Here is a 50,976-nt window from a genome sequence, read left to right on the forward strand (position 1 = left end):
CGGCTGGCGCTCAACACCGTGCCGCCGTTCCTGTTTTCCGGTGTGCGCTGGGGTATTTCCGGCCTGCTGGTTTGCGGATGGCTGCTGGCGCGCGGCATCTCATTTCCGAACGCACGCCAGATAAGGAATGCATTTCTTGTTTCCCTGTTTCTGGTCGTGGGTGGCAACGGCCTGCGCACGTTTGGGCAGACGCTGACCGGCGCGGGCGTCTCGTCGGTCATCATGGCGATGGGACCGCTGTTTCTCATGTTTTTCGGAGTGCTCTCCGGCATGGAGCGCAAGCCCTCGTTGCGCGTGTGGGGATATTTGTTTGGCGGGGTGGTGGGCATCGCCCTCGTCATTCTGCCCCGTTCCGGTGCTGTTGCGGCGGGCGCGAACATGATCGGTGCGCTCGCGGTGTTGATGGCCTGCCTCTGCTGGGCGTTTGGCTCGTTGCTGTCTCGCCGGGCATCGTCGCATCCCAGTCGCTTGATGGCGGCGGGGCTGCAAATGCTTCTTGCCGGACCGATGCTGCTCGTCGTTTCCGGCGCATCAGGCGAGTGGCGCGGTTTCGAACCGACTGCGCTGCCTTGGACGAGTTACGCGCTGCTCGCCTACATGGTGGTTTCTGTGACCAGTTATCTTGGTTTTGTCTGGCTCCTCGGCAACGCGCCTGCCGCGATGGCCGCCTCGTGCGCCTACATCAATCCCGTGATCGCCATGACGTTGTCATGCCTGATTCTCGGCGAACGTTTCGGCCCGACGACTCTGCTCGGTTGCGCTCTGGTTCTGACGATGCTCGTCCTGCTCCTGCGTCACAAAAATCCATCGGAAACGTCAGCGAAAACGCAGGGGGACCATCAAGTTACGCCAATTCCGGCGAGGTAGGGGGATCAAGAGCTGATGCTGACCGTGTCGGCAGGCCAGTTGACGAGGGTCCCGGCATCATTGGTTGCCAGTTTGCAACCTTCCTGACGGGCGATTTGGACGAGCCAGATGTCCATCACTTGCTTGTGCCCTTGCGCCTTGGCGAGCATGGTGCGGTTGGGGTTTTCCGACGCATAAACGATGCGGCCAGGATGCTTGCCCGACAATTCGGCGTCCACGGCATCAAGGGCTTGATCCACTTTTCGCACGTGCTGTTGCATGACTGCGGGATTCATCATGAGCCGGACCGCAGCAAGGTAGGTTTCAGCAGTAATACCCCACCCCGACGGTTTGGCCTGATCCAACCATGCGCGCACGGTTTTGTTATTCGGATGCCCCAAGCAAATGGCGGCAAGGAACGCATCGTTATCGAGCAGGTATTTCATTAGTCGTAGAGCGCCGAATCGATGATTTCCTTGGTCAGTGGCGGCGTGGCAATAACCACGCGACCGGGGCGAATATCATCCTTGGGCAAACGCTTTTTGGCGGACGGCGGGAAAGTCGCGCGACGCAAATAATCGGAGACGGTCATTCTTTGCAGTTTGGCGGAGCGGCGGACTTCCCGTGCTTGTTCCGGTGTGACTTTGAAAGACAGGACTGGCATGATGGTATACCGTAATACGGGAATAGCGTCCGTCAAGCGGGCCGACGACCCTGCCGGGTTGTGCTTCTGTTAAAAAGCGCTGCAGCTTGATAGGGAAAGTAACGCGGGGATTGCGATGACCACCAACCCACGCATTTCTCTTGGGCGACTTCCCAATCTCCCATGCAGAAAGAACTGGCCCCCGATTTCACCGTTGTCGTTTCCTCGCCCTCTCCCGTGGACACTTGGTGCTACAGCCCCGGCATCTGTCGATGCCCGGACGGCGGGTTGATTGCCACGATGGACTTTGGCGGACCGGGCGTGATTCGTCTGGATGGCCCCAAATCGGCCAGAGGAGATGACAAGGTGGGCAACCAAGGGCGCGTCTATCGCTCGGAGAACGGCGGCGCGACCTGGCAACTGCAAACGGTGTTCCCGTTTTATCATGCGAGGCCGTTTTACGCCGGGAAAACGCTCTATGTGCTCGGACATTCACATGACCTCATGGCGATGCGCTCGGATGACGACGGGCGCACCTGGTCGGCGCCCGCAACCCTTACCCATGACGAGGTCTGGAGCCAGGCGCCGTGCAATGTTCATTACGCCAACGGGTGCGTGTATCTCGTCATGGAAAAACAACTACGATTCGACACCGGTTCGTGGCGGAGCAACGGCTTCGGGGCGGTCCTCATGCGCGCAAAAACGAACACCGATCTGACGCGCCCGGAGGCGTGGACGTATGCGAGTTCGTTTTCGTTGCGCGACATTTGCCCCACGCAACAGGTGCCGTTGATGGGCATCCCGTTTTTTCCTGTGAAGGACGGACCGGAGGGCGAACTTGCTCCGGGCCGGCGTCCGTGGCCGCTGGGCTGGTTGGAGAGCAACGTCGTGCAGATCACCGATCCCGATCATTACTGGTTCGACCCGGCCGGACGCACCTTTCACCTGCTCGCCCGCGCCCCCACATCAACGACCAACCTTGCCGCGTTGCTCAAAGTCGTGGAGCACGAAGACGGCTCGATGACGACCCATCTCGAAAAATCACCCTCCGGCGTCGAGATGCTCTACCTCCCGCTGCCCGGCGGACAGATGAAGTTCCACATTCTCCAAGACGAAGTGACGCGCCTCTACTGGTTGTTGAGCACGCAGGCGACCGACAGCATGACGCGCGCCGATCGCCTGCCTGCCGACCGCTTCAACACGCCCAACGACGAACGCCAGCGCCTGCAGCTCCACTACTCCAAAAACTGTGTGGACTGGTGTTTTGCCGGCCTTGTCGCCAGCGGTGCCACACAACGACAGGCGCGTCATTACGCGAGCATGACAATCGACGGCGACGACCTGCTCATCCTCAGCCGTTCCGGCGACCACCACGCCGCCTCCGCGCATAATGGAAATCTCATTACATTCCACCGCGTAAAAAATTTCCGCCCTCTCGCTCACCTTCCGTGACTACCGAAACAGAATCTTAACGCGAACGGACAACCGCTCTCTCTCCCCCCCCCCCCACTCTCTCCCGGCATCAACCCAAACGAAACGTCATGAAAAAACAAATACACACATCCATCAAAGGAACTCTCCTCGCACTTACGGCATTCGTCTGGCTGCCGTGTGCCTTTGCCGACGCTTATTCCGACGCTGTTCTTGGCGACAATCCTCTCGTGTATTTTCGTTTTGACGGCAGTGGTTCCACCGTGACGAACAGCGGCTCTGCCACGACGATTTCCGGAACGCTCGCCGGCTGGACAAACGCCACCAACGTCACACAAAACAGCGACAATGGTTTGAACGGAGCGTCCTTCCCCGGCCTTGATGCAACGAACACCGGGCTTGCCCTCACGCGCAGCACGACCAACCCGGCGGGCGTGTCCATCAACAACGCCACAATCGCCAGTGCGATCAACGGCCAGTCCGCCGTTAGCGTCGAGTTCTTCTTCAAAAACACGGCCTCGATGGGCGGCACACAAACGATCTTCAACATTCCGGGTTACACGAGCGGGAGCTACGCCGCCGGTCTTGTTGTGGAAGTGGTCAACTCCGATCTTCGCATCACCGGTCGCAGCGTGGGAACCGACACATTTGCCAACGTCAACAAGACGTTTGCCGAAGTGCTTCCCTCGGCGGGAACCTGGGTTCATATCGTCGCTATTTTCGACATCGGGAACGACTCGCTCAAAATCTACAAGAACGGCGCATTATTCGGCACCCAGTCCATTGTGTGCAGCTCGGACACGATAAACTACACCAGCAGCACCGGCAGTACCGGCAGTTCGGAATTGGCGTGGATCGGTCGCAACGGCAACTCCACCGCGGCAGCAGCCAATCCCATCGGTGCCAGCATTGACGAATTTGCGATTTACAAAGGCGCGTTGAGTGCCGACGCGATTGCCGCGCATTATGCTGCCGCCATCACTGCCGTTCCCGAACCCGCGACCACCGGACTGCTCGTTGGAGGAGCCATGGCGTTACTGATCTTCGTCCTCCGGCGAAAACACCGCTGAACCAATGATAAAAGTGCTAAAAAATCTCGTCGCTGTGCTGCTCTTTGCCACGGCGACGTTTGTTTGCAGTGCGGATGTTGTTTTCACGCCGGGAGGGGCGTTGCGAGTCGAGGCCGCCGCTGGCATGATTCACCAAGGCGGCGAAACATGGGATTTCAAAGCAACAAACTTCGACCCCTACACAAAACCCATCCGCCTCCCATCACCGCTCCGGGCGAATGAGATAAAAACCATCTCCATCGAACTCGAAAAGAACCAACCCACCGCCAAAGACCGCCTTGAATTGTATCTGATTCTCGGCAACCGGAAAATCACAGCCGCCCAACGGCTCACCGCGCCAATCACCAAAGGCCGTCATCGCTACTTGTTCGAAGTGGGCGGCATCCTCTGGCTCACAGGTGATCTGACCGCAATCCGCATTGATCCAGGAACCTCGCCCGGCGAAGTATCCATAAAATCCATCGGTATCTTCAACACCACGCCAACACCTGAGAAAAACGACATCCTTGTCCCGTTCGATTCGCCTCCGCCTCCCGACGCCACCGTTTCCGCATCTCTGGACACCTTCAGGGATGCCATGCTGGTTCGGTCTAAGATTGTCGCCAGTCATCTGGACACCGCCATCTTGGCAGATTACAAGGGCGAGCCGAAAGTCCTCAAACTGCATCCCCTTCCTCCCGAAGAGGGAAACAAGACCGCGCTTGCCGGAACCCTTGACCTCGCCGCGTCAAAACGCGTTCGCCCCCTCGCGCCGGTCATCCCGCCCTACATCGGCCTTAACGCGGAAACATTCAACGTCAGGATATGGGTGGCTTCCCCCGCCGAACTCGCCGGGAAATCCTTTATCATGGAAACGTCGGGGCGCACCACCCGCATCATGTCATTCAACCTGGCCGACGCCACGCCCAAACATGAACATGACGGCTGGCTCGCGTTTTCGTGGACGCTGCCCGATGCCGGGCAACTCTCCCGCCAGATCACCAACATCCGGTTTACAATCGCCCCCCCTCCCCTCCCCCCCCCCCCCGGCGAAGCGAATACCGCCATCTTCATGGCCAAACCGCTCCTGTTCGGAAAAGGTTTTGAAGACGACGGTTACGATTTGTTGAACACCGACGCGCCCATGCTCACAACCGGCATGACCGCTCCCCTCGCCGTCGCGCCCCGGCTTTCAACAAAACTTCCCACCCGCGACACCCTGTCCCTTGGCGGCTATGAAATTCACAAGCCCGACATGCGCGAATCCATTCCCGCCCTCGCCGCGTTCATGCGAAAGGAGTTTCCAAACTGGGATTTCATCCTGGCACCCGTGTGGACGCCGCCGCTGTCTGTCGCGAAAGAGCTCCCGGCGCTCCCCGAAAACGTCTTCTTCCAATTCCAGAAAACGCGGATTGACGCAGGCTGGCTTCAGGCGGCTGGCCGGATGCCAAAAAACGCGCAAGGCGTTTCATTGGATTCGTTTGGGAACTCCGTCCTTGCCACCGACCCGATAGTACAGGCCGGACTCAAAAGCGAAATAGACTATGCCGCGTCGCTGGGAATCAATAACTTCAAGCAAATAGACTATGTCTGGCCGTGGTGGAAAGGACGCTGGGGTTACGACGAGGCGTCCGTTGCCGCTTATCGCGAGGATTTGTCGGGGAGCGACGAGGGCTTGGCGATTCTGCCCGGCCTTATGGGGAAACTTGCCGCTGGCGGCGTGATTCACTTCTGGGATTATTACGAATACTATCACGGTCTTCGTCTGAAACCCGCCGACCTCGGCCTGCAAAACTGGGTCTTATACAAACCCATTTCGGAAAAAAACGCCGCGCAGGGTGGCGACATTGAAAAACGCAATCTCGGCGTATTCATTTTGTTATACCATTACGAGTGGCTGCGGCAGGCGCAGCGCTTTGGGCGCTGGGCGAAGGCGCATGGCGGCACACATAGTTACACCCTGAATCCCGAGGATTTGGGCAACGGCGGCGACTTCGTTTTCCTCTCCTTTCTGGCCGATGCCGGGACGCCTTATATTGAATACTTCGGCGGGCCATCCGTCCTGCGTGGCGCTTATCACAACCTGCCCTTTTATGTTGATAAAGCCGATCATGCCGGAAAAAAAATGGCCTTGATTCTTGAAAAAGGACAGGCTGGCCACGGACAGCATTATTTCGATCCCGAAATCAATTACCTCTACGCTTTTGAAAGCGCCGCCGTCGGTCTGCGCAATTATCATAACGAATGGATTGAATCAAACTGGCGACGCATGTCCGATCCTAAAAACGAATATCTTTATGATCGTTGGAGCAATTGGATGACCGGCGCCCTCGGTTTCGCGTTTGCCCGCGAAAAACAAATTCGCCGTCCCGAAACCCGCATTTATAACATTACGGTTCGCTCGCCGGGCTATTATGTGGGCAGTTGGATAAGCGGCTTGAAACAAGGCCAGTCCTTCGGCCCGCTCTTGGAGGAATGGCATGTCCCCTACAAACAGTGGGAACGCGCCTCCATGGCGGATATTCTGGAAAAAGCGGATGTCATTTTTTACACCCCGCCTTCCAGCCGGGCTGATGATTGGAAACTTTTGCGCGAATGGCTGGGAATACCGGGGAAAAAACTCGTCACTCATTCCAACGTCCCATTCAGTTTTGATGATGGTCAGGCGCGGCTGGCGCGGAATGTCGAAAATATAACGTATACGGACATCGAAAAATGCTACTCGGATTTCACGTCCGAGAAAAATGATTTCAAGGCGGTTGTCTTTCCCGAATTCAGGTCACTTAAAAAATCGGGGAGTGGCACATGGTCGCCCATTCCAAACGCCCGGATTCTTGTCGGAAATATAAGCGAACCGTTGTTGTCGTCGATTACATTGGAAAACGGAAACGGAATATATTATTTGCACAAACCTCCCGTCCGTTTGAATCCGGACGAACGCTTGGAGGTCATGAAAGTCTTGTCAGGGAATCTGGAACTGCCGCGCACGATAATGGATTCCACCGCGCCAGTCATGGCGCATGCTTTTGCAGGCGCCAACGTGGAATTCCTCAATGTGTGGACCGGACTGGACAAACCCGGTTTCAAAGGCGGTTACGGACCCCATTTGCTGCCAAAACGCGGTGCGGACGAGTTTGACCGCAAAAAACGTCCCTACCCTTGGCGCGATGAAAATCCGGGCAGAAAAGTTTCGGTTGAGGTTCCGGTCGCCGAGCCGGGGGCGTATCGCGTGTATGCTTTCCTTTCCGGCAAGGAAACCCTCGTCAATGCCTCCCATACATTACAACTGGATGTGACCGATGTTCTTGCAGAGCAATTTTGTTATGCGAAGGATGGCCCTGTCATACAATCCGAGATAGTCGCCTTAAAAAAGCATCGGGAACGTCTTTTCCCTTATTGTCCGGATATCCCAAAAAAACAATAATCCCCCCCCCACACACACGCACACGCAGAACAATGAATACAACACCGCGAATCTCCTTCAAACTGGCGCGAACCTCTCTTCCCTGCTTTTTACGGAAGCGCGCATTCACTCTTGTTGAACTGCTCACGGTCATCGCCATTATTGGTGTGCTTGCAGGCATCATAATTCCGACAGTCGGCAAGGTTCGCAGAACCGCCGACAAGACACGGGCTTTATCCAATTTACGCCAGGTGGCAATGGGGCTTATACAATACGCCTCCGACAACAAGGGCGAGATCATGGCGGCGAATCCCGGTTCCGACTTCTATCTCAAGGGGAAACAGCCTGTCGCCATTTGGCCATTTGTCCTGATAGAATCTGGTTATCTTGTGGATGGAATGTCACACGCCAGTGGAAGTGGGCTTCGAAAAAGGGAATTCAAACAACTCAACAATCCCCTGACCCGAAAATTATTCACTTATGATGAGAGCCTTCCCGAAACATCAAAACCTTGGAACTGCGGTGGCTGGGGGCTCAATGCCTTTGATAATCAAAACAAACGGCACAATATATATACGGAGGTCACCACCCCGTCGCGTGTTGTGCTCGCCGCCGATGCGCCGTGTAATGCCAACATGAATGGGATGAACTTTGTCATCAGCTATGTGAATCCGCTGTGGCCAAATACATTCACAGACGGCGGGGCGAACTATGCGTTTTGTGACGGTCATGTGAAATGGATAAAAGCCGACGACCCGTCGCAACAAAACAGCAAGCCCGAGGGTGCGGACACAAGCATCATTTTCAAGAAGGGGAGATGAAGTTCCTCAAGCCATACGAAAATAAAAAGAGAGTTTAATGATGTTATACCCGATTTCCAATATTATGAATATGCTCCGTGCTGTAGCAATTTTGTTCGCCTCATCGCTGTCTGTGATGGCTGCGACTGACGGGACGGTAGCCTGGTCAATTCACACGAGTTACCGCGACAACTTGGATGCACGTGATTTTGGCGAACTCGCCACGCGCCGGGACAGTGTTTCCGGGCGCATGGAAACGGTCGCACCCGGACTGCCGAAGGCGGCGATCTGGTCCGAAGGGAATCGAGAGAAAAACGCTTGGAATTTCCGCGTCCGGGCCGAATCGGACAAGTTGGCAAAAGCCGGCAAAGGCGACCTGATTCTGCGATGGCAGCCCCCCGCCGCAGGCTCATGGAAACTGACGCTAAACGTCCGCAATGACGGCCTTGACGTGAAGGGCGGCGATGGCGGGCGGGTGATTGTCACAAAATTATCACAAAACGAATACAACGACACCGCCAGTGTATTTGTTCTCCAGATACCGTCTAGCAAGTTGCAGCCGCCAAAGGACGTGAGCGCGGAGGAAGTTGTCAAACTACAGGCAGGCGACCGCATCCATTTGCGCTTTTCGGCAAAAATTGATGGCTACGGCGACCAGTTCCTCGGCGTGTTTTCCGCAACACCGGCCACCGGTTCCGGACGCGAAATTTCGCCCGCTGATCCTGCCTCGTCCCTGCCGCAAGTGCCGTCCGTCAAAAAAACCGGAGCCGCGCCGTTTCGTTCAGGTCTGTTCCTGCTCGGAGTGAACGGACGCTGGGCGTGCTCGCCATTCGCGGAGGAAACCGTCCGCCTCATTCATCAGCACATTCCAAACTTGGGAGTGGTGATGATGATGGGCAGACCGGAACAGTTCCCTCGACCAGAGTTTTACAACGCACTGGGAATCCCGACGATCGTGCAAAGCATCGGCAGAGGTTGGGAACCGTTCTTCAAAGCGGAGGGAGCCTACGAAATTGATTGGGCGGGACGCGACCTGTCCAAGAAACTGCCAGGCGTCACGCTCTCGGGTGATGCCCACGCAATCTCGCTACCGCATCCCGCCACATGGCGTGCATTTGAACAACTTTCCAAAACCGCCATCCGCAGCGGCCACAGCGGACATGGATTTCCTGACATGGTGTGGATGTGGGGCGCGGGACGCGGGCGTACGGGACACAATCCGGCCACAATCGCAGCCTTTCGCCGCGATTTACTCGGCACGGATGAGGGCTTCCGTGCGTCACTAAACGGTGGACCGCTCAAGACCATGAAACTGCGGGACTACGCGGAGTATTATCTGGGGAACTTGCCACCGCCATCGGCCTTCGGACTCAAAAGCTGGACGGACTACGAACCGATGCGCAGACCTGCTGGCAAGCCTCCCGCATATCACCCCGAATACTTGTTATTCGATCTGCTGGCTCATTACGAATGGCTGAAACTGGCGGACTTTTTGGGCCAAACCGCCGTGGACGAAGGCGGTTCTTTTCAGTGCATGCCAAACCCGGAGGACGTGGCCAATGGATGTGATTTTTATTTTCTCAACGCGCTGCCATCCGTGCGTGCAAGCAGCGAGGAATACTTCCAGTCGGTGACCTATCTCGACGGCGCGTATTATCGTTTCAACTACTTGACCAACGAACGGCGCGCCCCACAGGAAAACGGCTTGGTGTTGGAATCGGGCGGCGGCGGCAACCAATGGCCTTACTACGATCACGAAGTCGCCTACCTCGCCGCTTACGAACTGACGCTCGCAACCAGTGCCAGCCATCTGGAGGGTGATTTCTGGCCGGGCAGTTTGCTGTCATTGGACGGCGTTCTGGAAAACGAGGCGCGACGCGAGCGCGCAAAACAACTCATGGCCTTCGGACTCGGCTTTTCCCACGCCAAAGAAGACGCGGCAAACCGTGTTGAGCCGGATTTTATTTCCATTTCTTCACGCCGGATATTTCGCCCGTGGGGCACCTACTGGCGTCCGTGGCAATACCGGCTCGATAATTTCCCCGCGCCGGACAAGCCTCTGGCGCAAGGCGGATACGTGTTCGAGGGCATGGGTGAGGAAGTTTTGTTGAACGCGAAAAAAGTATCCGGGAAACCTATGCTCTACAGTCCCTCAACGGCCACGGCGGCAGGCTGGACGGCTTTGATCTCGAAACTGGAAACGGGAGAAATCCCCGCCGCCATCGTTGCCGCGCCGGGTATCGAAAACGTAATCGATACGGATTTCCAGATGCGTCCGTTTGCGGAAATCGCGCCGCGTTATGCGCACAAACAACGTCCCGATGGCGTGTGGAGCGGACGTGTGCTGGCGGTTACGGGAAGCAACGAATTGTTGGCCGATGGAAAACTCGCCGGTCCACTTTTCGACGCAGGCGATGCCAGCGTCGTGATAACGCTCGGCGGACAACCGTTGGTCGTGCGAAGGATGGTCAAGGATCGTCCTCTTTACAGCGTGCTCTTCGATCCGTCGTTGCCTGAAAACGCTCCGGTGACGACCGCGGTTTACGGCCACTTGCTAAAACAATCGGGTGTCATACCACACTGGACCACGCCAGCCGATTCATATGCCCGCGTCTATCAATCCGGAGCCGACAACTTGGTGATTGGCGTGCAAAGCGCGGACGTGCGCGATTGGGCAAAGCAGACCCAAGGACGCCCGTCGTTAACAGCCCGTCTTGCCTACGCCACCAAGCCGGAGACGGGCGTTACCGTCCGTGTGAAGACACAACCGGATACGCTGTATTCCTGGATCGCGCTACCTTCGGGCAAACGCGACGAAACGGCTTCCGACAAAGCTGGCTGGCTCAAGCTCGAAGCAAAGGGCGTCTCGTGGCAGACGTTTCATGTTTTCCCGTCAGGCGAAGCCAGTCGCGCCAAGCTCGACCAACTGGCAAAGCGGACGCAGTCCTTCCAAGCTGCGATTGCCCTGACGGCGAGCCAATAATACTATGAAGCGCGACGGGCTCTATATCAAATTCCGGATCAGCGACTTGTATTTCATCGGGAAGTGACAGTCGCCGTTTCCCCTTGATGAGGGACATTCCATAGTGAGCATATTGGCAGCGCCCACAGATTATTGGCGTATTGCAGAATGTCGTTCCCTGTATAAAGCAGAAATCCGCGGTGAAAACGGTCGCCCGCCGCTTTGGAAAGGGCGCGCAATCCGCTAAAATCAGACGGATTAACATCCATCGAGGCCTTGACTTCCACGCCGGTCACACGTTTGTCCGCCGCTTCCAGCACGATATCAACCTCGTCACCTCCATGCGTCCGGAAATGCAACAAACCGCACTTCAACTCCGCCCAGCCGCATTGCTTGGCCAACTCCATTACCACGAAATTCTCAAGCACACTACCAAGCAAGCTGCGCTCCCGCTCAAGGGCCTGCTGGTTCAGCCCTCGCAAATAACATAAAAGTCCGGTGTCGTTAACAAACACCTTCGGACTTTTTACGAAACGTTTTTCGGCGTTTCTCGCCCATGCGGGTATCTCGACAATGAGGAATACCATTTCAAGAAGCGTCATATAACGCTTGAGCGTGACAGCATTCAGCCTTGTTATGCGGGAGATATCGGCAACATTGATAAGGTTCCCTGCGCGTGAAGCAATGATCTCAAGAAGGTTCGGCAGGTCTGCCAGTCCTTCGATGCGGGAAATTTCCTGAATATCCCGCTGGAGGATCGTCGCGAGGTAGGAATTGAACCACTCGGGGCCACGCCCCGCCCTCATTTGAGCCAAAGCTTCCGGATATCCGCCATAAATAATCGCCTCAAGGTAATCTGTTTGCGAAAACGGCTGAGGGGATTGAGGCGGGGCATCAGAAAAGGCAAAATCAATAAACTTCTCTTTTATCCCTCGAATTTCCCCTTGGGACAGAGGCCAAAGGGTGTGGATTTCCATGCGGCCCGCCAAAGATTCGGATAATTTGGGCAGGGTCAGAATATTGGCGGAACCGGTGAGCAGGAAACGGCGGGTTTCACGCGCCTCGTCTATCATTTTTTTGATAGGCAGGAGAAGTTCCGGCGTCCGCTGAATCTCGTCAATCGCCGCATGTTCATTAAGTTGCGCAACAAATGTAATAGGATCGCTTTTGGCGAGACGTAGCAGATTCAAATCGTCCAGATTGACGTAACTAAATTCGTTTTTCTCGACAAACGCTGTCTTGATGAATGTGCTTTTACCCCGCTTGCCGCGCACCATTTAGAAGGGTTGCGGGACTGAACCGGATGCTTTCAGTAACTCTGTCGACGAGATTCCTTCGAAACATGTTGGAAATTCCAACATATCGTGAAGGATTTTTCAATTAAAACGTAACAAATTATTCTAAAGCGATAAGCGCGATTCCCTCCATGTGCTCAGAAAGTGGGTGAGGTGTTCGCCAAGATACAATGCCAACTCACCTGCCAGACACCCGACTCGCTTTGGACGCCAGTTCGCCCAGACACTCCGGACTTCCCCGCCCCAAATCACGGCATACCTGCGGACGGCATTCGTAAGCCGTGCAGAAATACTCAACGGCTTCGCCTCCCACACCACCCGCTCCTGCTGAACGTCTCACAACGAGTGCCGCGCAATGTCCGTCGCGCATGCGCATGTAGGCGCGATTCCCGATGAAATGCGCGAGGCGTTCCGCATCGCCGCCGAGCCGCGCCCAGTCGTCGCCGGTGACGCGCACGTAGGCATCAAGACGCGAAAAACAACACACTCCGCACTTGAGACAATCGGCGGGCACGACCGGCATAACGGGCACAGCGATTGCAGCAAAGTCCGTCAGCGAAGCAAACGGCGCAACCGGAGCGGGTGGAGCAGGCGGATCTGACAGCGGCAATGTTTCCGTCAATGAATTCAAGCCGAGTCCGGCACACGGCAAACGGGCCCGCCCGAACTCACGCGCCACATTGCTCGACTCCCTGAATGGAAGCGAGCACGGCTTTCAATCGTAGCGGGACCAATAAGACGCTCAACGAGATCCACCGACAAAAAGTTCGCGAAGATAACGTGTCGTCGCGGTGGCATCACCGGCGGCGATGAGCTGTCGGAGAGCGACGCGGCGGGCGTCAGTGAGCAAGGCTTCGAGGTCACGGAGGAAGGCCACACTTTCGCGAACGGCGGCGGGACCGTCCTCGCGATAGGGGTATTGGTCCATCGAATACCAGCCGGTGTAGTTGATCTCGCGGAGCCAGTGGAGAAGTTCGAGGTATTCGACACAATGCACGGAGCCGACAATCATATCGTCGTCCCACGAACGGTAGTTGTCGTTGAAATGCATGTGGAACAATTTCCCGCCGTAATGCTGGAGCAGGACGGCAGACTCGGCGACATTCTCGCCCGCCATGAAAGCATGGCCGACATCGATGCACACACCGACGTTTTCCAGTCCGGTTTCATTGGCCATGAGGAGCGTGTCGGCGGCGCGGGCGTGAAAGGAAAAATTGCGCGGTTCCTTGGGTTTGTATTCGAGGGCGTATCTGATCTCCGGATACTCGCTGGCGATGGCGTGGATGTTTTCCGCGAGATGGGCGCGCTGGGTGCGGTAGTCAGCGGTCAGCGGGTAATCGTATCCATCCTGGCCGAGCCAGAGATTGATGAGGGGGCAGCCGATTTGTTGCGCGATGCGGGAGACGGCGCGGCATTCTTCGAGTGCCTGGCGACGGGTGTCAGCGGACTTGGCGGAGAGGCTGCCGAGTCCCCAGCGTTTTTGCGAAAAAAGGTCCGGGATGATGGAAACGCAGACGAGGCCGGTGTCAGCGAGGTGGGAGTGGATTTCACGGGCGTTTTGTTCGGTGATATCCCAAGTGCCGACGAGTTCGATGCCTTCGATGCCGGGAATGGCGGCGGCTTGGCGGATCATTTCAGGCTTGGGCGGCACGTCCTTGTAGCCGGTTGGCAGGAAGCGGTCGCAGGTGTTACCGAGGTTGCCGAGGATGACTGAATAGCGATTTTTCATTGCGGGAAAAGAGGTTGTGGTTGGCAAACAAACCGATCAGGCGGAGGAAGCGTTTGAATTTATAGTAATTACTCAAGCAATTACTATTGACCATCCTCATTTTTCACATCTGAAATACGTTCCGCCTCAACGCTTCCTCTTTTTTCCCGCTGCATAATCCAACGCCTCATGGCCATACATCTACCTGATCTTGTTGTGCTTGCGCTTTACTTTACCGGCACCGTGGTGCTCGGTCTTCGTTTCAGTCGGCGAAGCAAAAAAAGCACGGAGGCTTATTTTCTGGGAGGACGCTCTTTTCCGGGGTGGGCGATTGGCATCAGTTTGATCGGCTCGATGATCAGCTCGGTTACGTTTATCGCGTATCCTGCCGATTCGTTCAAGACGGCGTGGGTCCGCTTTCTGCCCAATCTGGCATTCCCGTTGGTGGTCCTGCTTTCGGCCTGGTTGTTCATCCCGTTTTTCCGGCGGGGCACGATCTCGTCCGCCTACCAATATCTCTCGATTCGCTTCGGTCCGTCGGTATCCACATATGCAGCGGCTGTATTCTTGCTGTCCAACATCTTCCGGATTGCGACGATCACTTATCTGGTGGCGATGCTGCTTTCGGCAGTGGTTAATATCCCCGTCGGATGGAGCATCCTTCTGGCGGGTGGCATCACGGCGATCTATGTGGCCAAAGGAGGAATGGAAGCCGTTGTTTGGACCGAGGTAATGCAAACGATGGTCCTGATATGCGGAGCACTTTTCTGCATCGGTTTTGTTATATGGATCATCCCGGGCGGGCTGGGACAGATCGTCACGGAGGCTTGGGAGTCGGGGAAACTTTCATTTCGTGACTTGAATCAGGCGACAGGCGAATTGGAGCCAATTAAATCGGGCATCACGCTCACGGACAAAACCGGTCCCATGCTCGTGTTGGTTGGGTTTGTCCAGTATCTGGCGGGTAAACTGGACCAGATTACGGTGCAACGCTGGTGCGCCGCCAAATCGGCCAGAGAAGCCAGCAAGTCCATGGTGGTGTTGGGCATTGCGAGTGTGCCGGTGTGGGCGCTTTTTATGTTTCTTGGCACATGCCTTTGGGTTTATTTTCAGCACCATCCGACAGGTGTTTCGCAGGCGGTGCTGGCCGGGCAAGCCAAGGCGGAGGAGATCCTTCCGCACTTTATTGTCACGGTGTTGCCAGCGGGCGCGGCAGGACTGGTCATCGCGGCGGCGCTGGCGGCGGCGATGTCCACGCTCGGCGGGTGCATCAGTGCGGTCAGTATGGTGTGGGTGCGCGACTTGTATCAGCCGCATTTGGTCAAGGGTCGTGATGACAGGCATTATTTGCGCGTCGGTTTCATCGCATCCATCGTCGCATCAGGCCTGATGATGGGTGGAGCCTGGCTTTTTTATAAATCTAATTCCAAGACATTTGCAGACTTGGCACTTATCTTGAGCGCATTGATGGGAGGGGGGATTCCAGGAGCGTTTTTGTTGGGAATGCTGACGCGCATCGCTGACTTGCGTGCGGTTATCACGGGAATCATTGCCAACGTTCTTTTCACCACATGGGCGCTTTCGATGCAGTTTGGGCTGACTTCGATGGTTTTTGATCTCTATTACACGGCGATCTTGGGGAACGTAATTACATTCGGGGTCGGCTATCTCTCGGCCAGATTGCGGCGGGTGAAACCTGACAGAGACCTGACGAACCTCACCGTTTGGGACCAGTCATCGGAAAAATTAGTGTAATTCCCTCCATTTCAACATGGTAGTGTGTGCGCGGGGGGGGGGGGGGGGGGGGAGGGATAAAAATATCAGCTCTGCGCCACGAAGGGCTCGATATGCACGCTGACGCGCCTCTTTTCCTCCGGGTGGCGGATGTGCCAGAGCAGGATTTCCACCATCTGTTCACCGAAGGCTTCGGGCGCGATGTCGATGCTGGCAGGGCGAGGGTCCAGACCTGCCAAATATGCCGGCTCATTGCCGAAACTGATGATTTCAATATCCTTACCCAAGACGAGTTGGCGTTTTTTCAAGAGCGGATAAACATGGGCGGTGATTGAGTCGTCCGGGATAAACAGGCCGACAGGGAAATTCCGGAGGGTTAGAATTTCGTCAATCAAAGGCTCCAGCAAGGCATTGAACCGTCCAAAAGCGTCGGCTGTTGGCTCCGGCATCGGCATTTCGCCGCTTCCAATCCGCGTCACCTTGCAGCCTTGGAGCTTCGCCTTGAATTCAAAAGCCTGAAGGCGTTTTTCCATGACTTGGTGATGAAAGGGATACAGTCCGGCCAGCACTTTGTGGCCGCGTTCAATCAGATACTGGGCAGCGAGTTGGCCGGATTCATCGTTCCCCTGCATCACCTGACTGGCGGGCAGATTGGCATGGGATGCGGCCCACACTGTGGGAACATCCTCAAGGTGACGGGTAATTTCATCCGAAGCGGCAGGACCATAAATCAAAACTCCCGCGACCTTCTTTTCCCTTACACAGGGCGGAACTTGGTCGAGGGAATTCCCGAAGCCCATCACGACATCCAGTCCGTGAAATCCGGCGTTGCGGACAATGCCCCTGACCTGCCGAACAAATAAATCAGTTGCAAATAGATAAGCATCATTTGTTTGTAAGATACAAATGGTGCCATGCTCGCGTTCCGGGCGGTTTGCAGCGGTCGCAATCCGCTTGCGTCCACGTTTTCGCACAGGTTTGCCGAGCCGGGTGACGATTTCGTTGATTTCCCTTCGCTTGGCCGTGGAAACACCAGGCAATCCGTGCAGAGCGCGAGAAACGGTTGCGGTTGAAACGTTTGCAGCCTGCGCAATTTCACTAAGCAAAGTGGAGCTCATTTCTTGCGAATTTAATAAGGTCCAATTTTCCAAGAATGTCTATCGGTGCAAGATAGAATCTTTGCCTCTCCCTGATACACCTTCTGATCTGCTAATTTCCCCCATAAAAAGCAGCCGATTCGAAGATAAATCAACGCAACAAAAGAGTAATTACTTAAGAAATTGCTATTGACGACCTGCGTCAGAATCATCACACAAATCAGCATCGCATCTGGAATCCCGATTCCCAACACGGCCTCACATGACCACGTCCGCTCCCCATGCTCCCCAAATGCCCACGCGCCCTTCGCCCTCACCCTCGTCGTCGTCGTCGTCCGCAGCTACGGGCAATCGCGGCACACTAAAAATCGCGGAGACTCTCTGCGAACGGGCAATCAATCCACTGGGATTGGATCGGCTCCGTCCACGTCTGAGCTGGCGCATGATCCCCGCGTTTTCGGGTTCCCAATCAACCGAAAATGCACCGCGCGGTCTGCGACAAAGCGCCTGGCAAATCCTCGTCGCCTCGGACGAACAACGCCTGCGAATCGGCGCGGCAGACTTGTGGGATTCGGGCAAGGTTTCCGGCGAGGCCGACGTCCACTCAATCGCCATTCCCTATGATGGCATTCCCTTGCGCTCCCGCCAACGATGCCATTGGTGCGTACGAGTCTGGGACCAGAACGATGTCCCATCAGATTTCAGCGCACCGCAACACTGGGAAATGGCCCTCTTGGAGCCCGGCGACTGGCAGGCGGAGTGGGTTGGATACCCGGCCGGGTGGACTGGACGCACCAAGTATTTCCGTCGCGTGTTTGAGCTCGGTCAACCAGTCCTGAAAGCTCGCGCCTACATCGCCGGACTCGGTTATCACGAATTACGCATCAACGGGGAAAAAGTCGGCGACCACGTCCTTGATCCCGGCTGGACCGACTATTCCAAGCGCGTCCTTTACGTCACCCACGACATCACCGGCCACCTGCAAACGGGACGCAACGCAGTCGGTGTCATTGTTGGACACGGCTGGCACGGCTCCCCGATCCTGAAGCTGCAACTGGAGGTCGCTTACACCGATGGCAGCGAGGAGCGGATATTCACCCAAGGCGGGCAGTCCGGCGCCCCTCACCTTTGGTATGTGAACGGCGGTCCCCTGATCAGCGACAGCATTTACGACGGGGAAAATTACGACGCCCGTCTGGAACAAGACGGCTGGGATCGTCCGGTTTCCCTCGCCACAGAATCGCGTGAAGACATGTGGGACACCGTGGTCCCGGTCTGCCCGCCCGCCGGGATGCTCGTGGCCCAGACCAGCGAGCCCATCAAGATTGTGGAAACCCTGCGCCCCGTTCTCATGCAGGAGCCGCGGCCCGGCGTGTTCGTTTTCGATGCCGGGCGCAATCTCGCCGGCTGGGCCCGGCTGCATGTTCGGGGTCCACGCGGCACTCGCATCACGCTTCGTTTCGCCGAAAACCTCCACGCCGATGGCACCGCGGATCAACGCGCGCTGCGCAAAGCCGCCGCGACCGACACCTATATACTGCGCGGCAACGACCATGGTGGCGACCGGGAGGCATGCGCCCCGGAAACATGGGAGCCGCGTTTCACGTATCACGGATTTCGCTACGTGCAGGTCGAAGGCCTGCCGCCCGGCCAAGCCAGCCTCGACACGCTCGACATCCGCGTCGTGCGCTCAGCGGTGTCGCGCAACGGGAGTTTCACTTGCGGCAACGATCTGCTCAATCGCATCCAGGCAACCGTGGTTCACACCGAGGCGAGCAACCTTCACAGCGTGCCCACCGACTGCCCGCAGCGCAACGAACGCATGGGCTGGCTTAACGACATGACCGTGCGGGCCGAGCAATCGCTCTACAATTTTCGTCTGGACCGGTTTTACGAAAAGTGGCTCTCGGATATCGCCGACACCCAGGCCGACGATGGCAGCATCACCGACACCGCACCCTTCAAATGGGGAAAGCGTCCGGCCGATCCCGTGTCGGTCAGCTACCTCTTGCTCGGCTGGCTTTGCAACGCGCACTATCTGGACACGGAGTATCTAAACACCCACTACACCGGCTTCGCGCGCTGGACCGATTATCTGCTCTCGTGCTCGGAAAATTTCATCATTCGCCACAGCAGTTGGGGCGACTGGGCACCGCCAAAAAACTTTGCCGTGGCCGGAAGCGATGGCGGTGGTGCGATTGCCTCCGGCACCCCCGGCAGCCTCGTGTCCACCGGTTTTCTCCATTACCATGCCCGGCTCCTCTCCCGCATCGCCGCCCTGCTTGGCCGTGCGCAGGATGCCGCCCGCTGGGAAGACACCGCCCGGCAAGTGGCCGATGCCTTCAACCGGGAATTTTGGGACGAAGCCGCCGGTGGCTACGGCACGAACAACCAAGCCTGCAACGCGCTCGCCCTTTTCCTCAAACTCCCATCGCCGGAGCGCACGCCCAGAGTCGTTCAAAACCTGGTCTCCGACATTGAGCGGCACGGCGGCCATCTCAGCACCGGCAATCTCTGCACCAAGTATCTGCTGGAAGTTCTCACCGAGCATGGCCACGTGGATGTCGCCTACAGGATTGCCACGCAAACTACGTATCCCAGCTGGGGATACATGCTCAACATGGGAGCAACGACACTCTGGGAACGTTGGGAGCACCTCACCGGAGCCTCGATGAATTCGCACAACCACCCCATGCACGGATCGGTCAGTAGCTGGTTTTACAAATACCTTGCCGGTATCCGTTGCGAGATCGACGAAACCGGAGCCAGCCGGATTGTGATCCATCCCTATTTCCCGCGCGGACTCGACCGCGTTGAAGCCTCCTACGATGGCCCGCACGGACGAATCGCAAGCGCGTGGGAAAATCGCGACGGACACCTCACGCTATGCGTCACCATTCCAGTCAACGCACAAGCCATCGTTTACATTCCATCCCCCCCCCCCCCCCGCGCGAACACCACCACAGGGACGCGCCAGATTCTGGAAAGTGGAATCCCCGTCAGTGAAATCCCCGCCATTCGCCAGCTCACTCCTCCATGCCCGCACGCTGATCGAATCACCCTCGAAATCGGATCGGGAAACTACCGTTTCGAAACCACCTGCACCTGACAGTCCCGTTCTTCTTTTGTCCATGAAACACACACCAACGCGCTCACATCTCCTTTCGCTTGTTGCCGCCCTCCCTGCCGTCCTCGCTATTGGCGCCGCGTCTGCTTTTGGCTCTGCCGACGAACCAAATCCACCCATTGTCTGGCTTCGCCCCGCCAGCTTTGACCCTGCCAAAAACAAGCTCGGCCTGCCCGAACTCGAAGGCGCAAAACACACCCTTTTTTACGAGCCTTTGCCTTCCCATGCCGATCCCGCCGATGGCGGCAACGGCGAGTATGAAAGCCTGCGGCACGGCACCTACAACCACCACCAGCAATTCCTCGTCAACGGCGACAAAGTGATCGTTTACTGGACCAACCACGTGCAGGACGAAAACGGACCCGGCCAGCGCATCATCGCCAAGGTCGGCACCATCGCGAGCGACGGCACCCTCGTTTGGGGCGGCAACGAAACCCTCATGGAAATCGCCCCTCCCGTCATGCCCCCCAAACGCCGCCAGTTCGACAACAAGGGCGACGTGCTCGACAGCGCGGCCCTCGACGCGACCCTTTCGCTCTTCCCCCACACCAACAATGGCAAAATGCTCCTAAGCGGGCGCATCTTCGCCTGCGACGGCTGGACCGACGACATGCGCTACCACAACAGCCAGTTGCGCCACCCCGTCCCCGCCGAACATTACCGCAGCGGCTTGGACAAAGCATCCGGCTTCCGTTGGGACATCTACCGGGCGCTTGGCGCCTTCGTCCGCGAATTCGATTTTGTTGACGGAAAACTTACACCCACCTCGCCCGTTTACCTCTTGCACGAGCCCGTTCCCGCCTCCCTCGAAGTGACACCCGGCGTGGTGAAAAAACTCGCGCCCCTCAACGCTCCCTACCGCGACGCGAAACCTTTCGATCAGGCACCGCGAGAAATCCGCGACGCCCTCGCGCAAACCAACCGCGACCGCGCCCCCTGGCAGGGTTTCCCTCAATACGCCAAAGGAATTTTCAAACTCGCCGCCAACGGCAAAAATGGTCTCGCCCACTGGACTGAATTTCAACGCCCCGACGGCAAACGCGTCATCATCCGCGACAATCTTCTCGACCCGACGAACTACTATGCCGCCGTGCGCGATGCATCGGGAACCTATTCGCCGGGCATCCGCACCAACCTCTTCGGCACAGCCATGCCCGTCTCAGGCAACCTGCCCGACGGCTCCGTCTGGATTGTCGGCAGCAACATGGACCGCACGGACATGTTCATCACGCACTCTCGCGACGGCATCACTTTCGACCGCACCTGGTCGCTCATCCACCGTCGCGACCGCGTTCTCGAAGGCGTCAGCAAACCTCCCTTCGGCGGCCCGCAATACTTCAAAGCCATCACCATCGGACAGAGCATCTGGATCGTTTACAGCATCGGCAAAGAGTCGCTCGGCCTCACCGAGATCCCCTTCTCCGCACTCCAGACCCGATAACCCCGCCATATCTTGTCACCATGAAATCTCGTGCTTTCACCCTGATCGAACTCCTCACCGTGATCGCCATCATCGGCATCCTCGCCAGCATCATGATTCCAGTCGTCTCCAGCGTTCGCAACAAGGCCCGCGGAGCGCACTGCACCTCGAATTTCCGCCAGATGGGCAACGCCTTGTTGATGTATATCGGTGAGCACAAGAATACGCTGCCCGGTCCCGTCAGTGCCGGTCAGGCTGTTTTTTACACGCTCAATAGTGATGGTGAAATCACCAAGACTGGCGGCGTGCTCGAATATCTTTTCCCTTATCTTAACGAGCCGGCCCGGCCCGCCGGTGCCACCTATAATTCGGTGGTTTTCCTCTGTCCCTCCTGGGTGCTTCAACGCTCCCGCGATGGTGTTAACATCAGCGGCCTCTTCATCAGTGGACAGGCTTATCAGGCGGATACGGAATATATGGGGCCATGGGGGGGAACCCGGCCCCCGAGGCAGATTTCCATGGTGCCTTCTCTCTCGCGGATATGGGCGATTCGCGAGACCGACAAGGATGCTACTTATGCCGGCAAAGGTAGCGACAATGGCGGACGTCTCATCAGCAAACCCGCGCACGATTCCTATCGCAACAACCTCTACTACGACGGCCACGTCTCCCCCCGTCGCCTCGACGACGAACCCATTAACCCCGCGCCCTGAGCCGACCTGAATCTCGTATTCATATTCCCATGACCATAAAAAAACCAACATCTCTCATTCTGACATTTGCCTGCTGTGTGCTCTCTCATGTTACCGCGCAGGAAATCTCGTCTCTGGCACAAGCTCCCGCCACCGGCGTCAACATCAACCAAAGCACGGTCACTAATGACGAACCGGGCGGTGTTTCCGTCCGCTACCTCAACGAATCCCAACGCCGCGGGGCCTCCCAAACTTTTGAGTGGAACACCAATGGGAAAATGACCGGATTCGGAATCAAAATTTCCGCGCAAGCCGCCGCGCGCTATCCATTGCGCGACCCGCAAAAATTCGAAATCGCCATCCACGAGATTAGTAACCCCCTTCACGGACGCCTTGTTGTCAACCGCCTCGCCCTCCTGCCCGTCACGCTCGACGCCTCTCTTGTGAAGGCAGGCCATTACCTCTATTTCACACTGGCCACGCCGCTTCCTCTCAAAAAATACGTCGCCTACGGATTTCACATCCGCCCCGTCGAACTCGTTGATGGCAACCACCTCCATCTCGCCTGGGGCAAAGGTGCCGAAACCTACCAAGCCGGTGTCGCCAGCATGACACTTGGCATCCCCTACAACGATGGCGACGGCTACGGACGCGAACCGGCGGCACGGGATTTCGACCTCGTATTTTTCACCACCAGCGAACGCTCGGACAACTGACCAGACATTCTGCAAAAAAACATGAAACGACTCCCCGTCACATGTGTATTTTGCCTTTTGGCCGCGTTGCCCGCCGCCCGCGCAACCGACATTCGCACCTTCCCCTCCCCCCCCCCCGCCGAGGCCCGGAAGGAACGTATCTGGGATACCGATACATTGTTCGCAGCTCCGCCCACACACGATACCTCGGCAACCGGTTTCATCGCACACGACGGCATCGCGCCCGTATTCTATGACAGTGTTCCGTATCAAGGTCGCCCGACGCGCGTGTTCGCATGGGTCGGCATTCCGAACACACCACCCGGCGTCAAGGTCCCTGGCATCGTCCTTGTGCATGGCGGCGGCGGCACTGCCTTCCGTGACTGGGTAAAACTCTGGATGGATCGTGGCTACGCGGCCATCGCCATGGACACCTACGGCTGCATTCCAACCGCTGAGGACGGCATGAACGTGAAAAGCAAACACCATCCGGATGGCGGTGCGCCTTTTGCCGGTGGCGGCTTCAAGCAGGCCGACCTCCCCGTGCAGGATCAGTGGATGTATCATGCCGTTGCCGCGGTTGTTCGCGGACACAGCCTGTTGCGCTCCATGCCCGGAGTTGATCCCGACCGCATCGGACTGACCGGCATCTCCTGGGGCGGCATCCTCACCGGGATCGTCGCCAGCGTGGACACCCGGTTCAAGTTTGCCGCTCCGGTTTACGGATGCGGTTTCCTCGGCGAGAACTCATTCTGGCTAACCAGCGTGTTTCAGGAAACCTCCCCATCGATAATAGAAAAATGGATACGACTATGGGACCCAAGCCAGCACGTCTTCCGCATCGCCATGCCCATGCTGTTTTGCAACGGAACCAACGATAAACATTTCCGCCCCGACTCATGGCAAAAGACCTGGCGGCTGGTTCCCGTCCCTCCCGCCTCCGTGACGCTCTCCCTGAAAATCCGCATGGGCCACGGCCATCCGCCGTCCGGCGATCCGCGCGAGATAACCGTATTCGCCGACTCGATACTCCGCGGGCTCGAACCATTGACCGCCATCATTGATCAGGGTGAGACCGACGGCTCCGCATGGGTTCGCTATTCCAGTCCACGCCCCGTTCGCAGCGTGTATTTCGTTTACACGCAGGACGAGGGAGACTGGCCCCTGCGAGAGTGGAAACAGACGCTGGCTGCCATCGTCGGCGACAGGGCCACGTTCACCATCCCCGCCCAAACAACGGCCTGGTATTTCAACATTCTCGATGACCGCGGCTGCACCGTCAGCAGCGGGCTCGTCACACCAAACACACCAAAATAGAATCCCATGAAAGCATACAAAACAGTCCACTCGCTTACCGACTGGAGGCGCACCATTGCGTTGCCATTGCTGTCTCTCGCCATCGCGCCTCTGGCCGCTCAAACAACCACCTGGACCGGCGGCGGCGCAAACACGAACTGGAGCACGTCGGCCAACTGGAGCGCCGCGCCCGCCGGTCAGGACGTGCTCTTCACCAACGCGGGGACTGGAGCCGACGCTGCCACCGTCACCAGTATCGTCGATGACAACTACACCATCGGATCGTTGCGGTTCGACTATATGAACCCGGCGGAGGCCAACACCAACACTTGGCAGAACATCCAGATCAACTCCGGGAAAACGCTGACGGTGAATGGCAGTCTCTCCATCGGCTCCTCGACGGAACCTGCGACTTACGGCAACACCAACTATGCCCACCCAAATTATCTGACCATTGGGGGAGCAGGCTCTCTCGTCGTCAACGGTGGCGGCACCGGAAGCGTGACGATTCTTCCGCCAAACACGACGACCGCTCAATTCCGCTACATGCGCACCGCGACCCTCAACCTGCAGAATCTGGCAAGCTTTTCGGCGACCAATCTGGACCGGTTCGTGCTCGGTGCTGACCGCAGCGGCGGCGTGTCCTGGATCAGCAGCCAAGTGATACTCGCCCAAAACAACACCATCCAGGCGTCCACCTTGGTCATGGACGGCTTCGCAGGCTCGTCCCGGGTGTCATTGGGCACGACGAACACGGTGCATGTGGACGACATCCTCATCGGCCATCAATCGCTTCCTGCGCAAACGTGGGCCCAAGGCGCCGCCACGCTGGCCTTCCGTTCCGGTGTCACTGGTGCCACCGTCGAAATCCGGGGAAAAGATGGCCTAAGCGGAGCCGACATCCTCGTAGGCCGCAGCGGACTGCCTTATTTGGCCACGATTACCGGCACGGCCGGTGAAGGCACCCTCAACCTCGAAGGCGGCACGACCGACGCCAGGGTCAACAACCTCGTCATCGGCCTCGCCGACCAAGGAACCACCAACCTGACCTCCGGCTCCGCCGTCACTGGCACCGCCATCCTTGGGGCCGGTCTGATGGAAGCCGCCAATGTCGTCGTCGGTCGCACCACGACCGGCAACACAAACACCAACGACGGCATCACCGCCGCCGCCACGCTCACCATCAAAAACGGTGGCACTCTCGATGTATCCGGAAACCTGATACTTGGCGATGCGCAGCAGTCCAGGATTGCCCTCACCTCCACCCTCAATCTCCAACTCGGCACCCTCAAGGCCTCCTCCATCAGCACCGGAGCCAGCGCCGCGGGGACGGGGATCGGCAAAAAAACCGTGGCCTTCAACTGGAGCCAGAACACGACCATCCAAAACCACGCCAACGCCAGCCTCCACATCAGCGAGGGCGTTAATCTGACGCTACTCGGAACCGGTGTGCATACCTTCAACATCGACGATGGCCAGACTGGCACCGTTGACTCTTCCATCCTCGGCGAAGGCGGCGTTGCCAAGACCGGCGAAGGCACCCTGGTGCTCAACTCCACCGGCAACACCTACACTGGAACCACCACCGTTTCGGCGGGCCGTCTGATTGTGAACGGCAGCCTCGCCAGCAGTGCCGTCACCCTGAACAACGGAGCCGCGTTGCGGGCGACCGATACCATCTTTGCTGCTCTCACCTGGAACGGTGGTGCAAAAATCGAGGCCGACCTCGTCAGCCTCTCCGCTGGCCTGTCACTGAACGGCGCCTTCACCCAAGGAACCGGCGGCGGTTTTGTTTTCGATTTCCTTAACACCGGTGAAGTCGGCCAGACCTACACGCTCATCAGCGGCTGGACTTCGACCAGTTTTGTCGGAACCGCTTTCGGCTATGAAAATCTGGCCGCCGGATTGCTCGGCACCTTTGACCTCACTGGCAACACCCTGACCTTCACCACCACCGCCATACCTGAACCTGCGGTAACCACGTCCATCATGCTGACCGTCGTGGCGACGGCTGCGGGCATTGCGCGCCGACGCATCGGCAACCGCTCCCGCAACCGCAACTGAACCTCCGCGCATAAAGAAACAAAATAATCCGGCGGGCATCGGTGCGAACCGCTGCCCACCACTCATTCGTTTTTCCCAATCCATGAAAATCCTGGAGATCGAGACACCGTCCACCCGCGCCCCATCTTCGCGTCATGTTACGCCTGCCCTGCCCGGAGGCGCATGGCCGGTGTTGCTCACCCCCTTCGATGCAAACCGCAAAATCGACTGGTCCGCCTACCGCCGCCTGATCGACTGGTACATCGACAACGGAGCCTCCGGCCTGCTCGCGTCATGTCTTTCCAGCGAGCTCTTCCATCTCTCCTTCACCGAGCGCAAGGAACTGGTTGCCCGTGCGGTGCAACACACACGTGGCCGTGTGCCCGTGGTTGCCTCCGGCGCGCTGGGCAACACACCGCAGGAAGTCGCAGCGCAAGTGCGCGATCTGGCGGAAGCCGGACCCGCCGCCGTGGTCCTCCTCACCAACCAAGGCGTGCTCCCTGAGCAGGACGAATCCGCCCTCCGCAGTTGTGTGGAAACAATCATGGAAGACGTCCCCGCCGACATCGACCTCGGCCTCTACGAATGCCCCGTGCCGCAAAAACGCCTCTTGAGCCCCGGACTGGTTCATCATTTCGCCGCCACCAACCGCTTTGTGTTTTTCAAGGAAACAAGCTGTCAGGTCGATGTATTTACTTCAAAGATACAGGCCGCCGCAGGCACCCGGCTGGGCATTTACGCCGCTGACAACCCGACGCTGCTGGCCTCGCTCCAGGCCGGAGCTCGCGGCTACAGCGGCATCGCGGCCAACGGCATCTGCGCTGAAATATCCTCCCTCTGCAAAAACTGGAAACGCGATCCCCGGCTCGCCACCACCCTGCAAACCCTCATCGGCCCCGCCTCCGTGGTCATCGGCACGCGTTACCCCGCCAGCGCGAAATATCTCCTGCGCGCGGTCCTCGGCACCTCCGTTGAATGCCGTTGGATGGATGCCTCCACCCTCTCGGAAAGTGACCGCGGGGCACTCGATCAACTCTCTGCCCTCGTCCTCGGCATTGCCCACCACACCATTTCGTAGCGATAATTGGCCCCAAAAACACGACGCCTGCATACTGCCCCCCGCATCCTCCTCCCTGCATCTTCCGCCCGCCACAAGCACGCATCACGCCTTGCCTTGGTAATGCATTGGGGGACTGGGCTCCGCCCAAAAAATTTGTCGGGACGACGAGGGCGGGCAACGTTCAGCCGGAAGGCATGAAAAGACGCCGCTTGGCGGGCCGCTTTCAGGTTGAATGAGAGATTGCGTTGAAGGATAAAGGCTGCGCTCGGGTGCCGCGCTGGCGCGAAGGACGCGATCGAACGCCCGCCTGTTTTTCAAACATCTCCCTCCCCCTTATGCGACGCTTCCCATTCTCCCATTTCCTTTTCATCCTTGCCCTGACCGCGAAGTCGCTCGAAGCCGCGCCGACTGCCGGCGCGGAGCCTTTTTTCGAAATCCTGCCTCAGCCGGTGATCAAAGGCCTCGTGCATTTGCCCGGCGTGCTGGTCACGGATGCTGATACGGTGCTGCTGATCGCCCAGAGCCGCATCAAGAAGGGAGATCGGGATCCTGCGGATGTGGTCGTCACGCGCAGCTTGGACCAGGGAAAGACCTGGAGCGCCCCCGTGAAGCTGTATACCTCGGACGGCGCGAGCCACATGGGCTACAGTTGCATGCTGGTCGAGGATCGCACGACCACGCCCCACACGATTCTCGCCTATTACACGGTCGGCCCGGCCGGCTGGAAGGAAGCCGCCAGCTCGTCTGGTATGGGCGGCGCAGCACCGACGAAGGCGCGAAATGGAGCGAGCCGTTCCTCGTAAAAAATGACGGCAACGCGGAGTCCAAGCCAACCAATGGCGGCCACGGTTTTCAATTCAGCGACGGCCGCATGGTCATCCCGGGCCGCAAGAGTTTTCTCACCAGCGACGACGGGGGAGTCTCTTGGACAACCCGGGGCACCGCCGAAACTGTCGAGACCAAGGTGGCTCCGCTGCCCGGCGCCGACGGGACGGACAGACTCTATCTCATCGCACGCAAATCCCGAAACTACCGCATTTATGGTGCTTTCGGCGAAAAGCTCGCCGAAGAAGGCGATCATCGAAATGTTTTCCCGAGTTCGGGCCGCAACCCCGGACTCGCACTCTACGCAGCCCGACGCGCAGGCGATCCGAATATTCTGCTCATGTCCGGCATTCGCTCCCCGAAAGATCGCATCTTCAGCATCACCTACAGCACGGACGAGGGCCGGTCGTGGTCGTCGGAGAAACGAATCGATGAGACGGGATGGTATTCCGACATCGGAGTGACCAAGGACGGCACGATCATCGTGGCCTACACGGTTAATTTTTCGGCCAATCTGAAAATCGCGCGGTTTAATCTGCCGTGGATGATGGAGAAGTAAGCTGAGCTGGCGGATTCGTGATCCGCCCAAGCTCTCCCTAAAACTTTCTTGCCCTTATCGGCGGCCTTTTTGTCTTCGCCGTGTGCGCGGCGCACGCCGCCATCGACATCCATTCAGCCGACCTCAAGGGCGATGGCGCGACAGACGATACGACCGCTCTTCAAAATGCCTTGGGGCGGGGAAAAGTGGAGCTGGTTTTTTCCCGAGGCGTTTACCTGATCGGCACAGGGCAATCCTGAGAAGGGGCGAACCTTGCCTTTTGACATGCTGCAAAAAGCCCGGCCCGGGCCGGGAGGGGGGGGGGGGGGGGGAGAGGCAGAGAACCGGGACGGCAATCACGTAGTTTCTCCACGATGACGCGAAGAAACGGCTTTTGTGAGGCACACACGTTCCGCTGGAACACTCCGGCGGTTTCCACGCTCGCGTGTATCAGTCCGGCAATGACACCCTGATAGTTGGTGTGCAAGCCGTGCAAAAATACTCAACACCTCCGCCTCCCTCGCCATCCGCGCCTGTTCTTGTCGCTAATGTTCTGTCGCTAATTCGCACTTGAGGCACAGTTGCGCCTGCGACGATGATTCGTTGCTTTAAGCAAATGCCTAATCGCGCCAACAAAATCGTCCGGGCCTGGCTGGAGTCGCCCACTCACGGCATCATTGAACTCGATCACGACTGGCGCGCCCGCCACCTCCCCCCGCTCCTCCTCGGCAACGGCACGGAATTTGCCACCCTCCAACGCATCCCCGACTACACCTTTGGCCTCGACCACGCCTACATGCTCGACCGCAAAGGCGACATCGTCTTCTTTATCCCCCAAGACGCCTGCCCCCTCCCCACAGGCAAAACCCGCCCCCCCTTCCCCATCCCGGACGACGACCCTGCCATCCCCGATGACGCCACCCTCATCGACATTGACGCCCCCCCCCCCCCCCACACACACGCCGACACCGTTTACCTCGCTGGCGACTTCAACCAATGGCACCCCTACGACCACCCCGAGTGGGCCCTCCACCCCGCAATCATTGACGGCAACCCCCTCCTCATCTGGCGCGGCCCCGCCGAACGCTTCCTCTCCCCCCCCCCCGACGCCCGTATCCAATTCAAATTCGTCACTGCCGCCGGCCGCTGGTTCGATGTCCCCCCCACCGCCCCCAACGCCGTCCGCGATCCACTCGGCAACTACAACCGCACCATCGACCCCGACCGTACCGGCTGGCACCTCTTCCGCTTCACCGTCCCCGCCCCCCTCGACCTCGCCCAATCCTGGACCGTGCAATGGGTTGGCGACGGCAGCGCGCCCCTCATGCCGGGCCCCTTCTTTTACAACCTCCACACCACCCTCCCCCTCGGTGCCATCGTGCGCGGCCAGCACCGCGGCAACGACACCACCTTCCGCATCTTTGCCCCCCGCGCCCACTCCGTGGAACTCCACCTCTGCGACGATCTCGAACGCCAGGACGCCGCCCACGCCTACGCCCTCCAACGCCGCACCGACGCGCACGGCGACGCCGGCGTCTGGGAAATCGTCCTCACCGGCAACCTCCACAACTGGTATTACTGGTACACCATTGACGGTCCCCGCGACGCCTTTGGCCTCTTTCGCCCCACCCACCGCATCCTCGACCCCTGGGCCCTTGCCACCACCGGTCCCCTCGGCCCCGCCATCGTCATCGACCCCGAATGGCTCGGCTCCGCCGACCAACAACAACACAACACCTCCGGCTCAGGGTTCGGGTCAGGGTCCGGGCTCGGCTCCGTCTACAAAACCCCCGCCTGGCACGACCTCGTCATAGCCGAAGCCCACGTTCGCGACCTCGCCGCCCGCGCCCCCCTTGCCCTCTCCACCGACGAACGCCGCGGCTTCACCGGCCTGCGCCGCTGGGTGGACTCGCCCGACTTCTACCTCCACCGCCTCGGCGTCAACTGCGTCGAACTCCAACCCATCCAGGAAGCCGACAACAAAACCCCCGGCGAATACCACTGGGGCTACATGACCAACAATTACTTTGCCCCCACCAGCAGCTACGCCCTCGACCCCGCGCGCGCCTCCGGACTCAAAGAATTTCAAGAACTCGTCGCCGCCTTTCACCGCCGCGGCATCGCCGTCCTCCTCGACGTCGTTTACAACCACGTTGGCGAACCCGCGCACCTCATGTTCATCGACCGCCTCTACTACTTTGAACAAGACGCCTCCGGCAAACTCAGCAACTGGAGCGGTTGCGGCAACGACCTGCGCACCAGCGCTGCCATGGCCACGCGCCTCATCATCGAAAGCTGCACCCACCTCATCGAAGCCTATGGCGTGGACGGCTTCCGCTTCGACCTCGCCGACCTCGTAGGCGTCCCCGTGCTCCGCCAAGTCGAAATCGCCCTCAAACGCGTCAAACCCGACGTCATCCTCATTGCCGAACCCTGGAGCTTCCGCGGCCACGCCGCCGGCGCCCTCCGCGACACCGGCTGGGCGTCATGGAACGACGGATACCGCAACTTCCTCCGCGAATTCGTGCGCGGCGGCGGCACCTCCGAAACCTTTGAATACTTCCTCAAAGGCTCCCCCTGGCACTACGCCAAATGGCCTGCGCAGACCGTCAACTACGTCGAATCCCACGACGACCGCACCTGGATCGACGCCATCACCGAGAACTTCAACGGCAACGGCGACCGCCCCACCGCTGGTGACCGCCAGCGCACGCACCTCATGGCTGCCACCCTCTTCATGTCCATCGGCATCCCCATGCTCTCCGCCGGACAAGATTTCATTCGCTCCAAACAAGGCATCAACAACACCTATCAAATGGGCGACATCAACGCCCTCGATTACCGCCGCATCTACCGCTACCCCACCACGCACACCTATTTCGCGGATTGGATCGCCTTCCGCCAAAGCGAAACCGGCCGCCTCCTGCGTCACTACACACGCGCCAGCGAAGGCTTTTTCCGCTTCATTCGCGACCCGCACAGCAACGCCACTGCCGTCATTTACAACGCCGACCACTCTCAAGGCGACCGCCAGCTCCTCTTCATCATCAACCCCCTCGACCAAGACATCACCCTCCCCCTTGGTGACGAACTCGCCTCGACCGACTGGAAACACCTTGCTGACCAGGAACACTTTTTCCGTCCCACGATGCGCCGCACTGCCCGCCGCGTAACACCCGAGCACTACATGCCCCCCCTCAGTTGCGGCCTCTGGGTACGCGAATGACGAACCTCGTTGTCTTAACGGTAGGGAGGCCTCTCCGAGGCCTCCGCCTCCCGCCACCACGCTCCAAACACCTATCAATTTCGTATTCACCCTCACACTACGCGCCGCGGAGGCCTCGGACGGAGCGCAGCAGCGCGCAGATGGCATCGCCGAAGGCGATGGCCCGAAGGGCTGCCCTCGGCAGAGGGCACAAAGGCCTCCCTACCAAGTAGCAAATGGCTACAGCTTAAATGAAACTGCTCTAATCGAGAGCCCCCCTTCGCTCGGTACGCGGTTGAGTGGAGCCGGGGGGGGGGGGGGGGGGGGGAGGCCGCCGTTCCGTGGCAGGTGCCACGCGGCCACCGTCATTCTTTCAGCGAGGCCATGTCGATCACGAAGCGGTAGCGGACGTCGCTCTTCAAGAGGCGTTCGTAGGCTTCGTTGATCTGCTGGATGCGGATCAGTTCAATGTCGCTCACGATGTTGTGCGCGGAGCAGAAATCGAGCATCTCCTGGGTCTCCGCAATGCCGCCGATGCCGGAGCCGGCGAAGTTGCGGCGGGGAAGGATCAGGTTGAACACCGCGACGGAAAGCGGCGTGGCGGGCACGCCGACCTGCGTAAGCGTGCCGTCGAGCTTGAGGAGGTTGAACAAGGCGTTGATGTCGTGGTTGGCGGACACGGTATCGAGAATGAAGTCGAAGCTGCGGGCGTGCTTTTGCATCTGATCCTTGTCGGTCGAGATGATGACCTCGCTGGCCCCGAGGCGGATGGCGTCGGCGACTTTGCCCGGAGAAGTGGTCAGCACCACGGTGTGCGCGCCCATGGCGTGGGCGAATTTCACGCCCATGTGGCCGAGTCCACCGATGCCGACGATGCCCACTTTCTGGCCGGGGCCGACTTTCCAGTGGCGCAGCGGCGAATACGTGGTGATGCCTGCGCAGAGCAACGGGGCGGTGGCGGCGAGGTCGAGGTTGGCCGGCACGCGCAGGGTAAACGCCTGGTCCACCACCACGCTTTCGGAATAGCCGCCGTAGGTCATGCCGCCGAGGTGCTTGTCCTCCCCGTTGTAGGTGAAGGTGCAGCCATTCTCGCAATATTGCTCCAGACCGCGCTGGCAGCTCGGACAGGTGCGGCACGAGTCCACCATGCAGCCGACGGCGGCGAGGTCGCCTTCCTTGAACTTGGTGACCTTGGGGCCGACGCGGGTGACGCGTCCGACGATCTCGTGGCCGGGCACGCAGGGGTAGATCGTGTTTTGCCATTCGCCGCGGGCCTGGTGCAGGTCGGAGTGGCAGACGCCGCAGTAGAGGATTTCGATGACGACGTCGTGCGGCAGCGGATCGCGGCGCTGGATGGTAAACGGGGCGAGCGGAGAGGTGGTGGATTGGGCGGCGTAGGCCCGTTTGGGAACGGCGGTGACAGTTGGTTTGGACATGGCTCGGATGATAGCACAAGGCTGTCGAAATATCTCTCGTAACCTTGCTCGCTCTATCGGGATTTTGCGCAAAAGGCGGTGGCGGCTTGCATGTAATGGATTGGAAATTACGGGATGCTAATTACCGGCCATTTGCATGTTTGGTTTTGCAGAAGCGGGCAAAACTGTCTTAAGGCACGCGTCTTTATATGATTATCCGCACTGTTGCTTATCCTCGCGCCGGACTGATCGGCAATCCGTCCGATGGGTATTTTGGCAAGACGATCGCTTTTGCGTTCACGAATTTTTCCGCGCACATCGAGCTTTGGGAGTCCCCCGAGTTGGAGTTGTTGCCAAGTCGCCGCGACCACTCGGTGTTTTCCAGCCTTGAGGCTTTGCACAATGATGTGCGCTCGCACGGCTACTATGGCGGCTTTCGCCTGCTTAAGGCTGCGGCGAAGGCGTTTTATGAATATTGTGTCGAACGGGGCATTCAGATCGGCGCCAAAAACTACACGATGCGCTACCGGTCCGATATTCCAAATCGTGTGGGGCTTGCCGGGTCGAGTGCGTTGATCACGGCTTGCATGAGAGGATTGATGAGCTTTTACGGCGTGCAAATTTCACGGCATTCGCTGGCCAATCTCGTTCTCCGTGTGGAGAACAACGAACTCGGCATTCCGGCTGGTTTGCAGGACCGTGTCGCCCAATCTTATCAAGGGTTGGTTTACATGGATTTTAGCCGCGAGATGATGGAGAAGCGTCATTACGGTAGCTACGAATCGCTGGACCCGGCGAAACTGCCTCCCGTCTATGTGGCCTACCGCGAGGATCTGTCGGAAGGCACCGAGGTCTATCACAATGATCTGCGCGCGCGCTGGCAGCGTGGCGAAAAGGACGTGGTCGATGCGATTGAGTTCTGGGCCAACTTGACGCTGGAATTTCGCAAGGCTCTCGATGCCGGGGATCGCAAGGCCATGCACCGGATCATGAATGCCAACTTCGACAAGCGCGCCAGCCTTTATGACGTGGGCGACGGCAACCGCGACATGGTCGCCACCGCCCGCTCGACGGGGGCGAGTGCGAAATTTGCCGGCAGCGGCGGCGCCATCGTGGGCATTTATGATGATGAGGCGATGTTCCGGGATCTTGAAAAGGCTTTCGCCTCCAAGGGGATTCGTGTGATCAAGCCCGAGATCGCGCCCATGCTGCCCACCGGAGTTTAATTTGCGTGAAATTTTGCCGCTCAATTTAGCAGATTCAAATCATGAAAGCCATCATCCCAGCCGCCGGACTCGGCACTCGTTTTCTTCCCATTGCCAAGGCTGTACCCAAAGAAATGTTACCGCTCGGTGACAAGCCGGTCATCCACTACGTCGTCGCGGAAGCCGCCGCCGCCGGGTTTGATGAAATCCTCATCGTCATCAGCCAGGGCAAAGAGTGCATCCAGCACTACTTCGCGCCCAATCCCGATTTGGAACGGCACTTGGAAAAAATCGGGAAGTTGCAGGCGTTGGAAGACGTGCGCGCCGTCTCGCGGCTTGCCCGCATCAGCTACACTTACCAGAAGGAGATGCGCGGATTGGGCGACGCGGTTTTGCTAGGGCGCGAGTTCGTGGGGAACGATTCTCTCTTCGCCGTGTTGCTTGGTGACACGGTGATGCATCAATCGTCACCCCTGCCCGCCATGCGCGCGGCGTGGGAAAAATGGCGCCAGCCATCGGTGTGCCTGGAGCGGTGCCCCGCGGAACGTGTATCCAAATATGGAGTCGCCGGCGGAACGCTGCGGGAAGACGGCGTGTTTACGCTGGATCGTCTGGTGGAAAAACCAGCGCCGGATGCCGCGCCACGCTTGCGGTCTGCGGACGGCGTCCCGTTGCCTTTTCACGCGTTCGCGGCGCGTTACCTGTTTACGCCGCAGATTTTTGACCATCTGGAAAACACGCACGCCGGGTTTGGCGGGGAAATCCAATTGACCGACGCCATGGAGCAATTGCGTCTTCGAGACGGCATGTTGGGCGTCACGTGGCCGGGCAAACGCCTGGACATCGGCAACCCCGCGGGCCTCATCGATGCAGCAAGGCTTTATTAGAACCTGATGTTACGCAGGGGCCGCAGGGAGCGGCGGCATCCTGCCGCCGCTCCCTGGTCGTCCGCGTAACATCAGTTAGAACCCCAGCCGCACGCCAAGCATGGCACCGATGCCGGGCATGGGGTATCCGGGACGATAATACCACGTCCGGTCAGTGAGATTGTCCACGGCAAGGAACACCTCGCCCTGCTTCACGCGCAGCGACGGGACCGCAAAACGATAACCGAGTCGCGCATTCACAACCACCGACGACGGCACTTGCGGGTTGTTCGTTGGATCGGCGCTGACGGCGTCGCTGCGAGCCCAGGCGTTGGTCGGGTTCACATACATGCGGTCTTGGTAGAGCATATCGACGCTGAGTTGGAAATTTTGGAAAAAAGTCCAGTTGAAGCCGGCGCTTGCCGTCCACTCGGGCGCATAGGGCATGCCCGTCACCGACGTGTGCAACCAAGTGGCGCCGACAAAAAAACTCAGATCCGCCGTCGGGCTCCACGTGGCGCTGCTCTCCACGCCGTAATTGTGCCAGTCGCCGATGTTGGCAAAACCCTGCGGTACGGGCGCGCCCGTGGTCGGGAAAGTAAGCACGTAGCGGTTGTCGCCGCGGTCGTAAAACGTCGTGATGTCGGCCTTGAACTTCGGGTTGAAGCGGTGGCTCACGCCCGCTTCGAAATGGTCGAGCGTCTCCGCGTCGAGGTTGCGCCACGCCTCGCGTTTGGCCGGATCGTTGTAGAGCGGCGGGAGCACGGCCTGCGAAAACGCGGCGACGTTGAGGCCGGGATAACTGACGCCACGCGCGTAACCGGCGTGCGTTTCGGTGTCCTTGTAACCGGCCACCACACCGGCGTGTGGAGCGACTTCGGGATTGTCATTAAAAATGCTATGATCGTAAAAGCGGATGCCGGCGGAGGGTTGCGCGTAGTAACCGTCGCGTATGCCGAACAGATGATTGACCGCGGCGTAGGGGGAAACGATCCAGAAGTCCTCGCGCCCGAAACGTGTGTTCAGCGCGGGGTTGTAACGCTCAAACCTGCCCTTGCCGCTCATCACATCCACATCCAGCCCGGCGAGTACCTCGCCGCCTTCCCACGCGGCGAATTTCTCGGCGGCGCGCACTCCGTAAAGATCCCAGTCCATGATTGTGTTGTCCGTGTCGCCGGGGGCAACTGGCGCGCCGGTGTCGCGCATGCCTTGGTCATACCAGGCGGCATGTCCGGAATTCCAATACGCTTTGATCCAGCCTTCGGCGCGCTGGTAACGGTTTCCCAAAGTGACGACGGAGAGGATGTCGTCGGTCTTGTAGTCGCCCATGTGATACGGGGAGTTTTCCGCACCGGGGTCTTCCGCGTAGTTGTTGGTGCGATCGCCGAAAAAGGAGAGCGACCAGTTTTCGTTCAGCGCGTAGCCGAGGCGCAGAAAATAATCCTGGAGTTCGCCGCCGGAGTTGGGGCGGTCGCCGTCGGAACGGCGGTAACTCTGGCCGGCGTAAAAATCGAGCGGACCGCTTTTCCCGCCCGCTGACACTTTTTCGGTCAGCGTGCTGTCGGAGCCGGCGACGATGGTGATGTCGGCGGCGGTGCCTTCGGTGCGTTTTTGCCGGGGCGTGATGTTCACGGCGGTGAAGGCGTTGCCGAAAATCTGAGGCTGCACGCTCTTGTAAACCTCGATCGATTCCGCCGCATCGATGGAAAGGATATCGAGTAGTGGATGACTGAATACGGCATTGTAGCGCGGAGCGCCGTCGTAGAGCGCGACGAGTTCGCCGCCTGGGCGGCTGGCACCCATGCCGCGGATAAAAATCGCCCCCCCGCCCGAGCCGCCGTAGGAGCCGACTTTGTTGTTGCGCGAGATGTTGACGCCGGGCGTGGTGCGCAGTGCGGAGGAGATGTCGGTGGCGTTGAGGTCTTCAATTTGCCGCGCGCCCACCACGCTGTATCCGCCGGCGTAGGGGCTTGTGACGTTGCTCTGGATGAGGGGCGGTGCGGTGACGATCATCTCCGGCAATACTTGCGGCGTGGGTTCGACGGGGGTGTCGCCGAAGGCAGACGCGGGGACAAGAATGACGGCGGAGATTACGAGGTGTTTGAGCATTGGCAGGGAATGGAATTGGAAACGGTGGGCGCGGGGGGGGGGGGGGGGGGAGGGACATGTCTGCAAGCCTGCGCCATTCGAACCGACGACGTGGCGCGTCGTTTGCAACGGTTGGAAACTGTCGCTCCCTCGGAATGCGGGCGGGACGCCCGCGCCACATGTTCAGAACGCAAAGTCATCGGAACCGGCGGGGGCGGCGGCTTTTTCCTGCACGAGAACTTCGGCGGTCTCGTGCGTGGCGAGTCCGCGCACCACCACGGCTTTTTTCGGGAGCGCGGGACAGGCGAACTGGCACGCACCGCAACCGATGCAATACCGCTCATCCACGACCGGTTCGGCGTGGCGCGCGCCGCGTTGTTTCATTTGCAGGGCGGCGGTCGGGCAGTGCTCGGCGCAGGCGCCGCACGCGGTGTCATCGGTGATGACGATGCACCGCGAATGCGTCACTTCGGCGACGCCGATGCGTGTGCGCTGCTTCACGGCGGGCACGAGTGGCTGGAGGGCATGGTCGGGGCAGACGTCGCCGCAGGTCGTGCAGTTGATGTTGCAAAAACTCCGGTCGAAATTGAGCCGGGGTTTCATGAGGCCTTCGAGGCTGCCGTAGCCAAACACGGCGGGCTCCAGCACGTGGCTGGGGCAGGCGCTGACGCAGAGCTGGCAGGCGGTGCATTGTGCGACGAAGCGGTCGATGCTGCGCGCGCCGGGCGGGGCGACGGTCTTGCGGGATTTTTCGGACGAACCGTTCGCGTCGGTCTCACCGTGGTCATGGGTGCCGGTGCGGGCGGCGACGACGGTCAACGCGCCGGTCGTGAGCGTGCCGAGGAAGGCACGCCTTGAACGTCCAACATCGAACATCCAACATCCAACATCGAAGTGGGGCGCTACCGCGCCGGGGGGGGGGGGGGAGGGGGGCGGTTGGGGGTTCGCCGTTGGGCGTTGGATGTTGGGCGTTGGATGTTCGATGTTCGCCGACGCCGAGCGCCAGCGGAGACGCAGTCCGCCTTCGTCGCAGATGGAGACGCAGTCGAAGCAGCCGACGCAGCGTGAGTGGTCAATCTCCTGTTTGCGCAGATCGATGCACTGCGCCTTGCAACTGCGCAGGCAGTCGCCGCAGCGCACGCAGGCGCTGCGATCGATGGCGAGCCGGAAGAGGGATTTTTTGGATACAAGGCCGAGCAACGCGCCAACAGGACAAACGGTGTTGCACCAGAGGCGTCCGCGCAGCGCCGACATGATGACGACCGTGGTGAAGATCAGCAGCACCGGCAGGAACACGCCGAGGCCCGCCCAGGGTAGTGCGACTCGTGGTACTGCGTTGGATCCGAAGTGTTGCGCAATCAGGGCAACAAGGTTGTTGGCTCCGATTAGCAGGGGACGGAAGAGCGTGCCGGCGAAGCGTCCGAAGTGGCTGTAAGGGTCGAGCCATGCGAGGGCAAAGCCACCCCAGCCAGCGAGCACGGCTGCAATGGTGAGGGCGAGGATTGTGTATCGGGTTTTATTATACGCGGGGCGGTAGGGTAGTGGTTTTTTCTTTGGGTTTTTGTTAGCGCGTAGTTTTTTTGCGATACGTATCACGATGTCTTGCAGCACGCCGAGGGGGCAGAGGGTGGAGCAATAGACGCGTCCGATGACCAGCGTGACGACGAGCACCGCGATGCAGGCAAGCGAGAGCGCGGCGCCGCTGGCGAGCGCAATAGTCGATGGCAGAAACTGGATGCTTGTGACGGCGTGTTTAAATGTGGCGGGCAGGGCGTCGCGGTAGTCGAGGAAGGCGATCGTCACCGCCGTCAGGCAGAGCACGGCAAGGATGGTGCGCAGGAGGCGGAGGGTGTGACGCATTTTGGAATATCCGAGGGGGCCGCGAGTGTTGCGTGAGAATGCGGGATTTGGGAGCGGATGGGGCGCGGTTTCGGAGGCCTCGGAGAGGCCTCCCTACCGGGTTGTGAGAGCGTCAGGCCGCGAGGCGCACGCGTTCGATTTTGATGGCGTTGAGGTCGTAGGTGCCGAGGCCGGCGTTGCCGGCGATTTTGACGTGTTCGATGCCGTCCTGCGCGTGGCCGAGCATGCGGGCACCGGCGGCGTCGATGGCAACGATGTCGGTCGAGGCGAGGAGGGATTTTATGTTGGGGATGAGGTCATCCACGCTTTTGCCGCGCGGGCCGTTGCGCATCATGGGCGCGTAGGCGTCGAGAACGTTGAGCGCGGGGCGTTTGAAGCGGACGAAGTCGGCGATGCACTGGTGCAGGTTGTTCTGGTGATAGAAGCGGCGGTCCCAGATGGCACCCATGAGATTTTTCATGCAGGCGGTCATGGTGGCGCCGCCGTGGTGCTTGAGCACGGGGGCGTTGATGAAGACGTCGCTGTCGAGGATGAGCGAGTGGACTTTTGTTGTTTTGAGCGCGGTGCCGCCGGGGATTTCCACTTCGCGGTAGTAGGATTCGTCGTTGCCGGGGACTATTTTGCCTCCGGCTTCTTTCACGGCGGCGGCGATGCCGCTGTTTTCGTAGCAGCGTTCCCAAGCGTCGCAGGTGTGGTCAAACACGGACACTTGGCTGGCTCCGGCGGCGAGGCACATTTCGACGAGGCGGCAGACGATGTCGGGGTGCGTGTTGGCGGAGCGTTCGGGGACGACGTCCCAGCCGATGTTGGGTTTGATGACGACGGTCTGGCCCTTTTTGACGAAGCGTTCCATGCCGCCGAGTTCGGCCATGGCGCGGTTGACCATGGCGGTGCGGTCGCCGTCACGCACGGCGACGAGCGCGGGCGCGGCGGTTTTTTTGTCGTCGTCGGCTGAGGTGGCGGTGGTTGCGGCAAAAAGCCCGCCGAGATCGGCGAGCGAGAAGACCGCGCCTACAGCGAAGCCTTTTTTGAGGAAGTCACGACGGGTGTTCATAGTGGGATGTGTTTGGGTTTAGAGTGTTGGATTTAGAGTTTGGGGCTGGCGGGGATGCGCCAGGGCATGGGGAAGCAGTCTTCGTCAAAGAGCGCGTAGTCGGCGCGGCCGTTGATGGCGAAGGTGCGGATGTGCGCGGCAGTGGAAAGGATCTGGCGCGCAAAGGCGATGGTAGTGCCGGTTTTGATACGGTCGTCGGCGAGCAGGAGGCGTTTGCCGGCGAACTCGAAATCGGGTTCGCGGAGGAGGCGCGGGGTTTCGCCGCGAGGGGCGTTGGAGAGGTCACGCCAGTTGATGCGCAGGACGTTGACTTCGAGGCGGGTGCGTTCGTGCAGGAGGGCGGCGGGGAGGAGTCCGCCGTTGGCAATGGCAACAATCATGTCGAAGGGCTCCGCGATTTCGAGGGCGCGGAGGCGGGCGACGATCTGCTCGAAGGTTTTTGTTGAGTTATTTGGCTCCATCGGCGGTGGGCGCGGGCGGGAATTGTTTTTCGAGGGCGCGCAGGATGAGCCAGCCGCCGGCGACTTGGAACAACATGCCGGGCCAACCGAGGCGCGCGTCCTGGAGGGCGGCGGCGAGGCTGCCGGTCCACGTCCATTCAAAGAGTCCGCCGAGTGTTTGGTAGGCGATGACGGTGAGCAGGAGGGCGAGCGGCAGCAGGCGTTGGCGATATCCGCAGGCGCGGAGGGCGAGCGGCGCAAGCACGGCGATGAGGAGCGATTTTGCCAGAATGGAGGGCAGCATGGCGGCGGGCGGCATGCCGAAGAGGGCACTGTTGAGGAGTGGCGAGGCGAGGGCCGTGAGCACGCCCACGCGCCAGCCGCAGCGGCAGGCGGCGACGAGTGTGAAGAAGTAGAGGGGGAGGACGATTTTGCCGCCGAGCGCGGCGAGGTGACAAAGTTGGGGGAGGGCGAGGTTGCCGATGATGAAGGCGGCACTCCAAAAATAAAATGCCCGGTCGCGCAAACCGGGCATGGCGGACGGATAAAAGGAGGGCGCGGAGGGCGCGGGGATGGCGGCTTGGGTGGCGTGCATGGTCAGGGTCTTGGTCGGTGGTCGTTGCGGTGGCGGTTGGCGCGGGAGGGCGATGATAGCGGGAGGGCGGAGGACCGTCTCTCGCAGTTTTGCTGATTCTGTTGGGATTTTGCCTAAAAATGGCAGGTTTTTTTATGGGAGGACACTCTTTCTATAAGATGTTTTTTCGCTATTCTGGCTGAAAACAATGACGATTCCGCCTGACAGCGCCCCCGCAAAGGTGAATTGCCGGCAGATGCCGGGGACGCTGGTTTTTGCGAGTTGTTGCCGCCGGTGGCAGGACTTGCTAGTGAAAATTTACACGCTGCGGCAGACCGAGGACAGCGTGATCATTCCATCGGTGGCCGAGCCGTTCATTGTGTGGGTTTTGTCCGGCAATGCCGTGATCGAGGAGCGGGAATTGGACGGGGAGTGGACAGCGAATCATGTGGCGGCGGGTGATTTTTACCTGACGACGTCACCGACGCCTTACGAGTTGCGGTGGAAGGCGGTTGGCGAAGCGCAGTTGGAGGTTATGCATTTGTATCTCGGGCTGCCGCTTTTCCGGCAGGCGGCGCGCGAGGTGCTGGGCAAGGCGGGCCGTCGGGCGAGTCTGCGCGAGGTTTCCGGAAGGCATGATCCGGTGCTGTCGGTATTCCTCGGCCAACTACATCGTGAGATCACGGATTCCGGGGGGAAGCCGAGTTTGCTTTTTGCGCGGGGAATCGCGCAGAGCGTGGCCGTGCATCTGGTGCGCCATTACGCGGATACGAACACCGCGGGGACGGGCGATGCGCACGGGTTGCGCGGGGGGCGTTTGCCTGCATCCAGTTTGCGCAGGATCACGGATTTTATGGAGGCGCATCTGGACGAGGAGTTCCGGCTCGACGAACTGGCGCGCGAGGCGGGCATGAGCAAATTCCACTTTTGCCGTCTCTTCAGGAAAACGACGGGGTTGAGTCCGTCGCGCTATTTTATCCGGCTGCGCATGGAGATGGCGCGGCGGCTGTTGCGGGAGACATCAAGGAGCGTGATCGAGGTCGGGCTCGAAGTGGGTTACAGTAGCCCGAGTCATTTCGCGCAGGTTTTCCAGCGAGAGGCTGGCGTGCCGCCAAGCGAGTATCGGCGGCAGGGGTAGAGAGCGTAGCCGGTCATCGGCCCTAGCAGGAGGGGATAAAGAGGTGCGAGGGCACTTACCGTCTCCCGTGGATTCGCAAAAAGCGTAATGCGGGAACCATTACAAGAAAACCGAGAAGCAGGGCGACGGAGGCCGGTTCGGGAATGCTGGAGGATTCGATGCGCACGTTGTCCAGGATGAAAACCGAATTATCCCGGTAGGCATTGCTGAGGAATCCAAGGGCGAAGGTGTCGAACTCCCAGGTGGCGGGAGTGGCATCCTCCCCCGTCAAGGTGATGGCGCCATAGGTGAAGGAATACGCGATGCCGTTGACCGTCCGGCTCAGCGAGAGGGAAAAATCGTAGGTGGTAGCGTAGTTGAGCGTGCCGGTAACGTAGCCCGTGGATCCGACGTTTGTACCGGACGAGAAGAGGTCGTCGTTTCCCGTGGTTCGACGCTGGATGGTCACCGAGCCGTCGGCGTAGTTGCCCACCGCTCCCCGCACGGTGTAGCCAGAAGAGGACGCGAAGGCACCGCTGGTCAAAGCCCAGGTGTTTTTGTTCTCGGTCAGGCGGTTGCCGTTCGAGTCATAAAGGCCGAAGCGGAGCGCATCGCCCCAGCCGCCGCCCGGAAAGGTGTTGGACGAGGTGGTGAGCGAGAAACTGACGGTGATCGAGTCGCCCACGTTTTGGAGGCGGATCGGGGTGCCGGGCTCGCTGAAATAGGCAATTATTCCAGGGTTGCCCGTGTTTCTTGTGGTGATGGTTGCCTTGAGCGTGCCGTTGTTCGCGGCGATGGTATGGTCGACTCCATTGTTGTTGCCATGGACCAGATACCATGCAGCGGAGTCGGGCAGGGCCTGGTTGGTCAGGTTGTTGTCGGAGAAGGTTTCATCGAGAATGAGGGCGGCGTGCGCCTGGGCGCAGAAAGCGATGACTCCGGACAGTATCTTTGCTGTGGATACGATTGTTTTCATTGGATGCGGTGTGTGGTGGTTGATGGTGCAGGGGGAGATCGGCTCCGGCATCGGACATCCGGCGGAGAAGAGAAGGGAACTCAGTAGGGCCAGTAGTAGTTCCGGTTGCGCATTTCGCCGGGTTTGAAAGCGCGCACGCTGCCGTCGAGAAACACGGCATGGCTCAGGCCGTTGTGGCGGTAGCGGAAATAACCGTGGTTGGAGTTGTCATCGACATCAGGGTCAGAGGCGGGCGAGAGAATGCCTTCCGGACCAGGGATGGGGCGACGATTCCACCTGAAGGCGTAGGTTGAAGCGCCGGACCACTGCGGAACCTGGCTACTGTCGCCAAAAAAGATGACCTGCTGGCGGTCGGTGATGGCGTCGAGGCGTGGTTCCGGCGCGCCAGCATCAAGCGCCACCAGGGTGTTATTGATGGCGTAAGTGAAACGCGGATAGAAAACCGGAGCGACCACCGGGATGGGCTGGACGGGGCAGAGAAATACCGGAATCGGCGCGGTGGTGCCATGGCTGCTCGTGGCACCGGAGTAGGGCATGAGCAGCCAGTTCCATCCCTTGTCCTGATTGCTGCTGTCGCGGTAGGGAAACAGCTTGCCGCGATTGTCTTCGGCGTAGAGCAGACCGGCGACTCCGAGTTGACGGAGGTTGCTGCGACAGGTGGCGGCGCGGGCGGAAGAGCGGACTTTTGAAACCGTGGGAATGATGATCGCCGCGAGAATGCCGATGATGGCGATGACCGTGAGGAGCTCGATGAGCGTAAATCCCCGTTTGGCGGCGACGCGTGAACGGAAATCGTGGAAAGGACAGGCGAAGATGTTTTGACGGATCATGACGTGGTCGGGGTTTGGGAAGAGGCGGCGGATGCGGGCGGCGGATTCCCTGCCGTGGCCGGCATCGTCAGGGGAGGCGGCGGAACGTCGGCCAGTTGATAGAGAGCCTTGCGGAGCGCCCAGGCACTGGAGGTGGCGTTCAGGTCACTTTGGCGGCCCGCACGGGCGGGGAGGTGATAGAGGTCGTTGGGGGAAATCGTATAGCGGCCAACTCGACGGGAGAAGGCTCCATCCGGACATTGAAAGCGGGTCAATTCGATCCGCGACGTGTCGATGATGGCGCACAGTTCGGAGGGAGAGAGCGTGTAGCCGGTTTCCTTGACGAGAAAGGAGAGCATTTCGGAAGCGTTGCGGATAAAGAAAATCACGTCGGTCCCGGGCTCGCTCCGATACCAGTCGAGCACGGTTTCCAGCACTTGCTCCGCGCGCGGAACAGGCTGCCCGAGCGAGTGGCAGAACGAAACGAGTTTGAAGGCTCCCGAGAGGCGGATGTTGATCGGTCCCTCACCGATGAGGCCTGTCGTCGGATTCTGGCGTGCCCGGACATTGCGCAGCGCCTCGGCGACGAGGGTCTCTTTCAGGGCGGGCTCCTGGGCGCGAATCAGACGAGCCTGCGAGGCGAGCTGGTCGAGGGCGGTCCACGGGTTGTCCCATGGCCGGGCATCGAGCCACTCACGGAAAGCGGTGGCAGTGACAAGGTGAGAGGGGACAGAGCTGGTGGTTGCCGCGGTTGCGAGCGAAGGTTGCGGTTTTTTCCAAAGGGTGAAGGGGAGGTTGATTCCGGCGGTGCGCAGAGTCTGTTGTTTTGCAGTCGGCGTCTTTCGCTCTCCGGGGAGTGGATAAAGCGGTTTTGTTCCGAGAATGCGAAGCGCGTGCACGGAAAACATGAGGGCGCGCCCCATCGTCCGTGTGTCGTCTTTCATTTCCGGATACGCGGGGTCGGAGAAAAATCCATTTTCGGGGTCCTGGCGCGATTGGAAAAACCGCACGATTGCCTGCTTCCGGCTGGCCGGCAACCGGGCGAGTTGCCCGGAGTCATGCAGAATCTGCACGGCGAAAAACGTGGACTGGATATCAGGCGCATAAGGGCGGTCTTCGCGTCCGTTTTTCAGGCCGGTTGACTCGAAAAAACCGCCGGTTTTCTCGTCGGCGAGGCCGAGCACCCAGGGGAGCACGCCGATGTAGGCAGTCTCCAGACGTTGCAGGGCGCTGGTCACGGCGGTGTCGGTTGCCGTCGTCTCACTCGCCGAGGCGGGCAAGATGGTTGCGAGCGTGAGATACGTGGCGATGACAAATAAAAAAGTGGCGCGGGCGATGCCAGTCAGAGCGGGGCCGGACGGCGGGCGGGTGTGTTCGCGTGGAGGTTTTTCCATGGTGCAAAAGTTTTTGTGGGCGGACTCGGATGAGAGAGCAGGAGAACCAAACGGGAAATTTACGGCCTTGTGGAGTCCGCGGGAATCTTACATAAGATTTTCGCTTCAGATCCAAGCCATCAACACCGTTGCCTCACCATGGGAAAGTCCGACAAACCGGTTGGTCTCAAGGAAATCGCCGAAGCGACCGGTTTTTCGCGCATGACGGTTTCGTGCGCGTTGCGGTCGTCCCCGAAGGTAAAGGCCGGCACCGCCGCGATCATCCGCAAGGCGGCGGCCAGGCTGGGTTATGTGCCGGACGCCCGGATCGCGTCCGTCATGGCGAGCGTGCGTGCGGCCAAGGTTCGCGTTCCCGAACCCATCGCCTGGCTCAATGCCGCGCCCGAGCGCTGGTGCTGGAAAGACCTCAAGTGGCTGACCCCCTACCGCGAGGGGGCGCAGGAGCAGTGCGCGGCGCTGGGTTACAAGCTCGACGATTTCTGGCTGGCCGAGCCGGGTATGACCGAGCAGCGGATGTCGAAGATCCTGATCAACCGGGGGATTCGCGGGGTGATCATCACGCCGGCTCCAACGGTGCTCGGTGTTTCGCATCTGGCTTTCGACTGGAAAAAGTTTTGCGGGATTTCGTTTGAGAATGCGTTGCTCGCTCCTCGCCTGCACCGGGTCGTGCAGTCCTACCACTACAACCTGATGCTCGCGCTCAAGGTGCTTCGGCGCAGTGGCTACCGGCGTATCGGACTTTTCATGCAGACGCTGGAGCAGCGCCGCTCACAGCACACCTATCTGGCCGCGCTGCATTACTTCCAGAAAAGCATCCCAGAGGAGGAGAGAGTGGAGCCGTTGGTTTACAGGAGCATTTACGGACTGCCGGATGCGGTTCCGTTTGCCGAATGGGTTGCCAGCGAGAGCCGGAAACCGAATCAGGGTGACTATCAGGCCAAACCGCAGGCGATGTTGCGCGACTGGATCAAGCGTGAACGGCCGGATGTGATCATCGGCCAGCGCCGCAACCTGCTCGAGTGGCTGGCGGGAATCGGCTTGCGGGTGCCGGAGGATATCGGGGTGGCGCATCTTGCGCTCGACGACGACTGCGCGGACTGGGCGGGCATCTGGCAAAACAAACGCCACATCGGGGCGCAGGCCGTGCAGCAACTCGTCGCCATGATGCAGACGAACCAACCCGGCATCCCCGAAATCGCCCACGAAACCCTTATCCGCGGCACATGGCGCTACGGGAAAACGATCAAAACCCGAGGGGAAAAATAGTTCTGGGAAAGTGGGTAAAGGCCAGCCGTGACCGGATCAGAACAGGTCCAGTTGCCGGGCGCGTGGCGTGGCGGGCGGGTCTTCGCGCTGGCGGTCGAGGAGGGTGTCCCGGATGTCGCGCAGGAAGGGGGATGGATAACGTTCGCGCAACTCGCCCTGCCAGTGGCGGCGGCGGGCATGCGTGAGGAAGAGGCGCTCCTTCGCGCGGGTGATGCCGACGAAGAACAGGCGGCGCTCCTCGGCAATGTCAGCTTCGGTCTTGGCTACGGTGTCGGCGTCGCTGGCGTCCGCAGTGGCGAAGTTGAATCGGTGGGGCAGGAGGCCGTCCTCGCAACCGACAAGAAAGACGACGCGAAATTCAAGGCCCTTGGCAGCGTGTAATGTTAACAGGGATACACGTTCGGCGCGGGCGTCGTGCAGGTCCACGTCCACGCCGAGCGCGAGTTCGCTCTGGAAGGCGTCGAGGTCGGCGCCGTGTTTTTCAGCGAGCGGTCGGAGTGCGTCGGTGATGGGGCGCAGATCGGCGTCGGGTTGGTCGGCGCGCGCGAGAATGGCGGCGGCTTGCGAGAGGCGTTCGGCAAGGGGGGGGGAGGGGGGGAGGGTTTTGATTTGGGTGACGAGCGCCTGCACGGTGGGGTGCGCGGAGAGGGGGCCGTGGGCGCGTTTCTGGAAGGGGATGCCAGAGCGGGTGAGCGCTTCGACGAGCGGCGGGGTCTGGGCGTCGGTGCGGTAAAGGATGGCGATGTCGTTGAACGCGTAATGTGCCGGCACCACGGCTCCGCTGGCGCGGCCGGTGTCGAACGAGGTGAGGCTGGTGCCGCCAATGAGGCGTTCGATGGTCTCGACCACAAATTCGGCCTCGGCGCGGTCGGTGCCGCATTCGCGCAGGAGGAGGCGGGTGGCGTCGGTGTTTTGCGCGAGCAGGGCGCGGTCGCGCACGAGCGTGGTGGGTGCGACGGCTTGCAGGGCGGCTTCAACAATGGGACGAGCGGAGCGGTAGTTGCGCGTGAGTTGCACGGTGTGCGCGCCGGGGTGGTCGGTCTGGAATTGTTGGAAGAAACGGACGTCGGTGCCGCGAAAGCCGTAGATGGCTTGGTCGGGGTCGCCAATGGCGCAGAGGCTGGTGATGGAATTCTCCACGTCTGCCAGGTAGTGGACGAGCTGATACTGGCGTTCGTCCACGTCCTGGTATTCGTCGATGGATACATGCGGCCAGCGGGCGCGGTAGTGCGCGGCGAGGGCGGGATCGGCGGCAAGGAGTTCAACAGTGAGCGCGATGAGGTCGTCGAAATCCACGAGGCCGCGGGCGCGCATCGCTTGCGTGTAGGCGGGGGGGGGAGGGATTGCGCGGTCGGCGAACAGGCGGCGGGCGTCGGCGGCAGAGATGCCGAGGATTTCACGGGCGAGGGCGAATGCCTCGCGTTCACCGGCCACGCGGAGCGGTGCGCCGAGGTCGAGTTTTTCCTGTTGTTCGCGGAGAATCGTGAGGCCGAGGGCGTGGAAGGTTGTCACGAGCACGCGGGAGCCGCGTCCGTCGGGAAGGAGTTGCGCGAGGCGTTCGCGCATTTCGCCGGCGGCGCGGCGGGTGAAGGTGATGGCAAGGCAGGATTCGGGCGGCGCGTCGTGGTCGGCGATGAGGTGCGCGATGCGGTGCGTGAGCGTGCGGGTTTTGCCGGTGCCGGGTCCGGCGATGATGAGCAGGGGACCGCGCACGATGGATGCAGCGGCGCGCTGGTCGGGGTCGAGGCCGGCGAGGAGTGGGAATCTTTCTGGTGTCTGCGATTGCCTGGCCGGTAGGGAGGTCTCTCCGAGATCTCCGTGGCCGAGTTGCGAGATCGCGCTGAGTTCCAAAGTCGTTTCAGCGTTCGACGGAGGTCTCGGAGAGACCTCCCTACCAGGAGTTGCGGGCGAGACGTCCGCGCCACTTTTTTTCGGTTTCGCCGCCTCCGGTTCGGGCAGGTCGAAGAGTGTGCCGATGGATTTTGTGGTTTCGACTTCGCCGGGTTTGAAGACGCGGATGACGCCGTATTCGCCGTCGTAGCCGCCTTCGCGGATGACTTCGCCGGCACGCATTCGGCGGATCGCTTCAGAGAGGAGCGGCGATGTGGCGCGGGCAATGTCGTCGAGCGGGATGTCGCCGAGGAGGTCGAGTTCGGGACCGAGGCGGGCGATGGCCTGCTCCCAAGCGGAGCTCACGGTTTTGCTTTTGGAGCCGGTTCCGTGGATTTCCCCCAACAATTCGGGCAGCGGGATGAAGCTGCGAAAGGGCGGGGCGGCGGCGGGTTTTTGCGGGGTGGCGCGGTCGGCGAGTTCGAGCACGCGGTAATGGACGCCGAGGGTGAGCGGTGCGCCGCAGACGGGACATTTGCCTCCAAGGCGGCGCGATTCGGCGGGTTCGCAATGGAAGCCGCAGGCGCGGTGGCCGTCGTGGTGGTATTTGCCTTCCTCGGGGAAAAATTCGACCGAGCCGGCATAGCCGTGGCCGGTGGCGAGGGCGTCGCGGATGGCGAAGTAATCCATCGCGCAGTCGAAGCGGCTGGCCTCGCGTCCGAGGTTGCCGGGGGAGTGTGCGTCGGAACTGGATACAAGCCGGTAGGTGTCGAGCATGGAGAGTTGCCAGTTCATGGCGGGGTCGGAGGAGAGGCCGGTTTCGAGCGCAAAGATGTGCGGGGTGAGGTCGCCGTAGCATTCGTCGAGACGGTCGAAGCCGGACTTGGAACCGAAGACGCTGAACCATGGCGTCCAGATGTGCGCGGGGATGAGGTAACAGCCTTCGCCGGCGCTGAGGCAGATTTCGAGGAGGTCGCGTGAGTTGAGGCCGAGGATGGGGCGTCCGTCGGAGGCGAGGTTGCCGATGCGGGCGAGGCGGGCGGTCATGCGGTCGGCGCTGGCAATGTCGGGCGCGTAGAGCAGGTGGTGAACTTTGCGGACTTTGTCGCCCTGCTTGTAGATGGTGGAGATTTCCACTTCGAGGAGGAAGCGGACGGGCGCGGCGGAGGCGGCGCAGGGGCCGATCTCAGCATTGACGGAGGCTTCGAGGTCGTCGCGCAGGCGGAACAGGCCGGGTTCGGCGGGCACGAGTTCGTCCTTGATGGCGGCCATCCAGGCGGGGTGCGTGAAGTCACCTGTAGCGACGACACGGATACCTTTTTTCTTTGCCCAGAGCGCAAGGTGGTAGAAGTCGAGATCCCCGCTGGTGGCACGGGAGTATTTGGAGTGAATGTGCAGGTCGGCGTGGAACGACATCGTTCCTGGCAGCGCATGACATCATGGCCGCGAGGGCAAGCGCACGGATGCACGGATAGGTCTCGTGTTAAGCGCGGACGGGGGCATAAAGCGTAACCATGACACCCTCCCCTCTGGCCCAGTTGGATCAAACCGTCCTCGAATTGATCGAGCATAGTCCCCAGGGAATGGTGCCGCATACGCCGGCTTATCAAGATGCGCTCGGGCGCTTGTGCGCGGCGCATCAGGTTTACGCGTCGGCTGACCACAAGGGGGGGTATGTGTCGGTGCGGTCATTGGCGGGTTTGCCTGCGTTCTATGCGCATAATCTGGAGGCATTCCTGACAGGAGCGGGTGGGGCGGGAGCGGCGGGAGGGATTGGTGAGGAGGAGTTAGAGGCGGATGCAGAGGTTTTTAACCGCTACGTGCTGTCGTTGCCGGAGGCGTTGCGCGCGAACGCGGAGGCGAGTCGGGCCTTGGTCGTGGCTCGCAAGGTGCATCATCGCTCCAAACTGGGCGCAGGGGTGGTGCATGATCCGGTGCATTCGTTGTTTCTGGTGCCGGGGGCGGGGCCGAATCCGGGGCTGCCGGGTAATTATTTGTACGGTTTGGTGTTTCAGACCGCCGAGGATGTCGCAACCGGGGCGTGGCGGGTGCATGTGCATGATCGCGCGGATGGGGCGGCTTTGTGTGAGGTGGCGTCGGGTGCTGAGGCTTGGACCAGAGTGGCGGAGGTGTTGGAATGTGCTCCGTTTTTGCTGAGTGAATTGGAGATGCTGGGGTTTCGGTCCAATTGAGCAGGCGAGTGGCCGGGGGGG

At 59.9% G+C, this 50,976-nt stretch carries 39 protein-coding genes (1 of these 39 cut by a window edge); 22 read left to right on the plus strand and 17 right to left on the minus strand.

The window, feature by feature from the left end:
- Nucleotides 1-867, plus strand: partial view of an EamA family transporter gene (locus OBACDRAFT_RS08910; protein ID WP_043584804.1) — the 3' portion only. The gene continues 90 nt to the left of window position 1, outside the view; only the last 867 of its 957 coding nucleotides appear in the window; the start codon falls outside the window, past its left edge; the stop codon is at nucleotides 865-867.
- Between the two features lie 5 nt (nucleotides 868-872).
- Here OBACDRAFT_RS08910 and OBACDRAFT_RS08915 read toward each other — a convergent pair whose 3' ends face one another.
- Together OBACDRAFT_RS08915 and OBACDRAFT_RS08920 are read right to left on the minus strand one after the other, a co-directional pair.
- The gene (locus OBACDRAFT_RS08915) at nucleotides 873-1,292 is read right to left on the minus strand and encodes a PIN domain-containing protein (RefSeq protein ID WP_043584807.1); all 420 of its coding nucleotides are present in this window, start codon (nucleotides 1,290-1,292) and stop codon (nucleotides 873-875) included.
- Entirely contained in the window at nucleotides 1,292-1,510 is a 219-nt protein-coding gene (locus tag OBACDRAFT_RS08920) for a plasmid mobilization protein (protein WP_043584809.1), read from the minus strand. The genes OBACDRAFT_RS08915 and OBACDRAFT_RS08920 overlap by 1 nt, the downstream gene beginning before the upstream one ends.
- A 162-nt stretch (nucleotides 1,511-1,672) precedes the next feature.
- Here OBACDRAFT_RS08920 and OBACDRAFT_RS08925 point away from each other — a divergent pair, with 162 nt between their 5' ends.
- The 5 genes from OBACDRAFT_RS08925 to OBACDRAFT_RS08945 all read left to right on the plus strand — a co-directional run bounded on the left by OBACDRAFT_RS08925 (nucleotide 1,673) and on the right by OBACDRAFT_RS08945 (nucleotide 11,155).
- A complete protein-coding gene (locus tag OBACDRAFT_RS08925) occupies nucleotides 1,673-2,941 on the plus strand; it encodes a WD40/YVTN/BNR-like repeat-containing protein (RefSeq protein ID WP_043584810.1) in 1,269 nt (422 codons plus the stop codon).
- Nucleotides 2,942-3,030: 89 nt separating this feature from the next.
- Nucleotides 3,031-3,990 carry a LamG-like jellyroll fold domain-containing protein gene (locus OBACDRAFT_RS08930; protein ID WP_043584812.1) on the plus strand — a complete coding sequence of 320 codons (960 nt, stop codon included), beginning with the start codon at nucleotides 3,031-3,033 and terminating at the stop codon, nucleotides 3,988-3,990.
- 4 nt (nucleotides 3,991-3,994) lie between these two features.
- A complete protein-coding gene (locus tag OBACDRAFT_RS08935) occupies nucleotides 3,995-7,393 on the plus strand; it encodes a hypothetical protein (RefSeq protein ID WP_043584814.1) in 3,399 nt (1,132 codons plus the stop codon).
- 32 nt (nucleotides 7,394-7,425) lie between these two features.
- Nucleotides 7,426-8,193 carry a prepilin-type N-terminal cleavage/methylation domain-containing protein gene (locus tag OBACDRAFT_RS28020; protein WP_052361545.1) on the plus strand — a complete coding sequence of 256 codons (768 nt, stop codon included), beginning with the start codon at nucleotides 7,426-7,428 and terminating at the stop codon, nucleotides 8,191-8,193.
- A 115-nt stretch (nucleotides 8,194-8,308) separates the two neighbouring features.
- Nucleotides 8,309-11,155, plus strand: a complete 2,847-nt coding sequence (locus OBACDRAFT_RS08945) for a hypothetical protein (RefSeq protein WP_043584816.1) — start codon at nucleotides 8,309-8,311, stop codon at nucleotides 11,153-11,155.
- Nucleotides 11,156-11,208: 53 nt separating this feature from the next.
- Here OBACDRAFT_RS08945 and OBACDRAFT_RS08950 read toward each other — a convergent pair whose 3' ends face one another.
- From OBACDRAFT_RS08950 to OBACDRAFT_RS08955, 3 genes are all read right to left on the minus strand, one after another.
- Entirely contained in the window at nucleotides 11,209-12,411 is a 1,203-nt protein-coding gene (locus tag OBACDRAFT_RS08950; RefSeq protein WP_232766912.1) for an ATP-binding protein, read from the minus strand.
- Between the two features lie 196 nt (nucleotides 12,412-12,607).
- Entirely contained in the window at nucleotides 12,608-12,952 is a 345-nt protein-coding gene (locus OBACDRAFT_RS26380) for a hypothetical protein (protein ID WP_081721911.1), read from the minus strand.
- 219 nt (nucleotides 12,953-13,171) lie between these two features.
- Entirely contained in the window at nucleotides 13,172-14,158 is a 987-nt protein-coding gene (locus OBACDRAFT_RS08955) for a sugar phosphate isomerase/epimerase family protein (RefSeq protein WP_043584818.1), read from the minus strand.
- Between the two features lie 168 nt (nucleotides 14,159-14,326).
- On the opposite strand from OBACDRAFT_RS08955, the gene OBACDRAFT_RS08960 reads away from it, so the two are divergent.
- The gene (locus OBACDRAFT_RS08960) at nucleotides 14,327-15,892 is read left to right on the plus strand and encodes a sodium:solute symporter family transporter (protein ID WP_043584820.1); all 1,566 of its coding nucleotides are present in this window, start codon (nucleotides 14,327-14,329) and stop codon (nucleotides 15,890-15,892) included.
- 65 nt (nucleotides 15,893-15,957) lie between these two features.
- Here the strand turns inward: OBACDRAFT_RS08960 and OBACDRAFT_RS08965 are convergent, their stop codons facing one another.
- A complete protein-coding gene (locus OBACDRAFT_RS08965; RefSeq protein WP_157836969.1) occupies nucleotides 15,958-17,022 on the minus strand; it encodes a substrate-binding domain-containing protein in 1,065 nt (354 codons plus the stop codon).
- Between the two features lie 238 nt (nucleotides 17,023-17,260).
- Between OBACDRAFT_RS08965 and OBACDRAFT_RS08970 the strand changes: the two genes are divergently transcribed.
- The 9 genes from OBACDRAFT_RS08970 to OBACDRAFT_RS26390 all read left to right on the plus strand — a co-directional run bounded on the left by OBACDRAFT_RS08970 (nucleotide 17,261) and on the right by OBACDRAFT_RS26390 (nucleotide 28,685).
- Nucleotides 17,261-20,077 (plus strand): alpha-L-rhamnosidase, encoded by a 2,817-nt coding sequence (locus tag OBACDRAFT_RS08970; RefSeq protein WP_198529867.1) that lies wholly within the window; start codon nucleotides 17,261-17,263, stop codon nucleotides 20,075-20,077.
- A gap of 22 nt (nucleotides 20,078-20,099) precedes the next feature.
- The gene (locus tag OBACDRAFT_RS08975; protein WP_043584824.1) at nucleotides 20,100-21,536 is read left to right on the plus strand and encodes a hypothetical protein; all 1,437 of its coding nucleotides are present in this window, start codon (nucleotides 20,100-20,102) and stop codon (nucleotides 21,534-21,536) included.
- Between the two features lie 20 nt (nucleotides 21,537-21,556).
- On the plus strand, nucleotides 21,557-22,228 hold the full coding sequence (locus OBACDRAFT_RS25190) for a type II secretion system protein (RefSeq protein ID WP_052361549.1): 672 nt from the start codon (nucleotides 21,557-21,559) through the stop codon (nucleotides 22,226-22,228).
- A gap of 29 nt (nucleotides 22,229-22,257) precedes the next feature.
- Nucleotides 22,258-22,923, plus strand: coding sequence for a hypothetical protein (locus OBACDRAFT_RS08985; protein ID WP_043584825.1), 666 nt, complete (start codon nucleotides 22,258-22,260; stop codon nucleotides 22,921-22,923).
- A gap of 21 nt (nucleotides 22,924-22,944) precedes the next feature.
- Nucleotides 22,945-24,219: an alpha/beta hydrolase family protein gene (locus OBACDRAFT_RS08990; RefSeq protein ID WP_052361550.1), complete on the plus strand. Its 1,275-nt coding sequence runs from the start codon at nucleotides 22,945-22,947 to the stop codon at nucleotides 24,217-24,219.
- A gap of 6 nt (nucleotides 24,220-24,225) precedes the next feature.
- Complete coding sequence (locus OBACDRAFT_RS08995) at nucleotides 24,226-26,262, plus strand: beta strand repeat-containing protein (RefSeq protein ID WP_043584827.1); 2,037 nt, start codon at nucleotides 24,226-24,228, stop codon at nucleotides 26,260-26,262.
- Between the two features lie 82 nt (nucleotides 26,263-26,344).
- Entirely contained in the window at nucleotides 26,345-27,319 is a 975-nt protein-coding gene (locus tag OBACDRAFT_RS09000) for a dihydrodipicolinate synthase family protein (protein ID WP_043584828.1), read from the plus strand.
- A 317-nt stretch (nucleotides 27,320-27,636) separates the two neighbouring features.
- On the plus strand, nucleotides 27,637-28,104 hold the full coding sequence (locus tag OBACDRAFT_RS29590) for a sialidase family protein (RefSeq protein WP_232766914.1): 468 nt from the start codon (nucleotides 27,637-27,639) through the stop codon (nucleotides 28,102-28,104).
- Nucleotides 28,023-28,685 carry an exo-alpha-sialidase gene (locus tag OBACDRAFT_RS26390; RefSeq protein ID WP_232766923.1) on the plus strand — a complete coding sequence of 221 codons (663 nt, stop codon included), beginning with the start codon at nucleotides 28,023-28,025 and terminating at the stop codon, nucleotides 28,683-28,685. The genes OBACDRAFT_RS29590 and OBACDRAFT_RS26390 overlap by 82 nt, the downstream gene beginning before the upstream one ends.
- Nucleotides 28,686-28,798: 113 nt before the next feature.
- On the opposite strand, the gene OBACDRAFT_RS28025 is transcribed toward OBACDRAFT_RS26390, so the two are convergent.
- The gene (locus OBACDRAFT_RS28025) at nucleotides 28,799-28,951 is read right to left on the minus strand and encodes a hypothetical protein (RefSeq protein ID WP_157836971.1); all 153 of its coding nucleotides are present in this window, start codon (nucleotides 28,949-28,951) and stop codon (nucleotides 28,799-28,801) included.
- A gap of 329 nt (nucleotides 28,952-29,280) precedes the next feature.
- On the opposite strand from OBACDRAFT_RS28025, the gene OBACDRAFT_RS09015 reads away from it, so the two are divergent.
- On the plus strand, nucleotides 29,281-31,890 hold the full coding sequence (locus OBACDRAFT_RS09015) for an alpha-amylase family glycosyl hydrolase (RefSeq protein WP_043584889.1): 2,610 nt from the start codon (nucleotides 29,281-29,283) through the stop codon (nucleotides 31,888-31,890).
- A 344-nt stretch (nucleotides 31,891-32,234) separates the two neighbouring features.
- On the opposite strand, the gene OBACDRAFT_RS09020 is transcribed toward OBACDRAFT_RS09015, so the two are convergent.
- The gene (locus OBACDRAFT_RS09020; protein ID WP_043584832.1) at nucleotides 32,235-33,305 is read right to left on the minus strand and encodes an NAD(P)-dependent alcohol dehydrogenase; all 1,071 of its coding nucleotides are present in this window, start codon (nucleotides 33,303-33,305) and stop codon (nucleotides 32,235-32,237) included.
- 188 nt (nucleotides 33,306-33,493) lie between these two features.
- Between OBACDRAFT_RS09020 and OBACDRAFT_RS09025 the strand changes: the two genes are divergently transcribed.
- Together OBACDRAFT_RS09025 and OBACDRAFT_RS09030 are read left to right on the plus strand one after the other, a co-directional pair.
- Nucleotides 33,494-34,510 carry a mevalonate kinase family protein gene (locus tag OBACDRAFT_RS09025; RefSeq protein ID WP_043584835.1) on the plus strand — a complete coding sequence of 339 codons (1,017 nt, stop codon included), beginning with the start codon at nucleotides 33,494-33,496 and terminating at the stop codon, nucleotides 34,508-34,510.
- 41 nt (nucleotides 34,511-34,551) lie between these two features.
- Nucleotides 34,552-35,376: a UTP--glucose-1-phosphate uridylyltransferase gene (locus OBACDRAFT_RS09030; protein ID WP_052361551.1), complete on the plus strand. Its 825-nt coding sequence runs from the start codon at nucleotides 34,552-34,554 to the stop codon at nucleotides 35,374-35,376.
- Nucleotides 35,377-35,451: 75 nt separating this feature from the next.
- On the opposite strand, the gene OBACDRAFT_RS09035 is transcribed toward OBACDRAFT_RS09030, so the two are convergent.
- From OBACDRAFT_RS09035 to OBACDRAFT_RS09055, 5 genes are all read right to left on the minus strand, one after another.
- A complete protein-coding gene (locus tag OBACDRAFT_RS09035; RefSeq protein WP_232766916.1) occupies nucleotides 35,452-37,572 on the minus strand; it encodes a TonB-dependent receptor in 2,121 nt (706 codons plus the stop codon).
- A 54-nt stretch (nucleotides 37,573-37,626) separates the two neighbouring features.
- Complete coding sequence (locus tag OBACDRAFT_RS09040; RefSeq protein WP_043584839.1) at nucleotides 37,627-39,303, minus strand: 4Fe-4S binding protein; 1,677 nt, start codon at nucleotides 39,301-39,303, stop codon at nucleotides 37,627-37,629.
- Between the two features lie 112 nt (nucleotides 39,304-39,415).
- Nucleotides 39,416-40,357, minus strand: coding sequence for a DUF362 domain-containing protein (locus tag OBACDRAFT_RS09045; protein ID WP_043584841.1), 942 nt, complete (start codon nucleotides 40,355-40,357; stop codon nucleotides 39,416-39,418).
- A 32-nt stretch (nucleotides 40,358-40,389) separates the two neighbouring features.
- Complete coding sequence (locus OBACDRAFT_RS09050; protein ID WP_043584843.1) at nucleotides 40,390-40,818, minus strand: phosphoribosyltransferase; 429 nt, start codon at nucleotides 40,816-40,818, stop codon at nucleotides 40,390-40,392.
- On the minus strand, nucleotides 40,805-41,392 hold the full coding sequence (locus tag OBACDRAFT_RS09055; RefSeq protein WP_043584845.1) for a hypothetical protein: 588 nt from the start codon (nucleotides 41,390-41,392) through the stop codon (nucleotides 40,805-40,807). Before OBACDRAFT_RS09055 ends, OBACDRAFT_RS09050 begins: the two co-directional genes overlap by 14 nt.
- Nucleotides 41,393-41,681: 289 nt before the next feature.
- Here OBACDRAFT_RS09055 and OBACDRAFT_RS09060 point away from each other — a divergent pair, with 289 nt between their 5' ends.
- Nucleotides 41,682-42,509, plus strand: coding sequence for a helix-turn-helix domain-containing protein (locus tag OBACDRAFT_RS09060; RefSeq protein ID WP_232766918.1), 828 nt, complete (start codon nucleotides 41,682-41,684; stop codon nucleotides 42,507-42,509).
- Between the two features lie 55 nt (nucleotides 42,510-42,564).
- Here OBACDRAFT_RS09060 and OBACDRAFT_RS09065 read toward each other — a convergent pair whose 3' ends face one another.
- From OBACDRAFT_RS09065 to OBACDRAFT_RS09075, 3 genes are all read right to left on the minus strand, one after another.
- Entirely contained in the window at nucleotides 42,565-43,464 is a 900-nt protein-coding gene (locus tag OBACDRAFT_RS09065; RefSeq protein ID WP_043584849.1) for a hypothetical protein, read from the minus strand.
- 80 nt (nucleotides 43,465-43,544) lie between these two features.
- Nucleotides 43,545-44,294 carry a prepilin-type N-terminal cleavage/methylation domain-containing protein gene (locus tag OBACDRAFT_RS30655; RefSeq protein ID WP_043584851.1) on the minus strand — a complete coding sequence of 250 codons (750 nt, stop codon included), beginning with the start codon at nucleotides 44,292-44,294 and terminating at the stop codon, nucleotides 43,545-43,547.
- Nucleotides 44,291-45,667, minus strand: coding sequence for a prenyltransferase/squalene oxidase repeat-containing protein (locus tag OBACDRAFT_RS09075; protein ID WP_232766921.1), 1,377 nt, complete (start codon nucleotides 45,665-45,667; stop codon nucleotides 44,291-44,293). The genes OBACDRAFT_RS30655 and OBACDRAFT_RS09075 overlap by 4 nt, the downstream gene beginning before the upstream one ends.
- Before the next feature lie 138 nt (nucleotides 45,668-45,805).
- On the opposite strand from OBACDRAFT_RS09075, the gene OBACDRAFT_RS09080 reads away from it, so the two are divergent.
- Nucleotides 45,806-46,933: a substrate-binding domain-containing protein gene (locus tag OBACDRAFT_RS09080; protein ID WP_043584853.1), complete on the plus strand. Its 1,128-nt coding sequence runs from the start codon at nucleotides 45,806-45,808 to the stop codon at nucleotides 46,931-46,933.
- A 36-nt stretch (nucleotides 46,934-46,969) separates the two neighbouring features.
- On the opposite strand, the gene OBACDRAFT_RS30660 is transcribed toward OBACDRAFT_RS09080, so the two are convergent.
- The gene (locus tag OBACDRAFT_RS30660; RefSeq protein ID WP_043584854.1) at nucleotides 46,970-50,179 is read right to left on the minus strand and encodes a UvrD-helicase domain-containing protein; all 3,210 of its coding nucleotides are present in this window, start codon (nucleotides 50,177-50,179) and stop codon (nucleotides 46,970-46,972) included.
- Nucleotides 50,180-50,301: 122 nt separating this feature from the next.
- Between OBACDRAFT_RS30660 and OBACDRAFT_RS09090 the strand changes: the two genes are divergently transcribed.
- Nucleotides 50,302-50,955: a hypothetical protein gene (locus OBACDRAFT_RS09090; protein ID WP_043584894.1), complete on the plus strand. Its 654-nt coding sequence runs from the start codon at nucleotides 50,302-50,304 to the stop codon at nucleotides 50,953-50,955.
- The last annotated feature ends 21 nt before the right edge of the window (nucleotides 50,956-50,976 follow it).

This window comes from Geminisphaera colitermitum TAV2, from assembly GCF_000171235.2.
Classification (GTDB): Bacteria; Verrucomicrobiota; Verrucomicrobiia; order Opitutales; family Opitutaceae; genus Geminisphaera; species Geminisphaera colitermitum.

Coding starts and splice junctions, on each gene's coding strand:
- OBACDRAFT_RS09045 (WP_043584841.1), bottom strand. CDS start 40,357: ATGAACACCCGTCGTGACTTCCTCAAAAAAGGCTTCGCTGTAGGCGCG.
- OBACDRAFT_RS08985 (WP_043584825.1), top strand. CDS start 22,258: ATGACCATAAAAAAACCAACATCTCTCATTCTGACATTTGCCTGCTGT.
- OBACDRAFT_RS30655 (WP_043584851.1), bottom strand. CDS start 44,294: ATGATCCGTCAAAACATCTTCGCCTGTCCTTTCCACGATTTCCGTTCA.
- OBACDRAFT_RS08960 (WP_043584820.1), top strand. CDS start 14,327: ATGGCCATACATCTACCTGATCTTGTTGTGCTTGCGCTTTACTTTACC.
- OBACDRAFT_RS09030 (WP_052361551.1), top strand. CDS start 34,552: ATGAAAGCCATCATCCCAGCCGCCGGACTCGGCACTCGTTTTCTTCCC.
- OBACDRAFT_RS09000 (WP_043584828.1), top strand. CDS start 26,345: ATGAAAATCCTGGAGATCGAGACACCGTCCACCCGCGCCCCATCTTCG.
- OBACDRAFT_RS09075 (WP_232766921.1), bottom strand. CDS start 45,667: ATGGAAAAACCTCCACGCGAACACACCCGCCCGCCGTCCGGCCCCGCT.
- OBACDRAFT_RS08975 (WP_043584824.1), top strand. CDS start 20,100: ATGAAACACACACCAACGCGCTCACATCTCCTTTCGCTTGTTGCCGCC.
- OBACDRAFT_RS08990 (WP_052361550.1), top strand. CDS start 22,945: ATGAAACGACTCCCCGTCACATGTGTATTTTGCCTTTTGGCCGCGTTG.
- OBACDRAFT_RS09025 (WP_043584835.1), top strand. CDS start 33,494: ATGATTATCCGCACTGTTGCTTATCCTCGCGCCGGACTGATCGGCAAT.
- OBACDRAFT_RS29590 (WP_232766914.1), top strand. CDS start 27,637: ATGCGACGCTTCCCATTCTCCCATTTCCTTTTCATCCTTGCCCTGACC.
- OBACDRAFT_RS08955 (WP_043584818.1), bottom strand. CDS start 14,158: ATGAAAAATCGCTATTCAGTCATCCTCGGCAACCTCGGTAACACCTGC.
- OBACDRAFT_RS09040 (WP_043584839.1), bottom strand. CDS start 39,303: ATGCGTCACACCCTCCGCCTCCTGCGCACCATCCTTGCCGTGCTCTGC.
- OBACDRAFT_RS09080 (WP_043584853.1), top strand. CDS start 45,806: ATGGGAAAGTCCGACAAACCGGTTGGTCTCAAGGAAATCGCCGAAGCG.
- OBACDRAFT_RS09015 (WP_043584889.1), top strand. CDS start 29,281: ATGCCTAATCGCGCCAACAAAATCGTCCGGGCCTGGCTGGAGTCGCCC.
- OBACDRAFT_RS08920 (WP_043584809.1), bottom strand. CDS start 1,510: ATGCCAGTCCTGTCTTTCAAAGTCACACCGGAACAAGCACGGGAAGTC.
- OBACDRAFT_RS08925 (WP_043584810.1), top strand. CDS start 1,673: ATGCAGAAAGAACTGGCCCCCGATTTCACCGTTGTCGTTTCCTCGCCC.
- OBACDRAFT_RS28020 (WP_052361545.1), top strand. CDS start 7,426: ATGAATACAACACCGCGAATCTCCTTCAAACTGGCGCGAACCTCTCTT.
- OBACDRAFT_RS08970 (WP_198529867.1), top strand. CDS start 17,261: ATGCCCACGCGCCCTTCGCCCTCACCCTCGTCGTCGTCGTCGTCCGCA.
- OBACDRAFT_RS08995 (WP_043584827.1), top strand. CDS start 24,226: ATGAAAGCATACAAAACAGTCCACTCGCTTACCGACTGGAGGCGCACC.
- OBACDRAFT_RS08930 (WP_043584812.1), top strand. CDS start 3,031: ATGAAAAAACAAATACACACATCCATCAAAGGAACTCTCCTCGCACTT.
- OBACDRAFT_RS08915 (WP_043584807.1), bottom strand. CDS start 1,292: ATGAAATACCTGCTCGATAACGATGCGTTCCTTGCCGCCATTTGCTTG.
- OBACDRAFT_RS09065 (WP_043584849.1), bottom strand. CDS start 43,464: ATGAAAACAATCGTATCCACAGCAAAGATACTGTCCGGAGTCATCGCT.
- OBACDRAFT_RS08950 (WP_232766912.1), bottom strand. CDS start 12,411: ATGGTGCGCGGCAAGCGGGGTAAAAGCACATTCATCAAGACAGCGTTT.
- OBACDRAFT_RS08945 (WP_043584816.1), top strand. CDS start 8,309: ATGGCTGCGACTGACGGGACGGTAGCCTGGTCAATTCACACGAGTTAC.
- OBACDRAFT_RS25190 (WP_052361549.1), top strand. CDS start 21,557: ATGAAATCTCGTGCTTTCACCCTGATCGAACTCCTCACCGTGATCGCC.
- OBACDRAFT_RS09050 (WP_043584843.1), bottom strand. CDS start 40,818: ATGGAGCCAAATAACTCAACAAAAACCTTCGAGCAGATCGTCGCCCGC.
- OBACDRAFT_RS09055 (WP_043584845.1), bottom strand. CDS start 41,392: ATGCACGCCACCCAAGCCGCCATCCCCGCGCCCTCCGCGCCCTCCTTT.
- OBACDRAFT_RS08935 (WP_043584814.1), top strand. CDS start 3,995: ATGATAAAAGTGCTAAAAAATCTCGTCGCTGTGCTGCTCTTTGCCACG.
- OBACDRAFT_RS09020 (WP_043584832.1), bottom strand. CDS start 33,305: ATGTCCAAACCAACTGTCACCGCCGTTCCCAAACGGGCCTACGCCGCC.
- OBACDRAFT_RS28025 (WP_157836971.1), bottom strand. CDS start 28,951: ATGTCAAAAGGCAAGGTTCGCCCCTTCTCAGGATTGCCCTGTGCCGAT.
- OBACDRAFT_RS30660 (WP_043584854.1), bottom strand. CDS start 50,179: ATGTCGTTCCACGCCGACCTGCACATTCACTCCAAATACTCCCGTGCC.
- OBACDRAFT_RS26380 (WP_081721911.1), bottom strand. CDS start 12,952: ATGCCGGTCGTGCCCGCCGATTGTCTCAAGTGCGGAGTGTGTTGTTTT.